The following is a 45,798-nucleotide window of genomic DNA, read 5'->3' on the forward strand; positions in this document are numbered from 1 at the left end:
ACGGATGGTACGGCGGCGGCACCCGAGCCGCTCACGTGGCAGAACTCGATGCCCGCGGCTTAGGCCACGACGGAGTGCCCTCAGCGCCACCAACTACTACGACCACCACGGAAGCGTCTGAAGAAGGTGAAGGCGAAGGTGAAGGCGAAGGCGAAGGTGAAGGCGAAGGCGCCGAGTAGTGATGCTTTAAAGCTTTGGTAAACCTGCAACCATTTGGTCGATCATCTGGTTTAACAACTCGGGGGCCACACCAAAGGTAAAGCGCACGTGGTTGGTTCCTTGGGCGCCAAAGTTTTCGCCATCTTGGCCAGCAATCCCGGTATGACGATGCAACCATTTGTCGGTGCGTTCATCTGGCGAATAAGCCGAAAAGTCAAGCCACCCCAAAAATGTTGCTTGCGGCAAATGCACCCGCACCCGGGGCAACTCTGCCGCCAAGCGATCAACCAGACAATGACGATTAGCATCAAGGATCAGTTTCATTTCATCTAACCAACCTTGGCCGTTATCCCAAGCAGCGACGGTGGCTTCGGCCCCCATGCGGTTGGCGCCCCCACCCAAAAGTTTGGCAGAGACGCTTTGAAGGTTTTCCAAAAGATTCTCGTTGGCTGTTTGGGCCACCGCACATTTAATACCACCAAACCCAAAGGTCTTAACGCCGGAAGCCAAGGTGACCGTGCAGGCCTCGGCGCCCGGAATGGCCAACATCGGAATGTGCTTAGCGCCAGGGTGCACTAAGTCACCGTGGATTTCATCAGAAATAATCTTCACATTGTGTTGGGTGGCTAAAGCCACAATGCGGGCTAGCTCGGCTTCGGTAAAGACCACCCCGGTCGGGTTATGAGGATGGCAAATCACCATTAAACGAATACCGGGGTCGCCGGCCAGCAAAGATTCCAGCCCATCAAGATCGTTATGCCACCCCTGGTCATCTCTATACATAGGCCATTCCACCTGGCGACGGGCGGTGCTGGGACTGATATCTAAAAATGGCGGATAAATAGGGGTTGAAATAACTACCCCGTCGCCGGGTTGGGTAAAGACCTCTACGCCCAGCCAAATACCTTGCAACACGTTTTCGGTCAAAATTCCTAACTCAGGGTCAGGCGTCCAACCATGCCGTTGGGTGGTCCAACGCGAAAAAGATCCCAACACGTTTTCGGGTTCAAAATGGTAGCCAAAAGCCCCACCGGCTACCAACTCGTGCAACCGAGTACGCACCTCGGGGGGCGCCCCTAAGTCATGTTCGGCCAACCAAGCGGCTTGGGCATCCCCATAGCGGGTCCATTTAGCCATGCGCACCTGTCGACGGCCATCTGGCGAAAGGTCTGGCACGGGAAGGTTTTCGTACAGAGATTCAGGCATGGGTTCAGACTATGGGACACAAAGATCATTCAGGCAACCGAACCGCGAGAATTTTGGCCCCTAAGATTTCTCGTTTTTGGACACACGAGAAACATGCACCGGGCGCCCGGCTAAGCCGAGTGCGGCTTCCATAATGCTTTCTCCCAAAGTGGGGTGAGCATGAATGGTGCGGGCCAGATCCTCAACGGCGGCCGCCATCTCGATAGCTAAAACTGCTTCGCCAGCCAACTCGGCCACGTGGCTACCCACGGCATGCACACCTACTACGGTGCCGGCGTCATCAGCCACCACGGTGACAAACCCCTCACTGTCGCCCATTGTGCGGGCCCGACCCGAAGCCGCAAACGGAAAACGGAAAGACTCAAGCCCTTGCTTTTTGGCTTGGCTTGGGTCCACCCCCACCGACAAAACTTGCGGGTCGGAAAAAACAATCATGGGGATGACCGTGGGGTCAAAAACTTCGGCACCCCCGCAAGCCACCTCGGCGGCCACCTCAGCTTCAGCGGTTGCTTTGTGCGCCAACGCCGGGCCTTCGGTCAGATCGCCAATCACAAAAATATGGTCAGCGGCCCGTCGCTGGGCATCAACATCCACCAACCCCTGGCTATTGATCAACACCCCGGCTTCTCGTAGCCCTACCGTGTCGCTGTTGGGGCGGCGGCCCACCACCACACAGATTTTGTCCGCAGGCAACGCTACCGAACCCTTGGGGCCCGCAACCAAAAGGCCTTCACTTTCTAGCTTTTGCGCTCGGTGATTAAGCAACAGCGCCACCCCGAGTTTTTCTAAGCCCCGAGCCACCAAACCAGCCACCCGTTTATCAAAGCCAGTAAGTAACTGTTTTTCTGCTTCGACAATGGTGACGTGGCTACCCAACTTGGCAAAAGCCGTCGCCAACTCAACCCCGATGTAGCCGCCGCCCACCAGAACAAGGTTTTCTGGTAATTTGCTCGAAAAAAGCAATTCTGTAGAACCCACCACTCGTTGCCCATCAACAGGCAGGTCAGGTAAATCAATAGGCCGCGAACCAGTCGCCACGATCACATCAGCAAACTCAAAATGACTCAGCGAGTCGCCGTGTTCTACTGCCACTCGGTTCGGCCGGCTAAAACGAGCAGTGCCCGAAATAAGCTGAACCCCCGCTTGGCTAAGCAACTGTGCCACCCCGCCGGTTAGGTCAGAAACGATTTGCTGCAAATGGCTTTGAACCTGCGCCATGTCGATAGAGGTAGTGGCTGCTACTCCCCAGCCGGCAACCCGCCCCGGTAGAGCGGCGGCATCGGCAACTTCTAAAAGCGCCTTAGAAGGAATGCACCCCACGTTGAGACAAACACCCCCGAGGTGTTCTTTTTCAATCAAAGTAACCGTTCGGCCCAACCTTGCCCCGTGCAACGCTGCGGCGTAACCACCCGGGCCGCCGCCAATAACCAAAAGGTCGAGGCTTTCCGCCACTTCACCTACCACCATTAGAAAATGTCCCCAGCGAGAAGTTTTTGCGGATCAGCCAAATAGCCCAAGACCTCATGGCGAAATGCTTCCAGTAAGTCGCCATCGACCAGTCGGTGATCGGCTCCCATGACGATGGGCAAAGCGGGCCGAGCCACCACCTGACCGTCGACCACTAGGGGCCGGTCGGCAATGCGGCCCATGCCCCAAATAGCAGATTGGCCGGGTGGGATAATCGGCAAAGCCCAGCGGCCACCCAATGACCCGTAGTTAGTAACGGTAAACGTGCCACCCGAAAGGTCAGCCACCGACAGGCTGCCCGAGCGACCCCGTTGGGCCAGGTCGGCAATGACTTGACAGATTTCTGCCACGTTCAGGTGGTCAGCGTTTTTGATTACCGGAACGACCAACCCCGTTTCGGTAGCCACCGCAACCCCGATGTTTACGTGGTCAGGGATAACTACTTCTTGCGTGTCTTCCCCAGAATTAATGTGCCCATTAACCATGGGGAAACGCCGCAACGCCCGAGCCAAAGCAGCAATCGTCAAACCCAATGGGGTCAGAGGCATGCTAGAAGCTTTTGACTCCTGGCAAAAGCCCAGCAAGACGCTGGCATCAATTTCATCCAGAGAATGGATATGAGGGATCTCGCTCCAAGACTGCGCCATGTTGCGAGCTATCGCACCCCGCACCCCCCGCAAGGGGTGCCGGCCAGCGGGCATAACGCCCAGACCGGGGTCGAGGGAGCGAGCAGCGCCCCCCTGGTTACCGGTAGAAAAACTCTGGACATCCTCTAACAAAATGCGCCCGCCGGGGCCACTGCCGGGCACCTGAGTTAAATCCACACCAAGGTCCCGAGCGAATTTTCGAGTAGCCGGTGCCGCTTTAGGCCGGGTACCCGGAGAAACAGATGATGAAGGTGCCGCAGCGGCGAAAGGAGGCGGGCTGCCCAAGGTTGACGGGGGAGTGGCGGCCGGTGTTTCTGCTGGAGCCTTGGCAGACGTTTCCCGCTCTTCAAAATCTTGTTTGACCGTTACCCCGTCGTCGATTTCAATGAGTAACTGGCCGACCAGAATGCGTTGGCCTTCCACGCCTCCCAACACAGCCACCCGACCGGCAACCGGTGAAGGCAACTCCGAACTGGCTTTATCGGTCAACACCTCAACGAGCGGTTGGTCGCGGACCACAACATCGCCCACTTCGACCAGCCATTCAACGATCTCGGCTTCTTCGAGGCCCTCACCAATGTCGGGCAACAAAAACTGAAACATCAGGCCGCCAACACCTTGCGAACCGCCGCCGTAATGCGAGCCTCATCAGGCACATAAATATCTTCTAATAAACCCACCGGGTAAGGCACGTCGTAGCCAGTAACCCGCTCTACCGGCGCCTCAAGCGAATAAAAGCACTCTTCGTTAATGGTGGCGATGACCTCCGCCGCAAACCCAGCAGTGGTAGGGGCCTCTTGGGTCACGACCACCCGGCCGCAAGCACGCACCGCATCGCCAATGGCTTCAAGATCCAGCGGCACCAGCGAACGTAAATCCAACACCTGCACCGAGGCGCCCTCTTTGGCCAACCGGTCTGCGCTACGGCAAGCCAAAGAAACCTGATGACTCCAAGCAATAATTACCACATCGGTGCCTTCCCGAGCCACCCGTGCTTTGCCCAACGGCACCAGATACTCGCCGTCTGGCACCTCGTCTTTGATGCCTCGGTAACCGCGTAACGGTTCTAAAAACAAGACCGGGTCGGGGTCACGAATAGCAGAAGCCAACAACCCTTTGGCATCGGCCGCCGTGGCCGGCAAAACCACTTTCAACCCGGGAATGTTGGCAAATAAAGCTTCTAAAGAGTCCGAATGCAACTCTGGGGTACGCACCCCTCCGCCGAAGGGAGAACGAATAGTAATCGACGAAGAAAAACGCCCCTGATAGCGATTACGCAGGCGAGCAATTTGGCCCCCAATTTGATGCATGGCCTGGAGAGAAAAACCCAAGAACTGCATTTCGATAACCGGCACCAAACCAGCCATAGCCAAGCCCACCGCTGAGCCAGCAATAACCCCCTCAGCCAACGGCATATCGGTGACCCGCTGCTCACCAAACTTTTCGTACAGTCCTTCGGTGGCCCGAAAAACACCACCCACATGGCCGACGTCTTCGCCTAGCACCACCACCCGTTCATCACGAGCCATTTCAAAATGCAAAGACTCGTTAATGGCCTGCAACATGTTCAGTTCAGCCATGATGACCTCCGGAAGCAAGCAAAGCGGCACGCTGACGGGCCATGCGCGGCGTGTCCTCGGCATAGCAGTGATCCAGGACAGCATCGGGGCTCAACGGCCACTGGCACGCCCGCTCAAAGGAGGCGTCAAAAAGGTCTAAGGCAGATTGGGCTACCTCTGCATGGTGAGCATCGTCCCAGAGCCCTTCGCTGCTCAGTAGTTCACGGTATTTGGTTACCGGGTCGTTGTCTTGAGCGGCCACTAAGTCTTCGGGCGGCACATAAAGGGTAGGGTCATCAGCCGTCGTGTGCGGGCCAAGGCGGTACAAACTGGCCTCAATCAAAGTCGGGCCACCCCCATTGCGCGCCCGATCTCGAGCCTCGGAAACCGCAAGGTGCACAGCCTCAGGGTCGGTGCCGTCAACGGTCACCCCAGGAAAACCAAAAGCAGCTGCTTTAGCGGCGTAAGAATCAGCAGCCGTTTGTTTACGGCTGGGAGTTGAAATGGCCCACTGATTGTTCACGCAAAGAAAAATCACCGGCGTTTTAAGCACCCCAGCCAGATTGCCCGCTTCGTAAAAATCCCCTTCTGAACTCGACCCATCGCCAAACGAAACCAGCGCCACCCCAGGGTCGTCACGTAACGTCATGCCCCACGCCAAACCCACCGCGTGAGGAATCTGCGTAGCCAAAGAAATCTGACAAGGCAGCGCTCGGATGGGTTCAGGGATAAAACCACCAGCAGGGTGCCCCAAGTTATAAAGCAAGTAGCGGTCCAAAACCTCCGGACCGTAACGCATCAAAGCCAACGCCTCTCGGTATTGGGGAACAAACCAATCAACCTCAGGGTCTAGGGCATGGACCGCCCCCACAAAAGTTGCTTCATGGCCATCGATGGGGGCCAAAGTGCCGACCCGGCCTTGGCGTTGCAGGTTCCATAAACGCCCCGCTTGGGTACGCGCCGCAACCATGTCGGTAAGCATGGACAGGCGATCAGCATCAGACAAAATAGTCACCTACTGACCCTACCGCGGGCTCTCATCGCGGCGCCAGTAAAAAGTGTCAGAAGTCACTAAATTAGTGACCGCCAGAGCCATGAAAAGTGTCGCTTATTGGCTACGGTAAACCACACAACGGTCCCACCTTTTCGGGGCCTTCAATCTCCGGTTTCGATTCATTCACCCCCCCGAATCGAAATCGTGAGCATAAGCACTTCCCGCCTACCCCCCTTGGCGGGAAGTGCCATTTATCTGGCGATTTGCTTGGCGGAGCAAACAGCGGCCCACCCAGTTTGGGGTTTGGGCAGAAACACCAAGTGGTTTAAGGTGGTCTTATGGCCAACAATCACCGAAACAAAATACGCATGAGCGACCAAGAACAAACCGCCTTCATTGAAGAGAAAAAAAGTTTGCAGGTGGCCACGCTTAACGCCGATGGGTCACCGCACCTATCAACTCTTTGGTTTGCCCTAGTGGACAACAAAATAGTTTTCGAAACTTACACCCGTTCGCAAAAAATAGTGAACCTCCACCGAGACCCTCGCATCACCGTTTTGGTAGAAGACGGATTGGAATACCAAAACCTCCGCGGGGTAATGATTCAAGGCACCGCCACCCTGCACGAAGACCAAGAGGCGGTTCAAGGTTTTGCTCGAGAAGTGGTGTTACGAAACGAACCCGAAGTACCCGCCGAACTCGTTGACCAAGTAGCGGCCCGCATGGCGGCGAAACGCACCGCAGTGGTTATCGAGCCCACAAAAACCATTTCCTGGGACCACACCAAACTGGGGTAAGAGCCCCAGGCAAGGCATTAATAAAGATTTCTTGCTTTTGTGTCCAACTCTTGATCTAGCATGGGGGCAATGGAAGCATTGTTTGCGGTGCAAGAAGAAGATACGAACCTTCGGCAACTCCAGCATCGCCATGAGCATCTTCCCGAAGCCGAACACTTAGCGGAGTTAAAAGCTGCCCACGCGGCACAGGTGGCCGCTCAACAAAATTTGGCCGCCGAAAGCCTTGAATCTATGCAGCGACAAAAACGCTACGAACAAGAAGTAGCGGCGGTAGAAGCCCGCATCGCCGACCTTGACCAGAAACTCTATGGCGGCATGATTACCTCGCCTAAAGACGCCAGCAGCCTGAGTAACGAAATAACCCTTCTTAAAGAACGCCAAGACGGCTTGGAAGAAAAAGTCTTGGAATACATGGAAATCCTCGAACCGCTTAATGAGCAACTTGAAGAGATGAACCGGACGAAGGAAGAACAAGAAAAAGAAATCGAACAAGCCACGGCGGTATTTCAAAAAACCGAAGCCGAACTCCTGGGCGACAAAGCAGCAGCCGAAAAAAGACGAGACGACGCTGCAGAACAAACCGACCCGGGCTTACTGGTCCGCTATGAAGGCCTTCGTCGATCTTTTGGAGCCAGCGTGATTGTTCGTTTTGACGGCCATAGTTGCCAAGGCTGCCCCACAACAATGCCCGCCATGGAAGCCGACCGCTTCAAAGGAATGGATGAAGGGACAATGTCCGACTGCAACGAATGCGGTCGCCTTGTTGTGCGCTAAACCATGGTGATTTGGTTCGCCGTTTTGGCGCTAATAGGTGTGGCACTCGTTTTTGATAGCGCGAACCTGGATTACCGCTTGGTGATGGCCGGCGCTTTGTTGCCTACCTTCGAAGGATTATTGGGGCACCCTTGGGTAGGACACACCTTGGTGACACCGGTAGCGGTGATGGCTTTTATCATGCTGGTGGCTCGAGGGAAACGCCTAGTGCAACGTCGCTGGTTGGGGGTACCCATCGGCATGTTTGCTCACCTAGTGCTTGACGGTACGTGGGCCAACACCCAAGTTTTTTGGTGGCCATTTGCCGGTTGGGGCAAACTCGGCGAAGCACAAGTGCCGGAGCTCTCTCGAGGCACAACAGGCTGGGTCTTTGAAGCCTTGGCCCTGCTACTGGCTGGCTGGGCCTGGCAGCGTTTTGGTTTGGGAAACCCCGCCAAACGCCAAGACCTCTGGAAAAATGGCCGGCTTAGCGGCCTGAGCCGCTGATGCTGAGTATTTACTAATGCTGCACATTGTTCGCCACGGACGCACCGCTACCAATGCGGCCGGAAAACTCCAAGGCCGAATGAACTCAGAGCTCGACACCTTAGGCCTGCAACAAGCAACACAACTAGCGCAGGCTTTGGGCTCGGTTGACCGAGTAGTAGCCAGCCCACTCCTGCGTACCCAACAAACAGCAGCCGCCTTCGGTCAAAAAATCGAAACAGATGAACGCTGGATAGAAATGGATTACGGCGAATTCGACGGCCAACCACTCACCGCCATCGATCCCGAGGTTTGGGCGGCATGGCGAAACGATGTGAACTGGGCGCCCCCAGGCGGAGAATCTCTACGACAAGTGGGGGAGCGGGTACAAGCAGCGGCACAAGACCTATTAGAAGCGTCACAAACCACAGAAATTGTGGTGGTCACCCACGTATCGCCCATCAAAGCTTCGCTGGCTTGGGCACTGGGCGTCGGCGATGAAGTGGCCTGGCGGAGTTATGTGGCAACGGCGTCAATAACCAGCATCGGTGCTGGCCCCTCGCTGCGCCGCTTCAACGACACCAGCCACTTACATCTAGGAATCTAAGATCTACGGATTTGGCCGGCGGGTTAGAGGCTGGGCATTAATTCATCGGCGTCAAGGTCTTCGATTGCTGCACATACCCGGTCAAACATGTCGCTCACCAACTGAACCGCACGCTCGTTCACCAACTCCACACCACCCGCCGACTGGATGGGGTAGCAAAGGCAAAACAACACCGCACGACGATAATGATCCCAAAGTTCATCAGCAGGGTAGTCAATGCCCGCAGCAGCCAAAGCTCGCCGGTACCGCTCAATCAACGCTTTTTCGTGAGTTCGCCGGTCTTCAACAGTCAAACTTTGGCTCAAAAAATAACCCAAGTCGTAAGCCCCGGTGGTGCGGACACAAATCTGCCAATCAATAACCGTTAACTCTGACCCATCAAAAAACAGGTTGTCTAAACGAAAGTCACCATGGGCCAGCGTGACCGGTGCTTCAGCGAACTGCATGAGTTCTGTGGTGACCGAAGCAAAGCGGTCACCCACCGCACGAATGCGATCCGAAATACGATCACCAAAAACCTCTAAACAAATGGGCCAAGCAGCAGCCACCCCGGCTTCAACCCCCTGAGGCATTGGCGGGTCCCAACCTTGGGGAATCCAAGCCAAATCGGTTTCAAAACGAGGGCTATTCCAAAAAGCAACATGATGGGCCGCTAAGGCATCGATGGCGTATTCCGCTTGGGTAATGGGGCAACCATCTATTTGGCTGTAAACCTCAGAACCACCCAAGTCTTCTAAAACCAAAACAAAATCGTCAGTATCGGTAGCGTAATGAGCAGCCAAACACCGCGGCGTACCCAACGGAGAGTCCGCGGCAGCATCCCGATAGAAACCCACCTCTTTTTCATAAAACATGAAGGTCTTGGCTAAAAACCGAGTGTGCTCGTGTTGCACCGGCAACTTAACCACTAACGAAACCGGCGCCGATGTAGCACCGCCAGAGTAACGCGGGGTGACTCGATGCAAAAGACCCAAAATGCCTACCCCCTGACCAATCAACTCAACTTCCAGGCCAGTGACCTCGCCATGAGATAAGTCGCCAGAGTCTCGCAGAACTTGGGTTAACCAAGCAGGAGTCACCTCTTCAATAGTGGTCGGAAAGTCGGTACTGGCCATGCGGAAGCCCCCTCGTAGACGGTATTTAGAAAAAGACCTTAAAAAAGAAACTAACACGCTCTAAATAGGCGAGCAATTTAAACTTTGCTACTCGTGGTCGGTTACGCCGCCCGAAACAGGAGGAACGAAATCAGCAGGCCAAAGCGTGGCATCGTCGTAACGGATGCCTTCTAAGAGCACGTCCTCAAATTGGGTATCAGAAAAATCCGCCCCACCTAAATCGGCGTAAGAAAGATCCACACCCACTAGGGAAGCTCCGCGAAAGTTGCTGCCCGTCAAGTTGGCCGCCCGAAAAGACGTGCCGGTGCAAATAGCGCTACGAAAATCGGCGCCCATGGCAAACACCCCCGTCAGGTCAGCATCACGAAGACAAGTGCGGGTAAGCGAAGTCCCCGCCAGCGTGGCGCCCCCCAACTTGGCTTCGGTCAAGTCGGCCCCGGTTAGCCAGGCTCCGCCGAGTTCTGCCGAGCGAAGATCGCCACCCACCAAATGAGTATTACCCAGCCAACTACGGCTCAAAGTAGCGCCCACAAACCGAGCACTGGCCAAGTCAGCAGACCACAAGTTGGCGTGATGCAAATCAGCATCCGCAAAAGTAGTTTCCCGACACACCGCATTGCGAAGATCGGCGCCCACCAACGAAGCATCAGATAAATTCGAGCGGCTCAACATAGCCCCACAAAGCCAAGAATCAGAAAGGTCAACGCCACACAGGTCAGCATCGGTAAGGTCAGCGCCCGCTAAATCTGCGCCACTACCCAAGGAGTGCCCGTTTACTTCCACGATGGCAGCCTATGGTGTGGCGATGAGCAACGAAGCGATGAGCGGAGCAGACATGTCTAAAAAATATTTATTCAAAGCGTTAACGGCAGCCTTGACCCTGGCTTTGGTGGCCAGCGCTTGCGCTGACAAAGACGAAGCAGTGAACGATGCGGTAGCAGCGTTAGAAGAAGCCGCCGATGCGTTAGCAGTTGCCCAAGTGGCACGCGAAGAAGCCGAAGCAGTGGCCGCCGCTGCAGTAGCTGAAGCCCAAGCAGCCGCAGCCGCAGCCGCTCAAGCAGTGGCCGACGCAACGGCCGCAGCGGCGTTAGCAGAAACCGGCGACGCCGCAGCACAAGCCGCAGCACAAGCTGAGGCCGATACTGCCGCTTTGGCCGCAGAACTTGCCGAAGCGGCAGCCGCCTACGCTCAAGAACAAGCTGACATCGCCGAAGCCGAAGCGGAAGCCGCTGCGCTTTTGGCTGAAGCACAAGCCGCGGCGCAAGCAGCAGAAGACGAAGAAGAAACAGAAGACGAAGGAAGTGGCCCAAGCTTTGGGAACCTCCAACCAGGAGTAATTTCTCCAGTATTGCCCGCCCTCACCCTGCCGCCCATCATTTCAATTTCTCCCATTTTTATAACTTGCTTGGGCGACGAAAGCCCTACGGCAGATTACGACGAGGGCCCCATTTGGCCAGCACGCATTGATGGCGATGCCATTGATGATTACGCCAGCGTTGGTTATGGCAACGACACCGGTCGGTGGTATTTGCGAGTTGACTCTTCTTACCATGGGGTGACTTTTTGGCGAGACCTCGGACCTGATGCTGGCGAGGTCGATTTCTCAATCGGATACATCACCGATATCAATGTAAACGACCGAGCGGAAATTTGGGTTTCTTCTTTTGACGCAAGCGGCCCCCATGCACCTTTTGCCCATGTGCTTTACCTCTTGTATGGCTGTGCTTTAACACCAGTCGGGAGCAACTTGGCCGGGTCTGAAGACGTGCTTACCGTTTTCCTCGGCCAAGCAGTAACGGGCGAAGCTTTTTATGTGTCGTGTAGTACTTTCGAAGGGGAACCGCTGTTCACCTACTTTGAGGACTATCCGGTAGGGCTGGGCATGTGGGCGTATCGCCCGTTGCCATTTCATCTGGACGGCTCAACCTTGAACTTAGTGCTGGATGAAGCGCTCGAAGGGGGCATTGCTGCACCTCCAGAAAGTATTACCAATATGAATTGCCCGAATGGGTAAATGAAACCGGTTACTCCATGCGGAAACTGTTGAGTTAAAAAACCGCACTTCAAGAATCTAAGATTGGGGTGATGGCGAGTCGGCAATAGGCGGGGTTCTGTCTGCCGGACCCTTGCGGGTATCCGGTTGGGCAACCATCCATCTTTGCGGCCTACCCGGGAGTGTCAACGAACGGACCGCTCTCTCCCTCTTTGGCCTTGCTCCGAATGGGGTTTGCCTAGCCAGCCAAGTTGCCTTGGCCGCTGGTGCGCTCTTACCGCACCGTTTCACCCTCACCTGTGCTCATTTTCCCAAGCGAACCTGGGGGCCGAGCCATCGGCGGTCTGTTCTCTGTGGCACTTTCCTGCGGGTCGCCCCGACTGGCTGTTAGCCAGCATTCTGTCCTGCGGAGCCCCGACCTTCCTCAACAAAGCGAACTCTGCTGCGGTTACCTGGCCGACTCACCATCACGGTAAGTGTGGCTTGAGCCGAGGGTTTCCGCAACAGCGCGGGCGGTTTTGCTCAACTATTTGAAGTGGCTCGAAAAAGAGTTTTCGTTGTCCTCTTGCGCTGCCGTCAAATTGGGTGTAGCACTAGCAGGCAAGATGCAGAAACAAGTTACTTTTACTAATGGTTCTTTAGTTTGGAAACAAGCCGGGGCTTGCCGCGGGCTTGATGCCGCTATTTTTCATCCGGACCCGACAAAAGGCCAATCGGCGAGCCAAGCTTTGGCGGTATGTGGCGAGTGCGTTATTCAAAAAAAATGCTTAGATTTCGCTTTGTCGGCCCGTGAAGACGTAGGAGTGTGGGGTGGAACGACCGAACGAGAACGCCGGCGCATCCGTCGGCAACGCCGCCAGTTATCCTAAGGGACTATGCCAACGGATAAAAAGCAGTCATTGGAAACTCACGGAGGATGGCCGACGCTCTTAGGCCGCCTTTGTAAGGGAGAGGCCCTTTCGGCCGATGAGACCGAAGCCATCTTGAGCGAGATTCTTTCTGGTGAGGCTGACCCCGTGCAGATCGCCGCCTTTTTAGTAGCGCTCAAAATAAAAGGCGAAACGGTAGAAGAAACCACCGGTTTGGTGCGGGCTATGGTCGCTAACGCCGTGCCGTTGAACCTGCCTGAAGGCACCATCGACATCGTGGGCACCGGGGGAGGCCAACGCCGGCAAGAAGCAGCGTTAAACGTTTCTACTATGGCCTGTTTCGTGGCTGCGGCTGCCGGAGCCACGGTGTGCAAGCACGGCAACCGTAAAGCGTCATCTACCTCAGGAGCCTTTGACCTGCTTGACGAGTTGGGTTTTAAAGTGGAGTTAACCCCGGCCGAACTAGAAACCCAGGTCGCCGAACATGGTTTGGGTTTTGCTTTTGCTCGTACCTTTCATCCGGCAATGCGCTTTGCCGGGCCGGTCCGGGCCGGGTTAGGTATCCCCACCGTTTTTAATGTTTTGGGGCCGTTGTCTCACCCCGGTCGAGTGCGGCATCAAGTTATTGGCACTGCCGAACCTGCAGTAGCGGAGCGCCTCGTTGAAGTATTTCGGGCCAATCAGTCGTTACACACCTGGGTGGTCAACGGCGATCTTGGCGTTGATGAAATAGCCGTAACCGGACCCACACAAGTTTTGGAACTACAGCACGACCAGATTAGCGAATGGACGCTCAACCCTGAGGACTACGGCATTGCCCTGGCCGACCCAGATGCCTTGCGCGGTGGTGGGCCAAAAGAAAACGCCGCCATTGTCCGAGCGATCTTTGCCGGCGAAGACTTGGGCCCGCGCCGCGACATGGTGGTAATCAACGCCGCCGCCGGGCTGGTGGTGGCCGGTTTGGCCGATGATTTAACGGCCGGCATTGCTTTAGCGCAAGACGCCATCGACAACGGAAAAGCCGCTGCCAAACTGGTAGAAACTAGCGCCTGCTAACGAATGCCCTTTGAAATTAAGGGTTTTTTCGCATTGTCACACCCCTCAGGCAGTATGTGGGGCATGGACATACATGACGAAAACTCATTAACTATTGACTGTGCCACCTGCACGGCACAAAACTCGCCAACTTGTGAAGACTGTGTGGTGACCTTTCTTTGCCTCAGGGAACCCGGTGATGCGGTAGTGATCGACCTGGCCGAAGCCCGAGCACTGCGGGTATTAACCGAGACAGGCTTGGCCCCACCGGTTCGCTACCGGGGTATATCAGCGAGGTAAAGCCGCTGTTTATGCGCAGAAAACTGTATTCAACCCTCTTGGCGTGTTCGCTGGTGGCGGGGGCTTGTTCGGCTGGTGGCGAAGTTTCAGAGCCAGTACCAGACCCTCCGGCTTCGATGTCGGTTGGTTCGTCGGAAACAGGAGATGCCCCGACAGTTACCGTGGCGCAGGTCAAGAGATGCTGCTAGTCGGTGAAACTATTGCTTCAATGGTGGATTAACAGAATCGCAGTTCCGCTGGGGTCCTACCCGGCTGCTTTTTGCGTAAGGGTCAAGAAAATATTTCCAGCATGGTTTCTTCGGGCAGAGAGACAAACGCATCAAACTCGGCAATGAACTCTTCAGAACTCATACCGTAAGCATTGGCAAACGCCCCTTCCCAACCCAACTCGTTTAAGTTCGGGTAAAAAGAGTCAAGTAAGACGCCTGGGCTGAACTTAAAGGCCAAATAGGCATGAGCCCAAGCGCCGTAGCTATATGCAGCATGGCCGTCGTCGCCGTAGCCAATGGTTGAAGGGCTTTGACCGGGATTGTCGCTCATCCACTCCTGAATATCCCAAATCATCCAGCCAAAACGCTCAGGTAAAGGCGCCCATTCTGAAGCGGTCAATACCCCGGAATTTCGCATTTCTTGTGACCCAACTTGAGCCATGTATTCGGCGCCGCCTTCGCTCCACCAAATGTTCTCTCGATGCATTAACTCATCGCGAAGATCCCAATTTGCCGTAGCAATAAACGCATGCTGCACGGTATGGAAGTATTCATGAAAGACAGTTTTTTGATCATCGGCAAAAGGGCAGATGCTTGGTTCGGCAAAACAAATGGGGTAAGACGAAGAGTAAAGATGCAGCCCCCATTGGCGGTTGCCGTTTCGCCCTGCGTCGCCGCCACCCCAACCGTTGACAATGCGCTCAGAAGAATCAATGGCTCTTTCCACAAAGAAATTTGGGGTGTGGTCCCAGTCGAGGCAATTGGCAACGCTGCTGAGGTTTCCTAACTCAACGCGCTTTGCGCAGAACTGGTCACCAAGGTCCTCGGCCGCGGCGACATCTAAGCCCGCTACCCAATATTCAAGCGGGCCGTAATTGCCCCAGAGAGCGGTTGCGGCAAGCAGAGCTTCTTCAAGAAGGCTTTGACTATATTCTGGGACGTCACTGGCGTAAAAGAACTCCGGTGAAGTGCTGACCGTGGCTCCCCAAGAAGCATCAAGATGGGCAGCAGTTTCTCGCCGCACCGCGATGTCATCTATGCAAGCAGTGAGCGCAGTCTCGTCTTCTACGGAGAGAGGATTGTCTAAATACTCGTCCGGGGCCATGTCTAAAAGCGACCACGCAGCATCTATGCCGACTGCTTCTACTGTGCAATTAATAAAAACATTGTCGCCTTGCTCCACTGCCAACGCAGCATTTTCTAGGCCATTAATGAATTTATCTTCATCGGACAACGTGGTGGTAGCAGGTGCAGCGGTAGTCGCCGGTGCGGCAGTAGTGGCGGGCACAGCAGTAGTTTCGACTACACCGGCATCAGGCGCAGCGGTCGTAGTAGCGGGAGCGGCGAGTTCTCCGCCACTGGATGAACAGCCAGCAACCAGCGAAAAAGCCAAGAAAATAGAGATTAATAGAGAGATGTTTTTAAGCATTTAGCCACCCTAGTCGTATAGAGGGCGTGCCTCACAGGTCCTCAGTGGGGGAGTGAGGGGTGGACTCGGTGGCTTCTTCTGCGACGATGAGGAGGTGAACACGGAATCTCAAACATTTGCTGCTTTGGCCGAACGCTGCCAAGCGACTGGTCTTGCCGCCGGTCTAGATGCCGTGGGGGTTTGTGCTGCCACCCCATTTTCTGACGTGAAGGTTTTGTTAGAAGAACGCCGCACCGCTGGGCTAGCGGCCAACATGCAATTCACCTACCGCAACCCGGCCCGCTCCACCACCCCGCAGCGGATACTTGAAAACGCCCAAACCTTGGTGGTGGCTGCCCTACGCACCCCCGCCCCCCGCTTAAACCCCGCCGAACCTGGGCAAACCCGCATCGCTGCCTACGCCCGAACCGACCATTACACAGAACTAAAAACCGGCCTTGAGGTAATCGCCGAAGAACTACGCCAAGCCGGCTGGCAGGCTCGGGTGGTGGCCGACGACAATGCCTTAGTGGACCGAGCCGCTGCCGTGCGGGCTGGCCTGGGCTGGTACGGCAAAAATGCCAACGTATTGTTACCGGGCCGAGGCAGTTGGTTTGTCTTAGGCTCCGTAGTCACCGATGCCCCGCTACCGGTAAACCAAGAACTGGTGCCCGACGGTTGTGGCACCTGCGACCAGTGCATCACCGGTTGCCCCACCGGAGCCATCGTGAAACCCGGGGTGGTTGATGCCCGCCGCTGCATTGCCTGGCTGGTGCAAGCGCCTGGGCCTATACCTATTGAATTTCGAGAAGCGATGGGCGACCGCATCTATGGTTGCGACGAATGCCAAGAGGTCTGCCCGGTAGGCCGACCCGAGCGGACCAGCGAAGGCAAAAGCGACCCCACTGCCGACCTCGATGCCTTGGCGATACTCAACGCCACCGACCAAGAGCTTTTAGACAGTTACGGTCGTTGGTACATCGCCGAACGCGACCCCAAATATCTTCGCCGTAATGCCTTGGTGGTGTTAGGAAACACCCCAGGCGAAAACGCTCAAATTGACCAGTGCCTAGAATATTACCGAGACCATTACGACCCCTTATTGTGCGAACACGCCCAATGGGCGATAAACAAGCGGGCAACGCTATGAGACGACATCTGCTGGTCACCAACGACTACCCGCCCAAAGTAGGAGGTATCCAGTCGTACCTGTGGGAACTCTGGCGCCGTCTGCCCGCTGAGGACGTCGCCGTGCACACCACGCCCTACAACGGCACCGAGAGCTTTGATGCCCAACAGGACTACACCCTTACCCGGTCTAAAGAACCCGTATTGTTACCTCACCGCTGGGTACGGCGCCGGGCCGCAAAACTGGCCGCCCAACACCAAGCAGAAATGATTATTTGGGACCCCGCACTCCCGGTAGGGCTAGCCGCACCCCGAGTAAAATTTCCTTACGCCGTGGTCCTCCATGGCGCAGAAGTAACCATCCCCGGCCGACTGCCCATTACCCGGCAACTCCTAGCCCGGGTACTGCGCCGAGCCTCACTGGTTATCTGCGCCGGCCAATACGCCGCCGCCGAAGCCCAAAGAGCCGCAAAACAAGAACTCCCCACGGTGATTATTCCCCCCGGAGTAGATACCGAACGCTTTAAACCACTGAGCCAAGAGCAGCGCCGAACAATACGCAGAAAACTTGGCTTAGACGAAACAGCCCCCCTGGTAGTCAGCGTAAGCCGCTTGGTACCCCGCAAAGGCATGGACACCCTCATCAAAGCCTCGCTGGAAATTCAAAAAACTATTCCCAACGTGACGGTGGCTATAGCGGGCACCGGCCGAGACGAAAAAAGATTAAAAAAACTTATTGAAACCACCGACGCCCCCGTAAAAATGCTGGGCCGAGTAGACGACGATTTGCTCCCCGGTCTTTACGGAGCCGGCGACGTGTTTGCCATGTTGTGTCGTACCCGGTGGGCGGGCCTCGAACAAGAAGGGTTCGGCATTGTTTTTGTAGAAGCGGCCGCCGCCGGCGTGCCCCAAGTTGCCGGCCAAAGCGGGGGAGCGGCCGAAGCGGTAAGCCACGGCGAAACCGGCTTGGTGGTAGACCCGCCCGACGACCCGAAAAAAGCGGCAGCAGCCCTCATAGAAATATTGAACGACCCAGCAAAGCAAACCGCCATGGGCCAAGCATCACGGCAACGAGCCCTAAAAGAGTTCTCCTACCAAGTGTTAGCCGACCGTCTACAAGCCAGCATCGACCAAACGACCCTGCGAGAAACAAAATGAACACCATAGCCAACCCCGGCCAAGGCATCATCAAAGTATCTTGGGGTGGCACGCTGGGCTTCACCCTCATGGCAGCAATTTCTGTCCTCTACTCGGGGCCGTTGCGCACCCTCGGGCTACTGGCCAATCTTGCATTATTTTTGACAGGCTGCGGGGCGTTCCTGATGGCCTTCGCCCGAGCAGTTGGAAGAAGCCGAACCGAAAACATCGGGGTGGGTGGGCTCTATTTTTTAGCCGGTTGCGCCCCACAAGTGGTACGCCGCCAACTCATGGGGGCACTAAGCATCCAAGTAGTAGTGGGCTTTACCGCCGCGTCGTTTCGGCCTTTTACCACCGTGGCTTCTGCAGTATTGGTTCCCGTTTTCGGCTTGGGCTTGGCCGGGCTCTGGGGCGCTCGCCACGGCAGTTTCGGCCCACGGTAAACATTCCAATCCGGTGAGTGTTTAGCATCCCCGCTGCCCCGCTTCTCGCTCCGGTATGGTCAAGACAGGGAGAAACCAATGACCGATCACGCAAGCCAACACATTCTCATTCAAGCCTCACCACAAGAGTGCTTTGCCGCCGCCCTCGACGTAGAGCGTTACCCCGACTGGGCCGACGACATTAAAGAAGCCACCGTGGTTGCTCGAGACGACGAAGGGCGCGTCGGTGATGCGGCTTTCCGGGCCGCCGCCATGGGGCGCAGTACTACCTACACCTTGCGCTACAGCTACGGGTCAAACCCGCTACGCATGGCTTGGCGGCTCCTGGACGGCGACGTGATGCGTCGCATGGACGGCGAATACGAGTTCACCGCAGTAGAAGGCAGCCCAAACGTAACAAAAGTGCATTACCACCTTGAAGTAGATCTCTTGGTTCGGTTACCAGGCTTTGTAAAGCGTCGCCTCGAAGCAAAAATCGTCCACACCGCAGTAGACGACCTCAAAACACGTATTGAGTCAGGAATTAACCAGCGGTAAGAGTTTTGGCAACCGTTATTGCGACGGTTGCTCCCACCGGCGACTGCGATCAACGGCTTGTAGCCAGCGTTGATGCAAAACGTTCACATTTTTACGATCCGCAGTGGGCAATGCTGTGCGGTCCGCTTGCCAAAGGTCAGAAAGTTCATCAAGGGAACCCCATACCCTTTCGGCAAGTCCGGCCAGCCACGCCGCCCCCAAAGCAGTCGCTTCAGTAGTAGCCGAACGAGTTACCGGAATATTCAGTTGGTCGGCTTGCAGATCAAGGAGAAGTTCCATGACCGCCGCCCCGCCATCGATACGCAAATCGGCAATGGTAAGACCCTCTCGAGACATGGCATCAACAACATCTCTGGTCTGAAAGACCATGGCTTCTACCACCGCACGAGCCATCTCAGCTCGGCCGGTTCCTCGGGTCAGCCCCACCAAGGTTCCACGCGCCCAAGGGTCCCACCAGGGGCTTCCCAAACCATTAAAAGCCGGAACCAAGAAAACATCCCCGGTATCGGGCACGCTTTGCGCCAAATCTTCAAGGTCGGATGCGTGATCAATGATGCCCAAGCCATCGCGCAACCACTGGACCGCCGAACCGGCGGAAAAAATAGACCCCTCGCTGGCGTAAGTCAACGGGCCACCTTGCTCGAGTTGCCAAGCCACCGTGGTCAACAAGCCATCGGCCGGGGATGGCAAATCATCGCCAATGTTCGCTAATAAAAAACACCCCGTGCCGTAAGTGTTTTTGGCCTGCCCAGCGGCAAAACAAGCCTGACCAAAAAGTGCCGCCTGCTGGTCACCCGCCATGCCACTAATGGGTACCCCGGAACCCACCGGGCTGGCCGCATCGGTTACCCCGAAACGCCCCGACGAAGGGAAAACCTCGGGTAAGGCCGCCAGAGGAACACCCAGAAGGTCACAAAGTTCCTTTGACCAGCACCCGCTCCTTAGGTCAAAAAGCATGGTGCGACTGGCGTTAGAGGGTTCGGTTGCGTGGACCTTCCCGCCAGTGAGTTTCCACAACAGCCAAGAATCAATAGTGCCGAGACGCAGGTCAGCATCTGCAGAGACATTCCCTTCGCTAAGCAGCCACGCCATCTTGGTGCCAGAAAAATAAGGGTCAAGAACTAGCCCAGTGACTTCTCGCACAAAAGGAAGATGCCCGGCTTGAGTAAGTTCTTGGCACCGGTCGGCAGTACGGCGATCTTGCCAAACAATGGCTCGATGCTGGGGTAAACCAGTGACCGCATGCCAAGCCACCACGGTTTCTCGTTGGTTGGCAATGGCGATCGAAACCACTGGTTGAGTTAGGCGTTCAGCCACTTCAGTAAGGGTTTTTTGAGCGGCCTCCCAGATTTCTTGAGCATCGTGTTCCACCCACCCGGGCTGCGGAAAATACTGCGGAAACTCCTGCTGGGCCTGATCAACAATTTCCCCCCGCTCGTTTATCGCCAAAGTGCGCACGCTGGTGGTGCCGGCATCAAGAGAAAGAATTATCGCCATAGGAAGAGACTAATCAACGGGGTCTACCGGCAGGTCATTGGTAAAGCCCTCGATTAAATCAGGCGGCAAAAATGAGACGTAGTTTTCGCAGCGCACCGGCGCCCCCTCGGCCGACGGTTCGCCGTCACTTATGGGAGCATTGACCGAAGCAAGCAAGCCGTCTCGTTTAACGAGCACCAAAACTTGCTCAACTTCGATGCCGGCAATCAACTCGGTGGCCGTGCAGACCAGCATGGCGAAAGCCAGTTGGTTGCTGTACGAGTCGTCAATAGGGAACCCATCCAAACTGTTCAGTTGCACTTGCAAAATGTCACCGTCGAGCACCGTCCCCACCAAAATGCTCCCCTCGGCTAACGGGGAAATAAGCCCTTGTTCTTGTTCCTTGCTCGTCGGGCCCACCAGCACCTGAGCCAAAATGGTGTTGACCGAACCGTCGGGTTCAATCTGGCGCTCCACGGTTTGCAGCACCATGACCCCATCGCCTGAATCTTGGGCTAAAAAGATTTCTACTGTTTCTAATACCGCGGGGGGAGTGGTAGTGGTGATTGCTCCTTCGATGAGGGCGTCCGGGAGTTCAGCCGAGAGGTCTCGAGGTGAGCTTTCTAAAGGAATCCCGCAAGAAAATAGAGAGAGGCTGAGCAAGAAAGCAAACGACCGAAAGAGTAAGCGCAACATCACAAATCCTCCAAGCCAGGGTTGAAGCGGGGGAGTTCTACAACAAAACGAGCGCCTAAAATACCATCTGGCCGCTCCTCTACCCAGACTCGACCGCTATGAAGGCGAATATCTTCTCGCACCATGCTGAGACCCAACCCGCTCCCGGCATCGTCTTCCCTTTGCCCCCCGGCCAAGCCTCGAGAAAACCGTTCAAAAATCTTTTCCCGTTCCGAAGCCATCACCCCAGGACCGTGATCATCCACGGCCACCCAAACATGCTGGGAGTCAGCACTAATAACCACGGCGGAGATCCCGTTGCCGTAACGCAGGGCATTGGTAAAGAGGTTCGAAAACACGCGTCCCAAACGACGTTTATCTCCGTTGACCAACAAGTCAATAGCCCCATCGTTCTCAGTAAGCGCTGTTTTTTCAAGATGTAAAGAGCGCAAGGTTGCGGTTAACAAAGCATGAATTTTGAGCCCGGAGAGATCCAGAGAAGCAGCCCCAGCATCAAAACGAGAAATCTCCAAAAGGTCCTCTACTAAACGACTAAAACGCGTGAGATCGCTAGAGAGAAGATTCAAAGCAGTTCGTGAACGTTCTGACAATTCATGGCGGCGCGCCTCCAAAACTGCCACGCTGGAAGTCAAGGTGGTTAAAGGGCTGCGCAATTCGTGGCTTACATCGGAGGCAAAACGGGCATCTCGTTGAATGCGTTTTTCTAAAGCTTCGGCCATTTCGTTAAAAGATTGCGTGAGTTGATCAAGATCAGGGTCATCGATATCTGCTAACCGTGTATCGAGACGCCCACCTGCAATGGCCGCCGCCGCTACCCCTACCCGGCGTAAAGGGCGAAGCGTTCTACGGCTGGCCCAAAGCCCCACCAATGCGCCCATCAAGGTGGTGAAAGCAGCAGCGCTTCCCAAAATTATTTGCAAAGTACGCAAGGTGTCGTCAAGATCAACCAAGTCAACGACTTCAAAATAGTCGGCATCAAATGCCACCAACGGAATACCAATAACAAGGTGAGGGCGCCCTTTGATCTCGGTAAGCAGTTGTCCAGCAGCGCCGTTGGCTACTTGAATCCGTAACAAAAGCGGGAGGTCTTCGCGCCCAATCTCCGGCCCCGGAAGCCAACGATCGTTAAGTCGTACCACCGGTTGAGCGCCCTCAATGCGAGTCAACGAGTCAACGATGGACGGTAAACTTTCAATAGTTGACTCCGGCGTGAGTTGGTTGCTGAGACGGCTGGCGTTGTTTACCGCTATGGCCGCCGCCGCCCCCTCGCGGTTTTCTACCAACTGTTGACGAGCCAAAATCAATGTAGCGCCGGCCAGCAGCAAAGAAAGAGCGAGCCCGCCAATGGCAAAAGAAAATAAAATGCTTGACTGGAGGCCGAATTTAAGAGCGGAGGAAGGGTCCGTATCTTGGCCGGCTGCGAGTTCGCTCATAAGGGAAGTTTAAGAATCAGGGCTGTAGTTTGTACCCCATGCCACGCACCGTCATGACATAGCGCGGGTTGGCGGGGTCGAGTTCAATCTTGGTGCGCAATCGACGAACGTGCACGTCAACTAGCCGACCGTCGCCGAAATAGTCGTAGTCCCACACCTTTTGCAAGAGATCTTCGCGGCTGAGCACCCGTCCTGGCTGTGCAGCTAACTCAACAAGGAGACGAAACTCGGTTCGGGTGAGATGGATTTCTTTATCCTCAACTTTGACCACCCCTTCATCGGGAATCAATTCAAGGCGATCAATAACGATGCGTGAAGGGACGTTGTCAGTGGATCGGGCCCGTCGCAGCAACGCTCGAATGCGAGCGGAAAGTTCTTTAGGGGCGAAAGGTTTCGTTAAATAATCGTCGGCCCCAGCCTCCAAGCCCGCAACCACATCATGGGTATCGTCGCGAGCAGTCACCATGACAATTGGGACATCGCTGTTTCGGCGAATATTGCGGCAAACCTCAAACCCGTCCATACCGGGCAACATGATGTCAATCAGCACCACATCTGCGGGTTGGCGAGCAAAAGCGGTTAATGCTTCTTCGCCGGTTGCTGTTTCGTCAACCGTCCAGCCTTCTTCTTCTAAGGCCAAACGCACCGCAGTACGGATACGTTCGTCGTCTTCAACGGTAAGTACGCGGGTTTCTCTTAAGGTCATACAGTCTCAACAGAGAGGGCAAAAGTGGATCTCATCGGTGCCCATCATCGCACATTTAAAGGTACTCCGCCGAACGAAGCAATTTGATGAGTTCCGGGTGAAGTTCTGCTGTGGTGGCGAGGACAAAATCTTTTTGAGGAAAGTTTCCTTCAAGGTCGGTCACCACGCCCCCCGCTTCGGCAACTAAAACAAGGCCCGCAGCCATATCCCAGAGGTTCAGTTCACTTTCAAAGTAACCATCTACCCGGCCACAAGCCACGCTGGCCAGTTCGTAGGCCGCACCACCAAAACGGCGAATGTCTCGCACCTGAGGCAGGACCGCTACCAAAGACTGCGCTTGTTCGCCACGTCGCTCAGGTCGGTAACCAAAACCGGTAGCCAACAAGGCATGAGTCAAGTTTGGTGCCGGCCTGACCCTAATTTCTTGCTCATTTCGGGTAGCCCCTTGGCCAAGAGCGGCCGCAAATTCGTCACCTGCTGCCGGGTCTACGATGACCCCGGCGACCAGCACACCGTCTACCTCGGCGGCGATGGAAACGGTGTACCCGGTGAGCCCGTACATAAAGTTGGTGGTGCCATCAATGGGGTCAATGATCCAGCGCACCCCAGAGGTGCCGTTTACCGACGCTCCTTCTTCGCCCAAAACGCCGTCGTTGGGGCGTTGGCTAAGGAGATAGTTGACGAGCGTTTCTTCTGACCAACGGTCGGCCGCGGTGACCATGTCGGTCAGCGTGCTTTTTGTATCTTCGGCGGGGGTTCGGCCGGCTTTTTGGCGCAAAGTGGGAGCCACCAAACGTGCCGCCGCTAAGGCCAATTCTCGAAGTTGCGTTGGGTCAGCCACGGGGTTTAGTTGTTGGAGCGTCGCTGGCGTAGGGACTGTTGGCGTTGCCCGGTGCGCCATTCAGTCATGGCTCGCAAGGTCAAGACCGAAACGATGCCCACCCCGCCGGCGGCCAGCACAGCGCCAAAGACCCCGAAGGACCCCGCCCAAGCGGTGCAACCATCAGCGCACTGTAAATCAGCAACGGAGTAGCCGACCAAACCTCCGCAAGCACCAGCGACGACAATAGCCACCAGAGCGAGAAGGCGTGCTGTCAACGAGGGAGCAGCAGATTGTGCAGGAGTAGAGGTGATGGCGGGCTGATCGTTCACGTGTTGGCTTCTCATTGGTTTGGGTAGTTATTTGGATCCTATTGCTTGCCTCGCGAGGCTAGCGAAGAGGTCAGTAAACGAGTGAGCCAAGCGAACAAAAAGTTTGCGTATGGGTAGGGGTCACCTTGCCTGCTGCGAAGTGGCAGACTAGGAAGATGAGGCATTGGAAAGTAGCAGGAGCATTACTGCAAAACCCCCAAGGCCTTTTGTTGGTAGCCAACCGGCGACGCAACGGTTCTCTGGATTGGACACCTCCCGGTGGGGTAGTCGACGAAGGAGAAACACCTTTGGAGGCCTTACGGCGAGAAGTGATTGAAGAAACTGGCCTGCGAGTTGATCAGTGGGGCGAGCTTGCTTACACCGTAGAAGTAGCGTTTACAGATCGTGACATGCTGCTACAAGTTGAAGTACACCGTGCCCACTTGTGGTCAGGCGAGTTCATTTTCGAAGACCCCGATGGGATTGTTGAAGAGGCGCGCTTTGTTCAACAAAAAGATGCCGGGTTGCTTTTAAAAGAGTCACCACTTTGGGTGCAGGAACCGGTGAGTAGTTGGTTGACGAGTCCGCAAACCTTGGGTGCTCATTTTTCGTATCAGGCACGAAAAACCAGTCAGGGAGAACTTCGAGTAGAGCGCCAGTGACAAAAACGCCGTCCATTTTGCATGTTGATATGGATGCATTTTTTGCTTCGGTAGAAATTGTGCAACAACCCGGGTTGCGGGGAAAACCCGTGGTGGTGGGAGGTGCCGGAGAACGAGGGGTGGTGGCGGCTGCTTCGTACGAAGCTCGCATCTACGGCATCCACTCGGCCATGTCGTCGTACCGTGCTCGGCAGCTTTGCCCTCACCTGATTTTTTTATCTGGCCACTACGGTCTTTACGAAGAAGTCAGCCGCCGGATCATGGATATTTTTGAACAGTTCACTCCGCTGGTAGAACCCATATCCCTTGACGAAGCATTTCTTGATGTTTCCGGGGCCGGCCGGTCGTTGGGGGCACCGCAAAAATTAGCTCAAGAAATCCGAGACCGAATATACGCCGCCGAAGGTTTGCGATGCGCAGTGGGGGTGGCTCCCAACAAGTTCTTAGCCAAGTTGGCCAGCAACGAGGCAAAGCCCCGAGTCAAAGGCAAAGAGATTCTTCCTGGCCTTGGGGTTTGCGTGGTGGAGACAGAAAACATCAACGGGTTTCTTTTTCCGTTGCCCATAAAAGCAGTTTGGGGAATAGGGCCCAAAACTGAAGAACGGCTCCACCGTTTAGGTATCCAAACGGTGGGGGACCTCGCTCAAGTACCAGAAACCACGTTGATAACTACTTTAGGAAATGCGGCGGGTCGCCAACTCTGGCGGTTGGCTCGGGGAAGGGACGAACGAAGAGTTAACCCGCAACAAGGGGTTAAATCAATCGGTCACGAGGAAACGTTCGCTCAGGACCTTTTTGCTCGCCCCGCTTTACGGCGAGAACTTACCCGCATGGTCGATGCGGTAGCCGGGCGGTTGCGCAAGGCAGACAAGTTGGGGCGCACCATCAGCATCAAGGTAAGGGCACCAGATTTCACCACCTTGACCCGATCGCATACCTTGCCTGATGCCACCGACCTGGGAGTCGAGATCTTATCGGTGGCCCAAACCTTGCTGGACAACTTGGACCTCAGCAAAGGGGTACGACTTTTAGGGGTCGCCGTGAGCGGACTGCAGGGGGCGGAAGCGCAACAACTGCGCCTCGAAGATGCCGGGGCTCCGTCGTGGCGTGAAATAGACGAAACGGTAGACGAAATACGCCGCCGATTTGGGGGAGACGCCATTGGTCCGGGTTCGGCGGTCGGCCCCGACGGGCTAAAGCCGAAGCAACGAGGTGACCAGCAGTGGGGCCCCAACAAAGACGAGAATTAAAAAAGGCTCAGTGGAAGAAATTTTTACCACTTGTTGCCTCGACTTATTAAGAACGGAGTTGTGGCTGGGGGCAAGGTATGCGATGCTAGGGGGGTAAAACATGATTGGATACATAGGTGCCACTTTCTGAAGACGAGGAACGAATCCTCAGCGAAATAGAAGAGCAACTTTACGAAACCGACCCCGGGTTGGCTCGTGAGGTCGCAGAAACGACGGTTTACACCTATTCGCTGCGCCACCTCAAGTGGTCTGTCCTCGGTTTTTTGGTGGGCTTGGCCGCCATGGTGCTTAGCTTGTCTACTTCGTATGTTTTTGCCTTCGGAGGTTTTTTGGTAATGATGGCCTCGGGTTTAGCATTAGAACGAAGCGCTCGCCATTTGGGGCGCACCAGTTTGCAACAAGCAGCACAATCCAATCGCGGTTCTACTTTGAAAAATACTTTGGGTGATACTCGGGCCAAAATGCGTGAACGTTTTCAACGGGGAGAACAAGGAAGACGCTAAGCGTGACCCAAAGCCAGTTAGCAAAAGTTTTGTGCGGTACGGGTGGCGAGGTAAAGGCAAATGGTAAAGGCTTCGATGCGAAGAGTTGAGGAGTGATGAGGGGTAAGTGGTTGCTGCGTGTAGGTGTCGCCTTGTTGGCGCACCCCAGCCTGTGGCTGACCGCGCTGGTGCAAGCCCACCGATTGGCCGGGAAGCACTGGTGGCTGCGTCCTCCGTTTTTGCCGTTGCCGGACCCTGCTTTAATGGCCTTACGTAGCGTCACACAATATGGCGATGCGGCACAGTTGCCGTCCACGGAAGATGTGGTGACTTGGCTGCGTTGGACGCGGAGCTTTTCTCGAGTAACAACTTGAGCCGTTCCTCCTGGAAGATCTCGTATCCAAAAGGCTCGGTAGCAGAACTGCATCAGTTGGAACCGGATTTTAGTCAGCGAGGGTTGCTGGTTTGCCCAATAGAAAAACCCACGCTTGTTTTAGGTAGCGGACAAGACCAGGCCGTTGCTCGGCGAGCGGAGCAACTCGGGCGAGAAGTAACAAAGCGCCGATCGGGAGGAGCGGCGGTGCTGTTGCGGGCCGAAGATGTCTTTTGGGTCGATGTGCTGTTGCCGCAGAAAGATGAACTTTGGCTTGATGATGTTGGTCAAGCGACCTGGTGGTTGGGTCAGGTGTGGGAACAGACCCTTAAAGACCTGGGTTGGGAAGCGGAAGTTCACCGAGAGGCGATGCAAGCCTCGGAGTGGTCTGGTGATATCTGTTTTGCTGGGTTGGGGCCAGGAGAGCTAACGGTGGGGGGCCGCAAGGTGGTGGGGGTTAGTCAGCGTCGAACCCGGCAGGGGGCCAGGTTTCAGTGTGCGGTTTTGCTGGCTTGGGAGCCACAAGAGTTGGTCGATGTTTTCGGTTTGCCAAAGAGAGCAGCCACCGAGTTGGCTGATTTAGCGGCCGGGTTGAATGTTTCGGCCCAAGATCTCCTGGCAGCTTTTTTGCGTCGCCTCCCTTAACTGCCTCCCTTGACTGGGGGTTGTAGGGGAGCAAAGCGGTGAAAGATCTCTCTTTTTGCGCGCCCAAAGGGTGAATTGATTTGCATTGTGGAGGAATAGTTGATTAGAGTGGAGCCTTGTGGGGGAAAAGGGAGAATCAACTCCTAAGGTGAACATCAACACCACCACCTGAACTATCAACAGAGAGGAGCAACAAAATGGCCTTCGTCGGAACCTACGACCACACCCTGGACGGAAAAGGACGCTTGGTGCTCCCCGCTAAGTTCCGCAGCCATTTTGCGGACACGGCCTACCTCTCGCCTTGGGCCGGCTGCGTAGCGCTCTGGACCGCCGAACGCTTCGAAGTAATGGTGCGTCGCCTAGAAACAGAAGTAAGGGCCGGAGCCACCGACGCCAATGTTTTGCGAGGCTTAGCGGCACGCTCTGAAGAAGTACGCCCCGATGCTCAGGGTCGCATAATGATCCCCGCTCGTTTGCAAAGCTTCGCCAAATTAGAACGAGACCTGGTGGTTTGCGGAGCCATTGACTGGATTGAAATTTGGAACGCCCCATCGTGGGACGACATGGCCGACGACCTTGACCACTCCGTCGCCGAAGCCTTCCGCCAAGGCAGCGGAATCTAAACCGAGACAGAAAGGGCACCCCAAGGCAGCAACACCGACCAAAGAACTGGGAAACGGCCCGGTCCGAACATTGACAGTCCTTCGATCGGCAGGACGGGAGGCCCCTACTCCGCCCGCTTGCCGTCCAGCCCGATCAGGAGAGACAACCCGACGGGCGTTCGCTGGTCGAGGGACTGTCAATGGGCGGGCTTGTTGCCCCCGGTCTTTCGAGGAGCCAACGCATCATGAGCACTCTTTCCCCCTCCGAAGCATTTTTGCATCAGCCCGTGATGCTGAAAGAAATTTGCCAAGCTCTTGACCCCGCACCCAGCGGCGTTATTTTAGATGCCACCTTGGGCGGTGCCGGGCACGCCAGCGCACTACTTGAACAACGTCCCGATTGGACCTTGCTGGGTTTAGACCGTGATGCCGTAGCCCTTAAAGCAGCAGCCGAACGATTGGCCCCCATGGCCGAGCGCACCACCTTGCACCAAGCGACCTTCGCCGAACTAGGCAACGTGATGGACCAGTTAGGCATTACGGAACTTTCTGGATTCCTCTTTGACCTCGGGGTGTCTTCGCCGCAACTCGACCACGCCGACCGGGGTTTTAGTTTTCGCCACTGCGGGCCGCTGGATATGCGAATGGATCGCCGCCAAGATCTGACCGCCCACAAAATTGTCAACGAGTACCCGGCAGACCAGTTGTCTCAAGTCCTCTATCGCTATGGGGATGAACGCTTCTCTCGTCAAATAGCGGCCGCCATAGTAAGCAACCGCCCCCTCGAAGACACCGCAACCCTGGCCGACGTTATTAAAGAAGCGATTCCCGCTGCGGCACGTCGCAAAGGCGGCCACCCCGCTAAACGTACTTTTCAAGCACTTCGCATTGAAGTAAACGGTGAGCTGGCGCAAATCGAACCAGCCCTCCAAACAGCGATCAAGCGGCTTCGCCCCGGTGGGCGAGGAGCAGTTTTGTCTTACCACTCCGGTGAAGACCGTCTGGTAAAAAAAACCTTTGTGAACGCCTCTACCGGCGGGTGCCAATGCCCGGCACAACTGCCCTGTGGCTGCGGCGCACAACCTTTGGTCCGCTTACTGCGGCGAGGCTCGGTCACCCCCACGGAATCCGAAAAACAAGTCAACCGGCGGGCGGCCAGCGCCCGGCTTCGCACCGTTGAACGACTCAAAACGAAAGAAGTAATTCATCATGACGGCAATTAACTGGCCGCTACGGGGCGCCACCCAAACCGCACCCCGGGCCACCACTGACCAACCAAGTCGAGTGGGCTCTTGGGCCATCCTGGTGGTACTCGCAGTGTTCGTTTTGTTGCTTGCTTTGGCAGGGTTTCGCAGCGTTTTAGTGAGCGAGCAATTTGGTCTCGATCGCTTAAATGCCCGTCTCGAAAACGCTCAGGAACAATCACAAGTACTCCGCATGGAAGTAGCTCGGCTGGAAAACCCTGATCGCATTTTGGCAGTAGCCCAAGGACGCTTAGGCATGGTGCCGCCGCCTGCTCGGGTGTATCTGGCCGCGGTGGTGCCTGGTGACCTACTGCATCCCGTGCCTGCCCCCTCATATAACCCCTTCTCAAGGACCAGTCGATGAGCGCAGCAGTGAAAAAGAACTCCAAAAAGGCTAGCGGAGGGCGTCAAATACGACGCCGTTCAGCCTTTGCCGGTTTTACTTTTATTTTGGCGGCCGCCTTCTTCGGTTGGCGCCTGGTGAACCTCCAAGTCCTACAAAATGATCAGCGCTATCAAGAATTCGGAAGCGCTCAAAGTATTCGCACTGTCACCCTGCCGGCCGGGCGGGGCGCCATCATCGACCGCAATGGTGTGGACCTCGCTCTCTCGGTGCCCTTGCAATCACTGATAGTGGACCCCCGTTTGGTAATTGAACCAGGCCGTTCTGCCCGAGCGCTAGCCGACCTGATCAGCACCAGCGAGGAAACCCTCTACAACCGGTTAGCTAGCGATCGCTCCTTCGCCTACTTGGTACGACAAGTAGAAGAAAAAGTAGTGGACGATGTTTTGGCCCTCAACCTCCCTGGGGTTTACGCCATTGACGAACGCTCGCGAGTCCGGCCCGGCAACGAGTCAAGCTTGGCCGTACTGGGACGCACCGACATTGACAGCATCGGTATTAGCGGTCTTGAACTGGTCTACGACGGTTTGCTTTCGGGAACCACCGGTCAAATGGTTGTCGAAGTGGGCGCTAGTGGCTCGACCATCCCCGGCGGCCAGTATCAAATAGACCCGGCCAAAGAAGGGGAGACGCTGGTCCTCTCCATTGACCGGTCGCTTCAGTTTGAGGCAGAGCGGTTGCTGACTGAAGGGGTGATTAATGCCAATGCCGAAGCGGGGATACTGGTGGCCATGCATCCGGCCACCGGAGAAGTCCTCGCATCGGCCACCGTGGTCCGCGGCGAGGACGGCTTGGTTGTGCCCGCGTCGGAACATCGTGCGGTCACCTGGACCTACGAGCCTGGCTCCATTATGAAGCCGTTAACTTTTTCAGCGATCTTAGAAACCAAAACGGCTGGCCCTTCCTCAAGTCGTTTGGTTGACAACTGGGTACGGGTATCTGACGGCGAGTTCACCGACTCATTTGCCCACGAAGAAGAAGAATGGACGGTGGCCGACATTTTGCGCCAATCCTCCAACGTGGGCACCATATTGTGGGCTCAAGACCTTGGCGCCGAGCGACTCTACGACCAGTTGGTGGAGTTCGGCATTGGCTCACCCACCGGACTAGATTTCCCCGGGGAAGCCAGCGGCCTGCTGACCCCAGTAGGTAAATGGACGGGCACCTCGTTGCCTACCATCGCCATTGGGCAAGGCGTGGCGGTGTCTCCTATGCAGATGGTGACGGCTTACGCCACCATCGCCAACGGCGGGTTACGTCCTGCCCCCACATTGGTCTTAGGAACGCGCGACAATGATGGCATGTTCAATATTTTGTCCAGCGAAGCCTCTCGCCGAGTCTTCCCCGAAGAAACCGCCGAGATGCTGATCCCCATGATGGAAGCAGTGGTCGCCGAAGGTACCGGCGTGAACGCTCAAGTGCCGGGCTATCGAGTAGCCGGAAAAACCGGAACCGCTTGGAAGCCGCACCCCGCGGGTGGCTACGGCCGAGAAATCGGAGAACTCGAATACGTAGCAAGTTTCGCCGGCTTTCTTCCTGCCGAAGCACCTGAACTGGCCATCCTCGTGGTGATCGATGAACCCACCTACCCCACCTACTCCGGGGGCAGCGCTGCAGCACCAGTCTTTGCTGAGTTCGCACAGTTTGCGGTCCGTCAAATGCGTATCCCCTCAGAGTCAGAACGCATCGGCCTCGAAGACGTCGGCCGGGTCATTGCTGCTACCCCCGCTCAAGTTCGGGCCATCGCCGAAGCCGAAGCTGCTGCCGCCGCTCTTAACGACGGTGAGGTGGCCCTCTCGGCCACCGGCTGACATGGACCTTCAGTCATTAATAAATGCCGCAGGGCTAAAGGGCGCAGAATCCGTGGCGACCGAAACCCTTGCCGTTGAAATCACCGGAGTTGCTTACGATTCTCGCCAAGTAAAACCAGGCAACATTTTTTGTTGCGTTCGGGGCTTGGCTCATGACGGCCACCAGCACATTGCGTCTGCCCTGGCGGCTGGAGCAGTTGCCGTGGTGGCGGATCGACCGGTCGCAACAAACGTTCCCGTGGTCATGGTGGATGACGTCCGGCCCGCCATGGCGCTACTAAGTAGCGCTATTTTTGAAGACCCCAGCCGCCACCTGATGGTTATTGGCGTTACCGGCACCAACGGAAAAACCAGCGTGGCGCACCTTTTGACACAAATACTTTCTTTTGCCGGACGCCAGGTGGCCTTATCGGGCACCTTAAATGGGGAGCGCACCACTCCAGAAGCACCCGATCTTCAACAGCGCTTAGCCCAATGGAAAAATGAAGGCATGGACAGCGTGGTCATGGAGGTTTCCTCACACGCTTTAACGCAACACCGAGCAGATGGTACAAGTTTTGCTGCAGTGGCTTTCACCAACCTGTCTCGTGATCATCTTGACTACCACCCCGACTTGGCCGCCTACCGGGCAGCAAAAGAACGACTTTTCTCATTGGCCTTTTCGCAGCAAGCAGTAGTAGTGATCGATGACCAAGTTGGCCAAGAAATCGCCACGCAGGCCCAAACAAAGGGTTTGCAGGTGGCCACCGTTTCGTCAGACCAAGCAAAAATTGTCGTTCACCCCACCAGCACGGTGTTTGTGTGGCAGGGCCACGAGATTGTGTTGCCTCTGGGGGCCGCATTTATGGCGACCAATGCTTTAGTAGCGGCAGAGTTGGCGCAAATCGTTGGGGTGGGGCCGGCCACCATTGTCGAAGCGCTCCAACAAGTGACACCGGTACCAGGCCGCTTTGAGACCATTGCGGCAGCAGGTGGGCCAGTAGTAGTAGTCGACTATGCCCACACGCCAGAGGCCTTAGCGACGGTTTTGCTGGCCGCCCGATCCTTAGCGGGAAGCAAAAAAGTGTTGCTGGTCTTTGGCTGCGGTGGAAATCGTGACCACGGGAAGCGCCCGTTAATGGGAGCGGCGGCACAAAAAGGTGCCGATTTATGCTTCGTGACTTCAGATAATCCGAGGGATGAACCACCTAGGGGGGTCATAGAGGACATTCTTGTAGGGATGACCGAGCAACCTGCCCTCCAAGAACTTGACCGAGCGAAAGCAATAGCCGCCGCGCTCTATGCCGCCAACCCCGGCGACGTGGTAGTGATTGCCGGAAAAGGACACGAACAGACCCAAGAAATAGCGGGCCAGTTCTTTCCTTTCGACGACCGTCAAATAGTTGAAGAACTTCTCTCGGAGATGAACCAGTGATCGGCTTACTGCTGGCCGCTGCGGTCTCTATGGTCGTTTCGCTTATTGGCACACGTTTTTTAATTCTTTGGCTTACTCGCCTCCGCATAGGCCAACCGATTCGCGACGACGGCCCCCAAGGGCATGCCTTTAAAGCGGGCACCCCAACCATGGGCGGCCTGGCCATTGTGGTCGGTGCCTTTACCGGCTACATGGCCAGCAACCTGTACCGCGGCATTTACACCCGGAGCGGAATTTTTGTCATCTTGGCCATCGTGGGCGGGGGAGCGGTGGGCTTGCTCGACGACTGGATCAAGGTGGTACGAGAACGCAACCTTGGTTTAAATAAACGCACTAAAATGTTGGGCCTGCTTGCCGTAGCCATCACCTTTGGGGTGCTTATGGTCAACTACACCTCGGTGCATACCACCCTTTCGTTTACCCGTTATTCGCAACCGGGAATCGAACTGGGAAACATTTTGTGGGTGGCTTGGGCAGTGCTATTGATTATCGGTTCATCCAATGCTGTGAACCTCACCGATGGACTCGACGGGCTGGCCGCCGGAGCCAGCACCTTAGGTTTTGCCGCTTTTGTGGTTATGGCTTTTTGGCAGTTCCGCTACTACGACACCTATCAGGTGGCGCACGCTTTGGACTTGGCCATCGTGGCGGCCGCCATGGCCGGTGGCTGCATCGGGTTTCTCTGGTGGAACGCCGCCCCGGCGCAAATATTTATGGGCGACACCGGGTCACTGGCTATCGGTACCGGTTTGGCTGCTTTAGCGTTAGCTACTAACACCCAGTTGCTGTTGCCTATCGTGGCCGGATTGTTTGTTATGGAAACCGTTTCGGTGATTTTGCAAGTCGGCAGTTTCCGCCTTTTTGGAGGACGACGTATTTTTCGGATGGCCCCGGTGCATCACCACTTTGAACTCGGTGGGTGGCCCGAAACAACGGTTATTGTTCGTTTTTGGATTATCTCTGGCCTTTGCACGGCGGTAAGTTTGGGCTTGTTCTACGCCGATTCCATCAAAGCAGGGGTCACGGTGTTTGGCCCGTGAGCCAACACACCTTGGTGGTTGGCTTGGGTGTCACCGGCCAAGCAGTGGTACGAGCATTGCAAAGCCGTCAAGAGCCGGTGCGGGTAGTGGACGATCACCCCACGGAACTTTCTCGTGAAACGGCAAAAAGGCTCAACGTAGATTATTTCGAAGCTCCACAAGGCAACCAATGGGCAGAGTTGTTGAACGGTTGCCGACAGGTGGTGGTGAGCCCCGGCCTACCCGATGCGCACCCAGTTTTTACTCAGGCCAAAACAAGTCATGTGCCGATTCTCGACGAGTTTGACTTAGCGCAAGCGTGGGACGATCGGCCGTGCTGTGCCGTCACGGGAACCAACGGAAAAACTACGGTGGTTACTTTGGTGGTGAACATGCTGGCTGAATCAGGCATAAAGGCTTGTGCGGTTGGCAACACGGAAATTCCACTAGTTGCGGCCCTCGATGATCAAGCCACCGAGCGGTTCGTCTTAGAAGCCTCCTCGTTTCGGTTGGCTCACACCCAAAAGTTTTCTGCTCACCCTGCGGCCTGGTTGAACTTCGCCCCCGACCACCTTGATCTCCACCAGGATTTGGCCGCCTATCAAGCAGCCAAAGCACGTATTTGGGAAGGTCTTGAAGAACCGGTCCAAGCCATTGCAAATTTGGCCGACCCGGTAGTGGCGGCCCATGCCCCAGCAGGGGCCACCAGTTTTGGTACGGCAGAGGCGACCTGTCGGTTAGAAAATGGATGGCTAGTTTTTGACGAGCAGCAAGTGGTGGCCATCAGCGAATTGCCTCGTCGTTTCCTCCACGATTTGGCCAATGCCCAAGCAGCGTTGGCTTTGGCCATGCGCTTCGGTGCATCAGTATCGGGGTGCGCAATAGCCCTACGCTCCTTTACTGGGTTACCGCATCGCATGCAGGTCGTCGGAGAAATTGATGGCGTGACGTTTATTAATGACAGCAAAGCCACCACTCCTCATGCGGTGATGAGCGCCGCGGAATCTTTTTCAGAACTGACCCTTTTGGTTGGTGGGCGCAACAAAGGGGTGGACCTTTCGCCGCTTGGCTCGCTGGCCCCCACCCAAGTGGTGGCCTTCGGTGAAGCAGCGAAACAAATGGAAGCAGTTTTTGAAAAAGTGTGCCCCGTAGTGGTGGTCAGTTCATTAGAAGAAGCCGTCGGCCAAGCCATTTCGGTAACGAAAAACGAAGGCACGATTCTTTTGTCACCGGGTTGCACCTCATTTGACCACTACGACTCTTATGTCCAGCGTGGGGAAGATTTCATCCGTCTGGTGCAAAATCATAAAGAAGCAAAACCCGCATGAACCTCAGTCTAAAGCAACTCTTTCGTTCGCTTGGTAAAGAAAGCACCGGGGCAAAGCCAGAAAAGATCGTTCGCTCGCCGCGTCGGGCTTCGGGTAAACGCAGCCCTCGTTTTTTAATTCTCGGAGTGGCCGCTTTGCTATTGTCATTGTTGGGGGTAGTGATGGTGCTTTCTGCCTCATCGGTCAACGACCTTCAGGCTCACGAAGATGCATGGTTTCACCTGCGTCGCCAAATGATATTTTTTGTGGTGGGTTTAGTGGCTTGTTTGGCCGTTATGCGCATTGACTACCGCTTGTTGCGGAACCTCTCGGGGGTAGCTTTGGGTACCGCCGGGGTACTGCTGGTCGTGGTGATGCTCCCCGGAGTAGGTATCAGCGCGAATGGTGCGACCCGCTGGTTGGGGGTAGGCCCGTTGATCTTTCAACCTTCTGAAGTGGCCAAGTTGGCGGTGTTGCTTTTCTGCGCCGATTTTCTCTCGCGTCCTGGTTATCACATTGATGATTTCAAAAAAACGGTCCGCCCACTCTTAGGACTCACTGGTCTTTTCGGTTTCTTGCTCATGATGGAACCCGACCTCGGTACCGCCATTATTATCGCCACCATGGTGGCCTCTGCACTTTTCTTTGCCGGCCTGCGGTTGCGTGTTTTGGCCGGGCTAGGCGGCGCCGGGGTTTTGACGGCTGGTGTTCTGAGCATGAACGCTGGCTATCGACGACGGCGCCTTTTAGGGGTGTGGGATCCATGGAGCGACCTGCATAACACCGGTTGGCAAACCATTCAGGCGGGGGTGGCGGTATCCAACGGAGGTATTTTTGGTTTGGGGTTGGGGGCCAGTCGAGCTAAGTGGGGTTTCCTCCCCTTTGCTCATACGGACTTTATTTACGCCATCGTGGCGGAAGAACTCGGGCTATTGGGGGCCATGCTGGTCATTGTCTTGTACCTCGTTATTGGCTTCACCGGGTTATCGACGGCAATCCATGCCCCCGACGCTTTCGGGCAACTCCTGGCAGCCGGGGTCACCGTTTGGATATTGATTCAATCTTTTGTCAACATCGGTGCGGTGTTGGGCTTGCTTCCTATTACTGGGGTGCCTTTGCCATTTGTGTCCTTCGGCGGCAGTGCATTAGTGGCCACCATGGGTGCTTATGGTATTTTGCTTAACGTCGCTCGACAGACCTAACACCCAACACCAAAGACTAAGCATGGCAAAAGTAAAACGAAGCACCGTAATCATTGCTGGTGGGGGCACCGCGGGGCATGTTCTGCCCGGGCTGGCCATAGCACAAGCTTTGGTCGATGAAGGGGTAGTAACTGAGGCCTCCGAGGTGCACCTATTGGGCAGCGAACGGGGGATAGAGGTCCGACTGGCTCCGGAGGCAGGTTTCTCGCTGAGTGCCCTGCCGGGGCGCGGTATTCAACGGCGACTCGCTTTGGCCAACATCGCGGCGGTATGGGGTTTGCTCAAGGCCATGGCCATGGGCATCAAAATAGTTGCCAATCGGCGTCCTGGCGTGGTGGTGTCGCTGGGCGGCTATGCCAGCGTGCCGGGGTCGTTGGCCGCAGTACTGCTACGGGTTCCGTTGGTCGTGGTTGAACAAAATGCTGTACCGGGTGCCGCCAATCGATTATTTGGCCGTTTTGCGTCAGCATGTGTGGTGGCTTTTGATCACACCGGCTTGCCTAAGGCAACGAACCTGGGTAACCCGGTGCGCGAAGAAGTGCGCCGACTAACTAATGGGACGGGTCGTAGTGCCGCACGAGCGGATCTTCAATTGGACGCTCAGCATCTGGTGGTGGTGTTTGGTGGCTCGTTGGGGGCGCGCCGCATCAATCAAGCAACCGCCCAAATGGTAGAAGACTGGGCTGGCGCGCCGATTGTGGTGCACCACGTGTTGGGGGGACGAGATTTTGCTCAGAGCGATTGCCAGCCCCGGCAGGCCCCTTCGAACGTTGATTATCGGCCGGTGGAATACGAAAACAATTTACCCAAGTTATTGGCGGCCGCTGATGTGGTGATTTGCCGCTCTGGAGCAACCACGGTGGCGGAACTCTCCACCATTGGGGTACCGGCGATACTTATTCCTTTACCGGGTGCGCCAGGGGATCACCAAACGCTCAACGCACAGGAACTACAAACTTGCGGGGCGGCGGTGTTGTTGCCCGATGCAGACACGACCGGAAGGCAACTCGCAGCGACCCTGGGGGAGTTGTTGGAAAACAATGCTCGGCGAGCGACCATGGCCCAGGCTGGCGCAGCGCTGGGCCGCCCCTACGCGGCACAAGAGGTAGCAGTACTAGTGAAGGAGAAAATGCGTGACTGAACTTGATGCAAACGGCGGGCCAGAAAACGGATTGAGTCAACCCTCTGGGTTTCCTGATGACCAAATGCCCGATCTTGCCGTGCCACGGACAGTACACGTAGTCGGGGTAGGCGGTGCAGGTATGGGAGCCATCGCCGAAGTTTTGAATGCTATGGGGCACACCGTTTCTGGCTCCGATCTTAAAGAATCTGCAGGCCTTGATCGTTTGCGGGCTCTGGGGGTCACGGTAACGGTGGGTCATCATCCCGACAATGTGGGGTCGGCGGAGGTGGTTACTCGTTCAACAGCAGTGCCGGACATTAACAGCGAGTGCCGTTTCGCCTGGGAACATGGGGTGCCGGTGGTGAGTCGAGCAGCGGCCTTAGCGGCAATAGCTGCTCAGCGGTCCAGCATCGTGGTTTCGGGGACACACGGCAAAACAACGACTTCTTCGATGTTGGCGCTCATATTACGTGAGGCCCATTGTCGGCCTTCGTTCATTATCGGCGGCGAAGTAAATGAAGTGGGCGGTGGAGCAGCCTGGGATGAAGGCGACCTTTTTGTGGTGGAAGGTGATGAAAGCGACGGATCTTTTCTGCGCTTGCCCCGCAAGTTTGCTGTGGTGACCAACGTGGAAGCCGACCACCTTGAACATCACGGAGGCTTCGCGGCGCTCCGTGAGGCTTTCCAGCAATTCGTGCGAGAAACTGATGGACCGGTGGTGGTAGGTATCGACGACGAACAAGGCGCCCTTTTGGCCCAAGCGACCGGAGCAACCACGGTGGGAACTTCGCCAGAGGCTGACTGGTTAATTAGTGAGGTAAACGAAAAATGGGAGGGGGTGTCGTTTCTTCTGGACGGTCCAGATGGCCTGAGTGTGCCGGTTTCTCTTCCTGTTCCGGGTTTGCATAATGCACGCAATGCTGCCTGTGCGGCGGTTATTGCCTTGTTGGCGGGTGCAGAACCAGCGGCCGTTACTGAAGCACTTTCTCGCTTTAGCGGTGTAGCGCGACGCTTTGAACACCGGGGTCAAAAAGAGGGTGTGCATTTTGTTGATGACTATGCGCATCTGCCTACCGAAGTGGTTGCCACCATTTCTGCAGCAAAAAGTGGCAACTGGAATCGACTAGTGGCGGTTTTTCAACCCCACCGCTATAGCCGCACCGAAGCACTCTGGCGCTCTTTTGGTGAGGCATTTAACGAAGCGGATTTACTTTATGTCACCGATGTTTACCCCTCAGGGGAAGCACCTCGACCGGGGGTCTCTGGACAACTAATTGTGGATGCGGTGCGTGCAGACTGCCCCGATCTTGAAATCCACTATGTTGAACGGCGCACCGATCTGGTGGCTGCTTTAGGCAACGTGTTGGCGGACGGCGATTGCTGCCTGACCATGGGTGCGGGTGACCTCACCACGGTTCCTGACGAGGTGCAAATGCTTTTGAGCGGCAAAAATGAATGACGTACTGCGGGTCTTGGCAAAGGACCTTCGAAAGATTTCCCTAACCAAAGGGTGTCAGGAAGAACACCCGCTAGGTGCTTTGTCTACTTACAAGGTGGGTGGTTCAGCGGCTTTGTTTGTACAGGTTGAGTCGCCAGAAGAGTTGCAAAAAGTGGCAAGTGTTACGGCAAGACACGATGTTTGTTTTTTGGTTATTGGACGCGGCTCAAATCTTTTGGTCGCTGACCAGGGGTTTGCTGGCTTAGTGGTGCAACTTGGTGCAGCTTTTGAATCGGTTTCTTTGGAGGAGGCCACCGTTACGGCAGGGGGGGCGGCTCTTTTGCCGGTGGTGGCTCGCCAGAGTGTGCAAGCGGGTCTCCAAGGTTTCGCTTGGGCGGTCGGGGTTCCGGGGTCCATCGGGGGAGCGGTGCGCATGAATGCGGGGGGCCATGGCGCAGAAATGAAAGAAGTTCTCCAAAGCGTGTTGGTGGTTGATCTCTCAATTGGGGAAACATCCCGATGGTCAAAGTCGGATCTTGCTTTGGGTTACCGACGGTCAGCTTTAAAGCCTTGCCATGTGGTGGTCGAGGCAACCTTGCTCTTAGCTGCAGACGGCACGGGCGAGGGCCCCCAGGAATTGACTGAGATTGTGCAGTGGCGAAGGAACAACCAACCAGGGGGTCAAAATGCGGGGTCAGTTTTTGCTAACCCTTCAAATGATTCTGCGGGTCGGTTGATTGAATCGGTGGGGCTGAAAGGTCACCGTTTGGGGACGGCCGAGGTATCTACGAAACATGCGAACTTTATTCAGGCGGACCTCCAGGGCCGGGCCGATGACATCTATGCCTTGATGCAATTAGTGCAAAAAAAAGTTCTAGAAGAAACAGGGGTTGCCCTGCAGGCAGAAACAGTAATGGTGGGGTTCGTTGATGAACATGGAGGCTGAAGAAAATACGAAGCCCCAGGGCGCACGCTGGCTTCGCTGGGCTTGGGCGGTTTTGGCCGTAGTGGTTGTGCTGGTGGGGGCTTTTGCGGCCACCCGTTCTTCGCTGCTGGCTGTCGCCACTATTGAGGTCCATGGTGAGGACGGAAGGGTTCTCGAGGCGGAGGTGTTGGCGGCTTCTGGGCTGGTTTACGGCTCGCCCATGGTTGACGTTAATGCGGAAGAAATCGATGATCGGGTGACCGCCCTTCCTTGGGTGGAGGAAGCTTCGGTGGAGCGAGCGTGGCCTCAAACCGTGCGTATAAGTTTTACCGAGCGGGTGCCTATGGTGGTGGCGGTGAATCCGATCGGGGAGAGGTTCTTACTGGATCGCACGGGCACGGTTTTGGCGGCGACTCAACCGGGGCAGGAGACCTTGCCAGTGATTCGGGTTGACTCGGTAGGTGGCCCCGGTACTCGTGTGAGCAGCATCACCCCGTTGTTGCGAGCGGCCGAAGAAGTCACTCCTGATTTGGGTGCCTGGATTTTAGCCTTGGCGCCAACCGGTGATGGGGTGCGCGCGGAGTTGGTAGGAGGGGTGATAGCTGAGTTGGGGATCGGCACGGATTACCGAGATGAGATGCGTTCCTTGGCCACCGTGCTTACTCGGGTGGAGCTTTCTTGTCTAGAGGTGATCGATGTGTCAATTCATCAAAACCCGGTTTTGCTTCGCACACAGGGCACTTGTTAAGGTTTTTTTCTCCAGTGAAACCTTGATTTTCTAAGGTTTTCAGGTTTTTCCTTCGGTTGTTTAACGACCACGGGTTGATGTTGCGTGACTACTCCGCGTAGTATCTCAACTATTAGAAGAGGTTTAACAACAGAACCCTAAACCTCAACCTTAAGGTTGGGGTGGGAAAAGTGAGGAAAGAAAAAAATGGCAAACAACCCGCAAAACTATCTCGCAGTGATCAAGGTCATCGGCGTCGGCGGTGGTGGCGTAAACGCCGTCAACCGCATGATAGAATCTGGCCTTCGAGGCGTCGAATTTATCGCCGTCAACACTGATGCTCAAGCACTGCTTATGAGCGACGCTGATGTCAAACTCGACATCGGTCGTGAACTGACCCGTGGCTTAGGAGCCGGCAGCGACCCCGAGGTTGGGCGCCAAGCAGCCGAAGACCACCGGGCCGAAATTGAAGAAGCCATTGATGGCGCCGACATGGTGTTCATCACCGCCGGCGAAGGTGGCGGCACCGGAACCGGCGCAGCCCCAGTGGTAGCCGAGGTTGCCAAGTCACTCGGTGCATTGACCATCGCCGTGGTTACTCGTCCTTTCGGTTTCGAAGGCCGACGCCGCGCCGTGCAAGCCGAAAACGGCATCGTGCAACTTAAAGAAAAAGTTGACACGCAAATCGTTATTCCAAACGATCGTTTGCTGAGCATCTCGGATGAAAAAACTGCATTGTTGAATGCTTTCAACATGGCCGACGAAGTTCTTCTTCAAGGCGTGCAAGGCATAACCACTTTGATCACCACCCCAGGATTGATCAACACGGACTTCGCCGACGTAAAGATGGTGATGCAAAATGCAGGTTCCGCTTTGATGGGTGTCGGTCAAGCCACCGGAGAAAGCCGTGCCGTTAATGCGGCCCGCAACGCAATCTCTAGCCCACTGCTGGAAGCTTCCATCGATGGGGCACGAGGTATTTTGTTAACCATCGCGGGACCCGCCGACTTGGGCCTGTTCGAGGTCAACGAAGCGGCAGAGATCATTCACGCCGTAGCGCACCCCGATGCCAACATTATTTTCGGCACCGTAGTTGACGATGAAATGGGAAGCGATGTTCGAGTAACGGTCATCGCCGCCGGTTTCGACCGCTGGGACGGAGATCGCCCGGCTCTTCGTCAACGGGCAACTACCGCCACCCCCGACAGCCCCATGGTTGACGTTTTTGCAGACACCTCTGCAGAAGCCGATGACGGGCTTGACGTACCAAGCTTCCTTAAGTAGGGGCCATGGCCCGGAAGTTGGCGCAACGACGACTGTCGTCGGGTCAACTGGTCTGGGTCGCCATGTCTGAGGTTGCCGACGGCGATATAGCCGTCGGCAACCCAGCACAATCTTCCGCCATTAAAAATGTGGCGGACTCACTTTCTTCTTCTGATGCTCACCTGGCGCTCCCGCCCGGTGAGCATTGGACGTTTCTGCGCCAAGTGCACGGAGACCAAGTAGTGCATGTTGCCGGCCCCGGTGCGCAAAACAAACGGACCGCCGACGGCGCAGTCACCGACTGCCCGGGAGCGGTCTTAGCCATTGCCGTCGCCGACTGCCTCCCCATTGCCTTAATCAGCGAAGGGGGAGGGGTGGCCGCCCTGCACGCCGGCTGGAAGGGGACAAAGGGGGGGATTATCGACGCCACGGTAAAGCAACTACGTAAGGTTTCACCGGGAGAAATATCAGCCGTTATGGGCCCTAGCATCGGCCCTTGCTGCTATGCCTTCGGCCTGGCCGACCGGCAATCGTTTGTTGATCAGTTTGGCCCGTCGGTAGTAGCCACCACTACCGACGGAAACCCGGCCCTCAACCTGCGAGCGACAGCTATTTGCTCGCTTAATTCCCTGGGAATAAATGAAATCACCGTGGACGACGTTTGCACGTCTTGCGACGACCGACACTGGTCGCACCGGGCGAGCAAAGCCCCGCAGAGGCAAGCGCTGGTCGTCTGGCAAGAAACAGCCCCTAGTCTTTAGCTATGGCTGCATCCCCTTTAGATTTTTCGCAAGTAACGGAGCGTGCGGCGGCCCTCCAAGCAGAACTCAACCAACGAAGCGGTGGCCTGACCCGACTCCTGGCGGTAACCAAAGGGTTCCCGGCCGACGCAGTAGCGGCTGCCCAAGAAGCGGGACTAAACGAAGTTGGTGAAAACTACGCACAAGAAATGTTGGCCAAACAAGAAGCAATGAACGACCCGAAAATTGCCTGGCACATGATTGGGGCGGTGCAACGCAACAAAGTAAAACATTTGGCCGGCCGGGTAGCTCTTTGGCAAACCGTAGACCGCCCGTCACTTGTTGATGAAATTGCTAAACGAGACCCCGGGGCGGCTATTTTGGTGCAGTTCGCCCCCTGGCAGACCGCTGGAAAAAATGGCTGTTCGGTAGAAGACCTCGAACCACTGGTTGCCCGAGGGGTAGCTGCCGGGCTCAAAGTAAAAGGCTTAATGACCGTTGGGGTGGCCGAAGATGAACAAGCCACCATCGAAGCTTTTAAAGAATTAGTAAAAAGAGCCGACCAACTCAGCCTACCCGAACGCTCCATGGGGATGAGCAACGACCTCGCCGTGGCCGTCGATTGCGGCTCCACATTGGTTCGTATTGGGCGCTCACTCTTTGGCGATCGCCCCCCTCGGCAACACTCTTCCTGAGGCCTTGGCCAAAAAAGAGCGAGCATGCCCCCATTGCTGGTTCTTTAGGCAGTAATGTTTAGCCCATGATGAAGAAGTTGATGCTTTACCTTGGTCTGGGCCCTGATGAGGCGTACGACGATTATCAAGATGACCCGGCGCCCCCACGAGGGGCACTGTCTTCGGGCCAATTTGCGGAGGCCCGTGCCGCCGCTGACGCCGACCAGCAACAACTTCGGGTGGTTCCCCCCGGTCAGGCCTCGGTGCGCCCCCTGACGCCCACGCCTACCGGCACGGTTCGCCCCATCGCCCCGGCCGTAGCGTCGAAACCTCATGCGGTGGCCCCCACTTCTTTTAATGATGCGCAAGAAATGGCCGACCGCTTTGTGGCCGACCAACCAGTGATCGTCAACCTGCAAGGGGTGGACGCTGACCTCTCTCGCCGCATAATTGATTTTGCCAGTGGCCTGTGTTACGGCTTGGGTGGCGAAATGGAAAAAGTAGCTAACCAAGTTTATTTGATGACGCCAACTGATGTTGAGGTTTCTGCTGATGAACGTCGGCGCCTTGAACAAGAAGGCCCGTAGACCAACAAAGCATGAACGAAATAATTTGTAGCCTCCTTGGGCTGTACTTGCTATTGGTTTTGCTTCGGGTGGTCTTAAGTTGGATCCCCCTGAACCCGCAAGGAACCGCAGCCACCGTGGCTGGCTTTGTCTATTACCTGACCGACCCAGTCTTGTTGCCCCTGCGGCGCATCATGCCCCCCCTGCGTATGGGCGGTATGGGTCTTGACTTAGCGCCTTTGGTGATCTTTTTTGCGATTTCCATTTTACGCCGAGCAATTTGCGCATAGCCAACTTTGCTTGAAGGTGCCCCCGCCATGGGGGACATGGGGGCTATCATGCGCTTATGGACGGCGACATTTTACATATTCTCAACGACACACAATTTGGTCAAAAACTTCGCGGCTACGACCCCCTTGAAGTAGACGAAGTGTTGGATGCAGCAATCGAGGAAATCAAAACTCTACGGGAGCAAGCCAAAGCCGCTACCGATCGAGCCACACGGGCGGAAGAACAGATCGAAAGCGAGTTAGGCCCGGCGCGGCAAAACCGTCTGGAAGCCGAAGAGGGGCTGGCGGCCGCCAAAGAAGAAGCTCTTTCTTGCGTGGAAAATGCCAAAAAAGAAGCAGAGAATTTAGTATTGGAGACGGAGCGCGAGGTGCGGCAAGCCGTGGAAAAGGGGCGAGTCAAAATGTTGGCCGAAATGGCGGCCCTTGACTCCGACCGTCAGTGCATGGTTGATGACATGAGCATCATGGAAAAACACATCGAGGCACACCGTAAGCGTTTGCGGTCTGCCTTGACGGACCTTGAGACCCTGGTGGGGGGCATTGAGGCTCGACCCGAACAGGCATCGGCGCCCTCGTCGGCGGTCATTGCCGAAGAACCTCCGGCTGACTCGAAACCTTTACCTCAGGTTGAGGAAGAATTAGTAGCGCCCGAAGAGGTGGTAGTCGAAAAGATTGTTGAAGTTCTTGAAGAGCAGCCAGCCCCAGAACCTCCAGCTAAAGAAAGGCGGGAGCCGGTTATCTCAGCGACTCCTGAGGTGGCGGCCGAAGAAAAGACGCAAGTCGAGGTCTCCCCGGTGGTTGAAGAAGAAAGAGAAGAGCCGCTTGAAGAGCCAGAGGTAGCGCCAAGCGAGAATGCGGAGAAAGAAGAAGAGGAGTATCCGGCAACGGAAGTGGTTGCCGCGACACCACCTCCGACAGAACTTTTGGACGAGTTGCGTCAGTCTGTCGGCGGCGATGGTGAAGCGATGGATGCATTCTTCGACGACGACGAACCACCGTCTTCGTTATTTCGCCGCGGCTAACTTTTCTTCTGGGATACCCATTTATTGCTGCTAAAGCGGCTACCATGCCGCCGTTCAGGTTTCGGGCTATGAACTGCATACATCTTTGATCATCTGGTCAAAGACCAGGACAGGAGAGATAAATGGCTGAAAAAAAGAAAGCGGCGGCGAAAGCGCCAACAAAAAAGGCTGCGGCGAAGAAAACGCCCGCTAAGAAGGCTGCGGCGAAGAAAACGCCTGCTAAGAAAGCGCCCGCTAAGAAGGCTGCGGCGAAGAAAACGCCTGCTAAGAAAGCGCCCGCTAAGAAGGTTGCGGCGAAGAAAACGCCTGCTAAGAAAGCGCCCGC

50 protein-coding genes and 1 other RNA gene are annotated in these 45,798 nt (G+C 55.8%); 36 read left to right on the forward strand and 15 right to left on the reverse strand.

Features of this window, described 5'->3' with window-relative positions; translation table 11 throughout:
• Window positions 1–186 precede the first annotated feature (186 nt).
• The 5 genes from EYQ49_01440 to EYQ49_01460 are packed head-to-tail and all read right to left on the reverse strand — an operon-like array spanning window position 187 to window position 6,053.
• Window positions 187–1,365: an aminotransferase class I/II-fold pyridoxal phosphate-dependent enzyme gene (locus tag EYQ49_01440; protein ID HIG24542.1), complete on the reverse strand. Its 1,179-nt coding sequence runs from the start codon at window positions 1,363–1,365 to the stop codon at window positions 187–189.
• Between the two features lie 60 nt (window positions 1,366–1,425).
• Window positions 1,426–2,832: a dihydrolipoyl dehydrogenase gene (gene lpdA / locus EYQ49_01445; protein ID HIG24543.1), complete on the reverse strand. Its 1,407-nt coding sequence runs from the start codon at window positions 2,830–2,832 to the stop codon at window positions 1,426–1,428.
• Window positions 2,832–4,082 carry a 2-oxo acid dehydrogenase subunit E2 gene (locus tag EYQ49_01450; GenBank protein HIG24544.1) on the reverse strand — a complete coding sequence of 417 codons (1,251 nt, stop codon included), beginning with the start codon at window positions 4,080–4,082 and terminating at the stop codon, window positions 2,832–2,834. The genes lpdA and EYQ49_01450 overlap by 1 nt, the downstream gene beginning before the upstream one ends.
• Complete coding sequence (locus EYQ49_01455; protein HIG24545.1) at window positions 4,082–5,059, reverse strand: alpha-ketoacid dehydrogenase subunit beta; 978 nt, start codon at window positions 5,057–5,059, stop codon at window positions 4,082–4,084. The genes EYQ49_01450 and EYQ49_01455 overlap by 1 nt, the downstream gene beginning before the upstream one ends.
• Window positions 5,052–6,053: a pyruvate dehydrogenase (acetyl-transferring) E1 component subunit alpha gene (locus tag EYQ49_01460; protein ID HIG24546.1), complete on the reverse strand. Its 1,002-nt coding sequence runs from the start codon at window positions 6,051–6,053 to the stop codon at window positions 5,052–5,054. The genes EYQ49_01455 and EYQ49_01460 overlap by 8 nt, the downstream gene beginning before the upstream one ends.
• Before the next feature lie 317 nt (window positions 6,054–6,370).
• On the opposite strand from EYQ49_01460, the gene EYQ49_01465 reads away from it, so the two are divergent.
• The 4 genes from EYQ49_01465 to EYQ49_01480 all read left to right on the forward strand — a co-directional run bounded on the left by EYQ49_01465 (window position 6,371) and on the right by EYQ49_01480 (window position 8,675).
• Complete coding sequence (locus tag EYQ49_01465; GenBank protein HIG24547.1) at window positions 6,371–6,829, forward strand: TIGR03618 family F420-dependent PPOX class oxidoreductase; 459 nt, start codon at window positions 6,371–6,373, stop codon at window positions 6,827–6,829.
• Window positions 6,830–6,898: 69 nt separating this feature from the next.
• On the forward strand, window positions 6,899–7,603 hold the full coding sequence (locus tag EYQ49_01470) for a hypothetical protein (protein ID HIG24548.1): 705 nt from the start codon (window positions 6,899–6,901) through the stop codon (window positions 7,601–7,603).
• 39 nt (window positions 7,604–7,642) lie between these two features.
• The gene (locus tag EYQ49_01475) at window positions 7,643–8,089 is read left to right on the forward strand and encodes a hypothetical protein (protein HIG24549.1); all 447 of its coding nucleotides are present in this window, start codon (window positions 7,643–7,645) and stop codon (window positions 8,087–8,089) included.
• Between the two features lie 16 nt (window positions 8,090–8,105).
• Window positions 8,106–8,675, forward strand: coding sequence for a histidine phosphatase family protein (locus EYQ49_01480; protein ID HIG24550.1), 570 nt, complete (start codon window positions 8,106–8,108; stop codon window positions 8,673–8,675).
• A gap of 23 nt (window positions 8,676–8,698) precedes the next feature.
• Here the strand turns inward: EYQ49_01480 and EYQ49_01485 are convergent, their stop codons facing one another.
• Window positions 8,699–9,790 (reverse strand): DUF1679 domain-containing protein, encoded by a 1,092-nt coding sequence (locus tag EYQ49_01485; GenBank protein HIG24551.1) that lies wholly within the window; start codon window positions 9,788–9,790, stop codon window positions 8,699–8,701.
• An 87-nt stretch (window positions 9,791–9,877) separates the two neighbouring features.
• The gene (locus tag EYQ49_01490; protein ID HIG24552.1) at window positions 9,878–10,573 is read right to left on the reverse strand and encodes a pentapeptide repeat-containing protein; all 696 of its coding nucleotides are present in this window, start codon (window positions 10,571–10,573) and stop codon (window positions 9,878–9,880) included.
• A gap of 22 nt (window positions 10,574–10,595) precedes the next feature.
• Here EYQ49_01490 and EYQ49_01495 point away from each other — a divergent pair, with 22 nt between their 5' ends.
• A complete protein-coding gene (locus tag EYQ49_01495) occupies window positions 10,596–11,804 on the forward strand; it encodes a hypothetical protein (GenBank protein HIG24553.1) in 1,209 nt (402 codons plus the stop codon).
• A gap of 71 nt (window positions 11,805–11,875) precedes the next feature.
• On the opposite strand, the gene rnpB is transcribed toward EYQ49_01495, so the two are convergent.
• An RNA gene (rnpB, locus tag EYQ49_01500) (RNase P RNA component class A) lies at window positions 11,876–12,247 on the reverse strand.
• Window positions 12,248–12,388: 141 nt separating this feature from the next.
• On the opposite strand from rnpB, the gene EYQ49_01505 reads away from it, so the two are divergent.
• From EYQ49_01505 to EYQ49_01515, 3 genes are read left to right on the forward strand one after another with little or no spacing between them, the layout of a single operon-like run.
• Entirely contained in the window at window positions 12,389–12,652 is a 264-nt protein-coding gene (locus EYQ49_01505; GenBank protein ID HIG24554.1) for a WhiB family transcriptional regulator, read from the forward strand.
• A gap of 6 nt (window positions 12,653–12,658) precedes the next feature.
• On the forward strand, window positions 12,659–13,708 hold the full coding sequence (gene trpD, locus EYQ49_01510; GenBank protein ID HIG24555.1) for an anthranilate phosphoribosyltransferase: 1,050 nt from the start codon (window positions 12,659–12,661) through the stop codon (window positions 13,706–13,708).
• Between the two features lie 54 nt (window positions 13,709–13,762).
• Window positions 13,763–13,987, forward strand: a complete 225-nt coding sequence (locus tag EYQ49_01515; GenBank protein ID HIG24556.1) for a hypothetical protein — start codon at window positions 13,763–13,765, stop codon at window positions 13,985–13,987.
• 270 nt (window positions 13,988–14,257) lie between these two features.
• On the opposite strand, the gene EYQ49_01520 is transcribed toward EYQ49_01515, so the two are convergent.
• Window positions 14,258–15,625 carry a hypothetical protein gene (locus EYQ49_01520; protein ID HIG24557.1) on the reverse strand — a complete coding sequence of 456 codons (1,368 nt, stop codon included), beginning with the start codon at window positions 15,623–15,625 and terminating at the stop codon, window positions 14,258–14,260.
• Between the two features lie 52 nt (window positions 15,626–15,677).
• Between EYQ49_01520 and queG the strand changes: the two genes are divergently transcribed.
• The 4 genes from queG to EYQ49_01540 all read left to right on the forward strand — a co-directional run bounded on the left by queG (window position 15,678) and on the right by EYQ49_01540 (window position 18,849).
• On the forward strand, window positions 15,678–16,754 hold the full coding sequence (queG, locus tag EYQ49_01525) for a tRNA epoxyqueuosine(34) reductase QueG (protein HIG24558.1): 1,077 nt from the start codon (window positions 15,678–15,680) through the stop codon (window positions 16,752–16,754).
• Complete coding sequence (locus EYQ49_01530; protein HIG24559.1) at window positions 16,751–17,890, forward strand: glycosyltransferase family 1 protein; 1,140 nt, start codon at window positions 16,751–16,753, stop codon at window positions 17,888–17,890. The genes queG and EYQ49_01530 overlap by 4 nt, the downstream gene beginning before the upstream one ends.
• Window positions 17,887–18,312 (forward strand): hypothetical protein, encoded by a 426-nt coding sequence (locus tag EYQ49_01535; GenBank protein HIG24560.1) that lies wholly within the window; start codon window positions 17,887–17,889, stop codon window positions 18,310–18,312. Before EYQ49_01530 ends, EYQ49_01535 begins: the two co-directional genes overlap by 4 nt.
• Before the next feature lie 78 nt (window positions 18,313–18,390).
• Window positions 18,391–18,849, forward strand: a complete 459-nt coding sequence (locus EYQ49_01540; GenBank protein HIG24561.1) for a hypothetical protein — start codon at window positions 18,391–18,393, stop codon at window positions 18,847–18,849.
• Between the two features lie 15 nt (window positions 18,850–18,864).
• Here the strand turns inward: EYQ49_01540 and glpK are convergent, their stop codons facing one another.
• From glpK to EYQ49_01570, 6 genes are read right to left on the reverse strand one after another with little or no spacing between them, the layout of a single operon-like run.
• Complete coding sequence (glpK, locus tag EYQ49_01545; protein ID HIG24562.1) at window positions 18,865–20,346, reverse strand: glycerol kinase GlpK; 1,482 nt, start codon at window positions 20,344–20,346, stop codon at window positions 18,865–18,867.
• 9 nt (window positions 20,347–20,355) lie between these two features.
• Window positions 20,356–21,021 carry a hypothetical protein gene (locus EYQ49_01550; protein ID HIG24563.1) on the reverse strand — a complete coding sequence of 222 codons (666 nt, stop codon included), beginning with the start codon at window positions 21,019–21,021 and terminating at the stop codon, window positions 20,356–20,358.
• Window positions 21,021–22,454, reverse strand: a complete 1,434-nt coding sequence (locus EYQ49_01555) for a HAMP domain-containing protein (protein ID HIG24564.1) — start codon at window positions 22,452–22,454, stop codon at window positions 21,021–21,023. Before EYQ49_01555 ends, EYQ49_01550 begins: the two co-directional genes overlap by 1 nt.
• Window positions 22,455–22,470: 16 nt before the next feature.
• The gene (locus EYQ49_01560) at window positions 22,471–23,160 is read right to left on the reverse strand and encodes a response regulator transcription factor (protein HIG24565.1); all 690 of its coding nucleotides are present in this window, start codon (window positions 23,158–23,160) and stop codon (window positions 22,471–22,473) included.
• 55 nt (window positions 23,161–23,215) lie between these two features.
• A complete protein-coding gene (locus EYQ49_01565) occupies window positions 23,216–24,061 on the reverse strand; it encodes an inositol monophosphatase (GenBank protein ID HIG24566.1) in 846 nt (281 codons plus the stop codon).
• Complete coding sequence (locus tag EYQ49_01570; protein HIG24567.1) at window positions 24,007–24,312, reverse strand: hypothetical protein; 306 nt, start codon at window positions 24,310–24,312, stop codon at window positions 24,007–24,009. The genes EYQ49_01565 and EYQ49_01570 overlap by 55 nt, the downstream gene beginning before the upstream one ends.
• Before the next feature lie 155 nt (window positions 24,313–24,467).
• Here EYQ49_01570 and EYQ49_01575 point away from each other — a divergent pair, with 155 nt between their 5' ends.
• The 24 genes from EYQ49_01575 to EYQ49_01690 all read left to right on the forward strand — a co-directional run.
• Entirely contained in the window at window positions 24,468–24,953 is a 486-nt protein-coding gene (locus EYQ49_01575) for an NUDIX hydrolase (protein HIG24568.1), read from the forward strand.
• Window positions 24,954–24,982: 29 nt separating this feature from the next.
• The gene (locus tag EYQ49_01580) at window positions 24,983–26,203 is read left to right on the forward strand and encodes a DNA polymerase IV (GenBank protein ID HIG24569.1); all 1,221 of its coding nucleotides are present in this window, start codon (window positions 24,983–24,985) and stop codon (window positions 26,201–26,203) included.
• A gap of 116 nt (window positions 26,204–26,319) precedes the next feature.
• The gene (locus EYQ49_01585) at window positions 26,320–26,706 is read left to right on the forward strand and encodes a DUF3040 domain-containing protein (protein HIG24570.1); all 387 of its coding nucleotides are present in this window, start codon (window positions 26,320–26,322) and stop codon (window positions 26,704–26,706) included.
• A gap of 95 nt (window positions 26,707–26,801) precedes the next feature.
• Window positions 26,802–27,059 carry a hypothetical protein gene (locus EYQ49_01590; GenBank protein HIG24571.1) on the forward strand — a complete coding sequence of 86 codons (258 nt, stop codon included), beginning with the start codon at window positions 26,802–26,804 and terminating at the stop codon, window positions 27,057–27,059.
• Entirely contained in the window at window positions 26,972–27,703 is a 732-nt protein-coding gene (locus EYQ49_01595; GenBank protein ID HIG24572.1) for a lipoate--protein ligase family protein, read from the forward strand. Before EYQ49_01590 ends, EYQ49_01595 begins: the two co-directional genes overlap by 88 nt.
• 197 nt (window positions 27,704–27,900) lie before the next feature.
• Window positions 27,901–28,326: a cell division/cell wall cluster transcriptional repressor MraZ gene (locus EYQ49_01600; protein ID HIG24573.1), complete on the forward strand. Its 426-nt coding sequence runs from the start codon at window positions 27,901–27,903 to the stop codon at window positions 28,324–28,326.
• A 224-nt stretch (window positions 28,327–28,550) separates the two neighbouring features.
• Window positions 28,551–29,528, forward strand: coding sequence for a 16S rRNA (cytosine(1402)-N(4))-methyltransferase RsmH (gene rsmH, locus EYQ49_01605; protein HIG24574.1), 978 nt, complete (start codon window positions 28,551–28,553; stop codon window positions 29,526–29,528).
• Window positions 29,515–29,913 (forward strand): hypothetical protein, encoded by a 399-nt coding sequence (locus tag EYQ49_01610; GenBank protein ID HIG24575.1) that lies wholly within the window; start codon window positions 29,515–29,517, stop codon window positions 29,911–29,913. The genes rsmH and EYQ49_01610 overlap by 14 nt, the downstream gene beginning before the upstream one ends.
• Window positions 29,910–31,763: a penicillin-binding protein 2 gene (locus EYQ49_01615; protein ID HIG24576.1), complete on the forward strand. Its 1,854-nt coding sequence runs from the start codon at window positions 29,910–29,912 to the stop codon at window positions 31,761–31,763. Before EYQ49_01610 ends, EYQ49_01615 begins: the two co-directional genes overlap by 4 nt.
• Entirely contained in the window at window positions 31,528–33,177 is a 1,650-nt protein-coding gene (locus EYQ49_01620; GenBank protein ID HIG24577.1) for a UDP-N-acetylmuramoyl-L-alanyl-D-glutamate--2,6-diaminopimelate ligase, read from the forward strand. The genes EYQ49_01615 and EYQ49_01620 overlap by 236 nt, the downstream gene beginning before the upstream one ends.
• Window positions 33,174–34,217, forward strand: a complete 1,044-nt coding sequence (locus tag EYQ49_01625; GenBank protein ID HIG24578.1) for a phospho-N-acetylmuramoyl-pentapeptide-transferase — start codon at window positions 33,174–33,176, stop codon at window positions 34,215–34,217. Before EYQ49_01620 ends, EYQ49_01625 begins: the two co-directional genes overlap by 4 nt.
• On the forward strand, window positions 34,097–35,524 hold the full coding sequence (gene murD / locus EYQ49_01630) for a UDP-N-acetylmuramoyl-L-alanine--D-glutamate ligase (protein HIG24579.1): 1,428 nt from the start codon (window positions 34,097–34,099) through the stop codon (window positions 35,522–35,524). Before EYQ49_01625 ends, murD begins: the two co-directional genes overlap by 121 nt.
• Complete coding sequence (gene ftsW, locus EYQ49_01635; protein ID HIG24580.1) at window positions 35,521–36,705, forward strand: putative lipid II flippase FtsW; 1,185 nt, start codon at window positions 35,521–35,523, stop codon at window positions 36,703–36,705. Before murD ends, ftsW begins: the two co-directional genes overlap by 4 nt.
• Window positions 36,671–37,846, forward strand: a complete 1,176-nt coding sequence (gene murG / locus EYQ49_01640) for an undecaprenyldiphospho-muramoylpentapeptide beta-N-acetylglucosaminyltransferase (GenBank protein HIG24581.1) — start codon at window positions 36,671–36,673, stop codon at window positions 37,844–37,846. The genes ftsW and murG overlap by 35 nt, the downstream gene beginning before the upstream one ends.
• Window positions 37,839–39,287 carry a UDP-N-acetylmuramate--L-alanine ligase gene (murC, locus tag EYQ49_01645; GenBank protein ID HIG24582.1) on the forward strand — a complete coding sequence of 483 codons (1,449 nt, stop codon included), beginning with the start codon at window positions 37,839–37,841 and terminating at the stop codon, window positions 39,285–39,287. Before murG ends, murC begins: the two co-directional genes overlap by 8 nt.
• Window positions 39,280–40,212, forward strand: a complete 933-nt coding sequence (murB, locus tag EYQ49_01650; protein HIG24583.1) for a UDP-N-acetylmuramate dehydrogenase — start codon at window positions 39,280–39,282, stop codon at window positions 40,210–40,212. The genes murC and murB overlap by 8 nt, the downstream gene beginning before the upstream one ends.
• Window positions 40,196–40,939, forward strand: a complete 744-nt coding sequence (locus tag EYQ49_01655; protein HIG24584.1) for an FtsQ-type POTRA domain-containing protein — start codon at window positions 40,196–40,198, stop codon at window positions 40,937–40,939. The genes murB and EYQ49_01655 overlap by 17 nt, the downstream gene beginning before the upstream one ends.
• 186 nt (window positions 40,940–41,125) lie before the next feature.
• Window positions 41,126–42,202 carry a cell division protein FtsZ gene (gene ftsZ, locus EYQ49_01660; GenBank protein HIG24585.1) on the forward strand — a complete coding sequence of 359 codons (1,077 nt, stop codon included), beginning with the start codon at window positions 41,126–41,128 and terminating at the stop codon, window positions 42,200–42,202.
• Window positions 42,203–42,207: 5 nt separating this feature from the next.
• The gene (pgeF, locus tag EYQ49_01665; protein HIG24586.1) at window positions 42,208–42,942 is read left to right on the forward strand and encodes a peptidoglycan editing factor PgeF; all 735 of its coding nucleotides are present in this window, start codon (window positions 42,208–42,210) and stop codon (window positions 42,940–42,942) included.
• Between the two features lie 2 nt (window positions 42,943–42,944).
• Window positions 42,945–43,616 carry a YggS family pyridoxal phosphate-dependent enzyme gene (locus EYQ49_01670; protein HIG24587.1) on the forward strand — a complete coding sequence of 224 codons (672 nt, stop codon included), beginning with the start codon at window positions 42,945–42,947 and terminating at the stop codon, window positions 43,614–43,616.
• Window positions 43,617–43,681: 65 nt separating this feature from the next.
• Window positions 43,682–44,182 carry a cell division protein SepF gene (locus EYQ49_01675; GenBank protein HIG24588.1) on the forward strand — a complete coding sequence of 167 codons (501 nt, stop codon included), beginning with the start codon at window positions 43,682–43,684 and terminating at the stop codon, window positions 44,180–44,182.
• Between the two features lie 11 nt (window positions 44,183–44,193).
• Window positions 44,194–44,451 carry a YggT family protein gene (locus EYQ49_01680; protein HIG24589.1) on the forward strand — a complete coding sequence of 86 codons (258 nt, stop codon included), beginning with the start codon at window positions 44,194–44,196 and terminating at the stop codon, window positions 44,449–44,451.
• A gap of 56 nt (window positions 44,452–44,507) precedes the next feature.
• On the forward strand, window positions 44,508–45,473 hold the full coding sequence (locus EYQ49_01685) for a DivIVA domain-containing protein (protein HIG24590.1): 966 nt from the start codon (window positions 44,508–44,510) through the stop codon (window positions 45,471–45,473).
• 122 nt (window positions 45,474–45,595) lie between these two features.
• Window positions 45,596–45,798, forward strand: a 203-nt coding sequence (locus tag EYQ49_01690) for a DNA-binding protein (protein ID HIG24591.1), incomplete at its 3' end; no start/stop codon positions are given.

The sequence above is a fragment of the Acidimicrobiia bacterium genome (assembly GCA_012959995.1).
Taxonomy (GTDB): Bacteria; Actinomycetota; Acidimicrobiia; order Acidimicrobiales; family MedAcidi-G1; genus MedAcidi-G2B.

Excerpts from the sequence above, each read along its gene's own strand:
- EYQ49_01440 (HIG24542.1), bottom strand. The coding sequence starts at position 1,365 with ATGCCTGAATCTCTGTACGAAAACCTTCCCGTGCCAGACCTTTCGCCA.
- lpdA (HIG24543.1), bottom strand. The coding sequence starts at position 2,832 with ATGGTGGTAGGTGAAGTGGCGGAAAGCCTCGACCTTTTGGTTATTGGC.
- EYQ49_01450 (HIG24544.1), bottom strand. The coding sequence starts at position 4,082 with ATGTTTCAGTTTTTGTTGCCCGACATTGGTGAGGGCCTCGAAGAAGCC.
- EYQ49_01455 (HIG24545.1), bottom strand. The coding sequence starts at position 5,059 with ATGGCTGAACTGAACATGTTGCAGGCCATTAACGAGTCTTTGCATTTT.
- EYQ49_01465 (HIG24547.1), top strand. The coding sequence starts at position 6,371 with ATGGCCAACAATCACCGAAACAAAATACGCATGAGCGACCAAGAACAA.
- EYQ49_01470 (HIG24548.1), top strand. The coding sequence starts at position 6,899 with ATGGAAGCATTGTTTGCGGTGCAAGAAGAAGATACGAACCTTCGGCAA.
- EYQ49_01480 (HIG24550.1), top strand. The coding sequence starts at position 8,106 with ATGCTGCACATTGTTCGCCACGGACGCACCGCTACCAATGCGGCCGGA.
- EYQ49_01485 (HIG24551.1), bottom strand. The coding sequence starts at position 9,790 with ATGGCCAGTACCGACTTTCCGACCACTATTGAAGAGGTGACTCCTGCT.
- EYQ49_01495 (HIG24553.1), top strand. The coding sequence starts at position 10,596 with ATGAGCAACGAAGCGATGAGCGGAGCAGACATGTCTAAAAAATATTTA.
- EYQ49_01505 (HIG24554.1), top strand. The coding sequence starts at position 12,389 with ATGCAGAAACAAGTTACTTTTACTAATGGTTCTTTAGTTTGGAAACAA.
- trpD (HIG24555.1), top strand. The coding sequence starts at position 12,659 with ATGCCAACGGATAAAAAGCAGTCATTGGAAACTCACGGAGGATGGCCG.
- EYQ49_01515 (HIG24556.1), top strand. The coding sequence starts at position 13,763 with ATGTGGGGCATGGACATACATGACGAAAACTCATTAACTATTGACTGT.
- EYQ49_01520 (HIG24557.1), bottom strand. The coding sequence starts at position 15,625 with ATGCTTAAAAACATCTCTCTATTAATCTCTATTTTCTTGGCTTTTTCG.
- EYQ49_01530 (HIG24559.1), top strand. The coding sequence starts at position 16,751 with ATGAGACGACATCTGCTGGTCACCAACGACTACCCGCCCAAAGTAGGA.
- EYQ49_01535 (HIG24560.1), top strand. The coding sequence starts at position 17,887 with ATGAACACCATAGCCAACCCCGGCCAAGGCATCATCAAAGTATCTTGG.
- EYQ49_01540 (HIG24561.1), top strand. The coding sequence starts at position 18,391 with ATGACCGATCACGCAAGCCAACACATTCTCATTCAAGCCTCACCACAA.
- glpK (HIG24562.1), bottom strand. The coding sequence starts at position 20,346 with ATGGCGATAATTCTTTCTCTTGATGCCGGCACCACCAGCGTGCGCACT.
- EYQ49_01550 (HIG24563.1), bottom strand. The coding sequence starts at position 21,021 with ATGTTGCGCTTACTCTTTCGGTCGTTTGCTTTCTTGCTCAGCCTCTCT.
- EYQ49_01555 (HIG24564.1), bottom strand. The coding sequence starts at position 22,454 with ATGAGCGAACTCGCAGCCGGCCAAGATACGGACCCTTCCTCCGCTCTT.
- EYQ49_01560 (HIG24565.1), bottom strand. The coding sequence starts at position 23,160 with ATGACCTTAAGAGAAACCCGCGTACTTACCGTTGAAGACGACGAACGT.
- EYQ49_01565 (HIG24566.1), bottom strand. The coding sequence starts at position 24,061 with ATGGCGCACCGGGCAACGCCAACAGTCCCTACGCCAGCGACGCTCCAA.
- EYQ49_01575 (HIG24568.1), top strand. The coding sequence starts at position 24,468 with ATGAGGCATTGGAAAGTAGCAGGAGCATTACTGCAAAACCCCCAAGGC.
- EYQ49_01580 (HIG24569.1), top strand. The coding sequence starts at position 24,983 with ATGGATGCATTTTTTGCTTCGGTAGAAATTGTGCAACAACCCGGGTTG.
- EYQ49_01590 (HIG24571.1), top strand. The coding sequence starts at position 26,802 with ATGAGGGGTAAGTGGTTGCTGCGTGTAGGTGTCGCCTTGTTGGCGCAC.
- EYQ49_01600 (HIG24573.1), top strand. The coding sequence starts at position 27,901 with ATGGCCTTCGTCGGAACCTACGACCACACCCTGGACGGAAAAGGACGC.
- rsmH (HIG24574.1), top strand. The coding sequence starts at position 28,551 with ATGAGCACTCTTTCCCCCTCCGAAGCATTTTTGCATCAGCCCGTGATG.
- EYQ49_01610 (HIG24575.1), top strand. The coding sequence starts at position 29,515 with ATGACGGCAATTAACTGGCCGCTACGGGGCGCCACCCAAACCGCACCC.
- EYQ49_01615 (HIG24576.1), top strand. The coding sequence starts at position 29,910 with ATGAGCGCAGCAGTGAAAAAGAACTCCAAAAAGGCTAGCGGAGGGCGT.
- EYQ49_01620 (HIG24577.1), top strand. The coding sequence starts at position 31,528 with ATGAACCCACCTACCCCACCTACTCCGGGGGCAGCGCTGCAGCACCAG.
- ftsW (HIG24580.1), top strand. The coding sequence starts at position 35,521 with ATGAACCTCAGTCTAAAGCAACTCTTTCGTTCGCTTGGTAAAGAAAGC.
- murG (HIG24581.1), top strand. The coding sequence starts at position 36,671 with ATGGTATTTTGCTTAACGTCGCTCGACAGACCTAACACCCAACACCAA.
- murB (HIG24583.1), top strand. The coding sequence starts at position 39,280 with ATGAATGACGTACTGCGGGTCTTGGCAAAGGACCTTCGAAAGATTTCC.
- EYQ49_01655 (HIG24584.1), top strand. The coding sequence starts at position 40,196 with ATGAACATGGAGGCTGAAGAAAATACGAAGCCCCAGGGCGCACGCTGG.
- ftsZ (HIG24585.1), top strand. The coding sequence starts at position 41,126 with ATGGCAAACAACCCGCAAAACTATCTCGCAGTGATCAAGGTCATCGGC.
- pgeF (HIG24586.1), top strand. The coding sequence starts at position 42,208 with ATGGCCCGGAAGTTGGCGCAACGACGACTGTCGTCGGGTCAACTGGTC.
- EYQ49_01670 (HIG24587.1), top strand. The coding sequence starts at position 42,945 with ATGGCTGCATCCCCTTTAGATTTTTCGCAAGTAACGGAGCGTGCGGCG.
- EYQ49_01675 (HIG24588.1), top strand. The coding sequence starts at position 43,682 with ATGATGAAGAAGTTGATGCTTTACCTTGGTCTGGGCCCTGATGAGGCG.
- EYQ49_01680 (HIG24589.1), top strand. The coding sequence starts at position 44,194 with ATGAACGAAATAATTTGTAGCCTCCTTGGGCTGTACTTGCTATTGGTT.
- EYQ49_01685 (HIG24590.1), top strand. The coding sequence starts at position 44,508 with ATGGACGGCGACATTTTACATATTCTCAACGACACACAATTTGGTCAA.